We start from the raw sequence: 54,998 nt of genomic DNA on the forward strand, positions 1-54,998 counted from the left end.
GACCTGCAAACGGTGAACCTGAACCTCAGCGGCGCCTATCGCCTGAATAATAGCTGGAGCTTCGGGGTTGGTTTTGATGCGGTTTACGCGAAGGCTAAAATTGAGCGCTATGCGGGTTCCCTCGGTCCGGTGCTTTCACAACAGCTGGTTGGACAAGGCGTCCCCTCTCAGTGGACGGATGGCATTAACTCCCCTGACTCCCAGATCGCCCACCTGAAGGGTGATGAGTGGGGATTCGGCTGGAACGCAGGCATCCTGTATGAACTCGACAAGGATAACCGTTGGGGCCTGACCTACCGCTCTGAAGTGAAAATCGACTTCGAAGGCGATTACAAAAGCTCCATTAACCCAAATCTGAACAATATTTTCGCCAGTATGGGGCTTTCAAGCCTGCCATACGGCACTGGCGGCGCAACACAGAATGGTTCCTTAACCCTGAACCTGCCTGAAATGTGGGAAATCTCCGGTTATAACCGCGTCGCGCCGCAATGGGCTATCCACTATAGCCTGACTTATACCAGCTGGAGCCAGTTCCAGGAGTTAAAAGCCAAAGGCGACGACGGCCAGACGCTCTTCTATAAAGATGAAAGCTTTAAGGATGCGTACCGTATCGCGTTGGGTACGACCTACTACTACGATAAGAACTGGACTTTCCGTACCGGTATCGCGTATGACGATAGCCCGGTTCCGGCAAACAAACGTTCCATTTCTATTCCCGATCAGGACCGTCTGTGGCTGAGCGCGGGTGCAACTTACGCCTTCAATGAAGATGCTTCTATTGACGTTGGCGCATCTTATATGCACGGCCAGAACGTGAAATTTACCGAAGGGGAAGGCCCGGCAGCTTACTCCTTCAAGTCTGACGGTAAAGCCTGGTTGTTCGGTACGAACTTTAACTACGCATTCTGATTTTCATCAGACGTAAAAAAAGGTGAGTCTTTTGACTCACCTTTTTTATTGGCCTCGTGTGGTTATTCAGAATCAATCTCTTTGAGATCGTCCTGAATCGCCTGGGCATTCGGGTTTTCCTGCGGTTTAAGCTTCCCGCCGTTAGCGATGAAGTCATGACGCTGGAAGTATGCTTCACGCACCAGAATATACGGGTCGGAAGACTGACGCAGCAGACCATCGGAATCCAGCAGTTGCGCGCGGGTTTCAATTCCTTCAATGGTCCATTTACCGATCGACATCGGCCAGGTGAGCCAGGAAAGTACCGGATAAAGGGTATCGGCCATATCACCGCCATCTTCACGCAGCGTGAAGCTGCCATAGAACGGAAGTTGCACGTAGGGGCCATACCCCACACCGTAATGGCCTAACGTACTGCCGAAACGGTGCGGTTCAACACGCTGTAGTTTTGGATTCGCCATCCCCGCAACATCAATAAAGCCCCCCATCCCCAAAATACTATTCAGGAAGAAGCGGGTGAAGTGCACCATGCCCTGATAGGGATCGCCCTGCAGGAAATAGTTCACCATAATCGCAGGCTCTTCGAGGTTGCTGGTAAAATTACTCAAACCATTTCTGGCAGGCTGCGGAACATAATCACGCCAGGCGACAGCGACCGGTCGAACGACATACGGGTCCAACACGTTAAAGTTGAAGTTGTACATGGTGCGGTTAAATCCTTCGAGCGGATCTGAACGCCCCTGCTGTTCTGTACCGGAGCTTGCACATCCCACCAGCAGTGTGCTCCCCAGCGCAAGCGCCGACAGGCGAAGCTTCATAAATGTCTCCCTGTTGATTATGGCTATCGCTGATTGCCATCCATGACGGAACGAGACCGTATCCGCCTGTTTAGGTGTGAGCGATTGTAACAGCACGTCAAATGATGTCTATATACTGATTCTTGTTGATTTGATCATAGCCTGTAACTCTGGCTCATGGCGGGTTTCATTCTAACCGGGCGGGTAAAAACGCGCGTCGCCTTTTTTGCGATTTCAGAGTTTGCCCTGCCTTCAGTCGGATAAAAGCCACTACGCTTTAGACAAATGTGTTCATCACGAGGTCTCACAATGGATAAATTCAGCGAAGAGAAAATTGATCAACACAGTGACGAACTCGAAGTCGAAAGCGAAGAAAAACAACGCGGGAAAAAGATAGAGGTCGACGAGGATCGCCTCCCCTCACGCGCGATGGCGATTCACGAACATATCCGCCAGGACGGCGAAAAAGAGCTGGAGCGTGACGCTATGGCGCTGCTGTGGTCAGCCATTGCCGCAGGGCTCTCAATGGGCGCCTCGCTACTGGCGAAAGGTATTTTTCACGTACAGCTGGACGGCGTCCCCGGCAGTTTTTTACTTGAGAATCTGGGTTATACCTTTGGTTTTATCATCGTCATCATGGCGCGCCAGCAGTTGTTTACTGAAAATACCGTCACCGCCGTTCTGCCGGTGATGCAAAACCCGACGATGGGCAACGCGGGTCTGCTGATGCGGCTCTGGAGCGTGGTGTTACTGGGCAACGTAGTCGGTACTGGCATCGCCGCATGGGCTTTTGAATATATGCCTATATTTGACGAAGAAACGCGTGATGCGTTTGTCAAAATCGGCATGGATGTGATGAAAAACAGCCCTGGCGAGATGTTTGCCAATGCCATTATCTCCGGCTGGATCATTGCCACAATGGTATGGATGTTTCCCGCTGCCGGCGCCGCAAAAATCGTGGTGATCATTCTGATGACCTGGCTTATCGCCCTCGCTGACACGACCCATATCGTCGTGGGTTCGGTTGAAATCCTCTATCTGGTGTTTAACGGCACGCTGCACTGGAGCGACTTTTTCTGGCCCTTTGCTTTGCCCACGCTGGCGGGGAATATCTGCGGCGGTACATTCATCTTCGCGCTTATGAGCCATGCGCAGATCCGTAATGATATGAGCGCCAGACGCAAAGAAGAGGCCAGGCTGCGTGCCGGAAAGAAGGCGGAAAAGCAGAAAAAACAGTCCTGAATGGCGACTGTTTGAGCAGTCAGGCGGCGATATACTTACTGTGCAGGGTAAAAAACGCTATACTCGTGCCGCCTCGTCTCCTTAGTTAAATGGATATAACGAGCCCCTCCTAAGGGCTAGTTGCAGGTTCGATTCCTGCAGGGGACACCATACATACCTCTCCTGACGTCTGCCGGGTTCAGTAAAACCACCACAATCAGCCATCGTCTTGTGATTTTGCATTTCTACATTGCCACGCGGCAGACAGGATGATGCGTGATTCAGTCCTGCCGCCCCACAACGTTCTATTATTCACCAGACGGTATAAGCTGACGCTTATTCTTATTCCTCTTGTATGACAAAAGATTCCGCTACACTCGCAGAAAAATAGTGTGTTGCTTTTTTATTCAGAATGATGTCATCCAGCTGCTGCTGTATTTGTCTGTCATCGACAGTCGCTCTGTCGTGCTGACGCAGATGTTCAGCCAATGACGACACCATGAATGTTTCAATAAATTCATTGGATTTCTCAGGAACCACAAACAGTCCCCAGGCGTAACCGCCATCCCTTAACCGGATATTTTTTAACTTTTTCATCAAACTGATAAATTGGCCATTCTTTTCAGCATCGACATGATAATAAACAGACACCAGCATCGGACCGGTATGGCCGGTAATATCATTAAGACCGTCCTCAGCAAGGCTAAAGTGATCTGAATGCTGCAAGTTAATATTGTCATGGTCAATTTTTACCTTTAATACGCATAACCAGACAACGACAATACCGATTGCGGCAGAAAGTAATGCTGTGGTTACTGACGTATGCGAGGCAATTTGTCCCCAGACCAGAGAACCGAATGCCATTGACCCGGAAAATACGGTCAGGTATAAGGCCAGCCCTCTTGCGCGAACCCAGTCCGGGAGCGCTGTCTGGGCTGATATCATGAGCGTTGACAAGGTAATAATCCAGCTGAAACCAGCCACAATACTGGCGAAAATAGCGGCATATTGAGATGCTGCTCCGGCGAATATCAGCAATACGGCAGCAGTACCGAATGTTCCTGAGGTAATAAGAGCGCCGGCACTGAGTCGCTTACGCAGCGCGGGCAAACTGAATGCGCCACAGACAGCGCCGATCCCGATACTGGTTGTTAACACGCCATATAATGTTGCATCTCCCTGAAGTGAAAGTCTCACCACCAACGGGAGCATTGCCCAATACGCGCTGGCAAAAACAAAGAAGCTGGCAGCCTTTATTATTGTTCTCATTAATTCCGGGCTGTAACGGGCATAACGCAAACCTGAAACCATTGCGGCAACAACAGATTCAGCCGGAAGACTCCCGTTCGTTTTTTCTTCTCCTTTCCACCACCATACCGCAGCAATAATCGCAATAAAACTCAACGCATTCAGAAGAAAAGGAAGATAAAGACCGACCTGTGAAATCAAAATACCGGCCAGCGCGGGCCCGATCGCCCGGCTGATGTTAATACCCATACTATTTAACGCAATCCCGGATTTTAATTCATGAGGTTCAACAATAGCAGGTACAATGGCCTGCCATGCCGGGCCTAAAAACGCGGCGCCGGATCCGAGAATAAACGTGATGAATAATAACCATCCGATACTGACAACATTAAAATAGACGATAATTGCGAGCAGAGATGCGGCACACAGCATCATAATATTAACAAGAATAAGTAACTTTCTCTTGTCGAAAATATCCGCAATGGCCCCCGCCGGTAACGCCAGCAAGAATACGGGCAGCGTGGTCATTGCCTGAATAGCGGCAATCATGACAGGGTCCGGGCTTAAATTGGTCATCAACCAACCGGCGCCAACATCATTCATCCAGGTCCCGATATTGGAAAAGAGTGTGGCTATCCATAACATGAAGAAAACACGGTTACGTAAAGGTGACCATGCTGATGAATGTTGTTCTGCCATATAAATATGCCCTCCAGCTTAAGATGACCGGTAATCATTTACTTGTCACAGGTATCAACAATATCGTAATCAAAATACAAAACAGGAAAAGAAGATTTATGGGGAATATTTAGATACAGTCCCTTATCTCATGACATTACCTTTTATAAAAATAAATAACAAGAATTAAAATCCGCGTTCAGACAATACCATCTCCGGTAGAAATGTGCCTGATAATCCTTAAATAAAGTGTTATCACTGAAAAATAGAGACTATTCATGGACATCACTCTCATTATAGAACACAACCACATAAGCCAGTGGGTGAAAATCAACATTAACAACACATGTCGGACAGTGAATTTCAAAAAATGAGACAATAAATTCATATCGCGATATTGTGAGAAGCCAACAAATGAACCTCTAACAACTGCCAGAGAAAAACATTCAGCACAAACAACACGTTAAACAACACTCCAATGCCAACACACACAAATCGACTTATTCCACCTTATCGCAACAGATTCATTTTTAATAAATTATCGGCTTCTGGCGCAACTTGATAAATTACCTCTCAAGGACAATAGTTGTTACATCTTTGAAAATTTCGACATCCGTCGAAATTATTTATCATATACAGGAACACAATGATGAATAATAAAATAAAGCGCATCAGTCAGGCTGTTACGTTAGCCCTTGCCATATCTGGCGTTAGTTATGCCGCAACCTCATCACAGGCCGCAAATTCAAAACAAACCGAGATACAAGCCTCAGAACCTTTTTCCGCGCATGTCCTCATTAGCGGGCTTGATGCCCCGTGGGATATGGTGTGGGGGCCGGATGATTATTTATGGGTAACCGAACGTAAAGCCGCTTCTATCGATCGTATCAACCCGAAAACCGGTGAGAAAAAAGTCGCCATTACGCTGAGCGGGGTTCATACCGGGCCGCAGCATGAAGGCGTTCTGGGCCTGGCGTTGTCACCGAGCTTCATGAAACCGGGTGGCGATAATTATGTTTATACGGCCTATACCTATATGAACGGCGACAAGGAACACGCCAAAATCGTTCGCCTGGAATATGACGAAAAAACCCAGAAGCTGGGTAATGAAAAAGAGATCCTGGCTGGATTCCCGGCGGGCAATGACCATAACGGTGGACGCCTGCGCTTTGGCCCGGACGGGAAGTTGTATTATACCATCGGTGAACAAGGGCATAACCAGGGCGCGAATTTCTGTAAACCTATCGAAGCTCAGCGTATTCCCACTGAGGATGAACTGAAGAATAAAGACTATGCCGCCTATGCCGGTAAAGTGCTGCGTCTGAATACCGATGGCTCCATTCCAGATGATAACCCCGTTATTAAAGGGATCAAAAGCCACCTGTTTACTTACGGACACCGTAACCCTCAGGGACTGGTATTTATTGGCGATACCCTTTACGCATCCGAACAAGGGCCATCCTCCGATGACGAGCTGAATATCCTCGAACCCGGCGGCAACTATGGCTGGCCACACGTTGCCGGTTTCCAGGACGATCAGGCTTACGTTTATGCCAACTACTCTGAAGCGGCGAATTGCCCGTCTCTGACCTGGGACCCTAACCATATTCCGGCAGGCGTTCCTGTCCAGAAAGAAACAGAGTGGAAAGCCGCAGACTTTAAAGCGCCGATTAAAACGTTCTTTACGGTCAAAGAAGGCTTTACCTATAACGACGCCAGCTGCGGCCCGGATTCTTCATATATCTGCTGGCCGACAATTGCGCCATCCAGCGTGGCATACTACCCGGAAAACGGCGTAATTAAAGGCTGGCGAAACTCGGTGATTATCAGCTCCATGAAAAATGGCGCGCTGTACCGTGTTCTGCTGAATGCCGATAAGAAAGATGTCCAGGGTGACGTCGCGAAATATTTCCACACGGCAAACCGTTACCGCATGGTGCTGGTGAGCCCGGACACCCGTAAAATCTACGTGGCGACGGATAACTTTGGTAATGTGATGGATGAATCCAACCATCCAACGCATAATCTGAGTAACCCAGGTTCTATTATCGTCTTTGAATACACGGGCAAATAATTCAATAACAGGCGAATACGAATAAGGTATTCGCCTGCTTTTTTATCCTGCGACCACCTGGTTTCTGCCCGCCTGTTTCGCCTGGTACATCAATTCATCAGCCCGTTTCAGCGCCTGAGAGACAGAGGCAACGCCCGACGGCCACACCGTCACGCCAAGAGAAATGGTGATATGCCCTACCGTCTCTATCTTTGCGGCGGCGACCTCTTTTCTCAGCCGCTCCGCAATATCCGCCGCAGCCTCTACCGACGTCTCCGGGAAAAACATCATAAACTCCTCTCCTCCCATACGGCAGGCGGTATCATTTTTACGACAGCTTCGCTTCAGCAGCTGCGCCAGCGCTTTTAACGTAACATCGCCAATGTCATGACCAAACGTGTCGTTGACGGCTTTGAAGCGATCGATATCCAGAGAAATCACCGCAAACTGTCGCTGCTGATGTTCGTATTCAGCCAGCAGTTTCTCTGCCGCCCGTCGGTTGACCAGGCCGGTAAGCGGGTCAGTGCTGGCCTGATCGTTCAGCCATTTCATTTTCTCCCGGATTAATTCCATTCCCTGAAGCAACGCGCGCCTGAGTCGGGAGGCTTCGATATACCATGATCGAACGTTTCGTACTTTTTCTGCGGACTCATCGCTGTCCATCGAAATGGCGTGATCCGCCAGTTGACGCAATGGTCTGACGATTTCATTCCCCAGCCACCAGAGAATAAACAACCCCACAATACCCAGCGGTACAACGCCGCGTATCATTTGCCACATGAGCCCATCAAGCGCAGTAAGGGTTTTATCTTTTGGTTTTTGCGCCACAACGCCCCAGCCCGAGGTGTTTATACTGGCATACCCCGCCAGCATTTCCACGCCACGGGAGTTTGTCACCTCCATCGCGCCGCTCAGCCCTTGCTCCACGGCTTTCACTGCGGCATTGCCTTCCTCTTTTTCCCCTCTGCGGGCCGGATCGGGGTGATATAAGAGCTGGTCATTTTTATCAACGACATAAATATAGCTGTCATCATTGCGGAAATGATTAGAAATGAGCGCAGAAAGAACGTTGCTTCTTTGCAGATAAATCGCGCCGCCAATAAAACCGAGGTATTTCCCCTGCGCATTCCTGACGGGATGTGAAATATACACCACCAGATTACCGGACAGTGAATTGTAGGCGCTGCTGACCGTCGGCTGCATTTCTTTGAGAGCCTCGACGCCGCCTGGCGTGGTCAGCATTTTCCCCTTCAGGTTCAGGGATTCAGGCAGCACGCCAATAATTTTGCCTTTTTCATCCACCAGCGTAACGGAATCAAAACCAAAATCTCGCCGCTGCATCCTCATCATTTCACCAGCGATAATGCTCTCATCATCGAAATGCTGACCGATGACGCTCGCACTGTATTCCAGACGCTCCATGAAAACCGCCAGATACAAATCAATAGTGGAAGCAATCCTCTCCGCATATGCCTGGTTTTCACTGAGTTCATTCTCAATGAGTACCTGCTTCTGGACACGCCAGGCTGAATAGAAACTATTGAAAAGAGTAAGGAGGGTCATCAGAAACGCAAAAGCAATAATAAGCAGACGCAAATTCAGCATCTGTAACAGTTTTTTCTTCATGATTGTGCATCCTGCAAGGGTGAACGGTAAGCCTCTAGCCATACCGGTAACGTATTCGCCGACAATGGTCGGGAAAAAAGAAATCCCTGAAGTACGGAACAGCCCATTTTTCTCAGTTGCTGATGCTGATGGGTATTTTCCACACCTTCCGCCACAACCGTCAGGTCGAGGTTATGCCCAATACTAACAACCGCTTCGACAAGCGCATTGACGCGACGATCGCGGGCGAACCGGTCAATGAAGCTTTTATCAATTTTGACCTCAGTCACCGGCAGATACGCCAGGCTGGCCAGACTGGAAAAGCCGGTGCCAAAATCATCCATTGAGACCCCCGCGCCCATCGAGCGAATCTCCCTGACCCGCGCAAGCATCTCGTCCGTCAGTTCCATCATGGCGCTTTCCGTAATTTCAATGGTCAGGATATTGCCGGGCAGCTGATATTCATTCAGCAGGTCGGCGATATAACGGGGTAAATCAGGCTTACGGAAGTTATGGGCAGACAGGTTTACAGATACCGCCGACACATTCGTGCCCTTTTCCCGCCATTCAAAAAGCTGTCGGCAGACTTCACGTAGCGCCCAGAGGCCGATATGCTCTATCTCTCCCGTCTCTTCAGCCAGAGGAATAAACGTCCCTGGAGAGATGTCGCCGGCGTGCGGATCGTGCCATCGGGTCAGCGCTTCAAAACCGTATACCTGCCCGTCCGCAGCCCTGATCTGAGGCTGATATTCCAGCCGCAAATGCCCCTCCGTAATCGCATTTCGCAGCGCCATGCCCAGTTTCAGACGTTGCATGACGACCTGATTCAGTTCCGGGTTAAAAAACTGATAACTTCCACCGCTTTCGCGTACCCGCTCCATCGCGCTCTCGGCGTGGGCCAGCAGCGTTTCCCTGTCGCCGCCAATGGAATGGCTGATCCCAATACAGGCTTTAAGCTCGAAGGTCTGCCCGGCGGCGCTCATTTCAGCGCCAACAATATGCTGCATAAGCTCAGCCAGGTGTGAGGCCTCATCAACACGACAGGCGCTCGCCACCACAACAAACTGCGCGCCACCCACCCGGCTGATAAAGTGATGCGGCCCGAACCTCTCCTGCAAGCGGTTAGCCAGCGTGATAATCACCTGGTCGCCAGCGGAATACCCCAGTGACTCATTCACCTTACGAAAACGGTTAATATCGAGGAAAAACACGGCGAGTTCCGGTTCATTACCCGACAGCAGTTTATCCAGATGGTGATAGAGATACTGACGATTGGGCAGCCCCGTAAGGGCATCGAACCGAACCAGCCGGTCGATTTGCTGGCGACCTTCCTCCCGCTCAATCGCCAGAGCGCAAAGATGAACGCTGGCATCGGCAATGCGAACCAGAAATGTATCCGGCTCATTCTGTGTCCTGAAATAAAAAGCAAACGTCCCTGCCACGGAACCATCTCGACGTTTTACAGGGTATGTCCAGCATGCCCGAAAACCATGAGGCAACATCTGATGTTTATAGGGAGCCCATAGAGGATCGGTGCTGATATCCTGAACCATGACGGGCTCGCCACGCGCAGCACAAGTACCGCAGCTTGCCACGCCTTCACCGACGGCCACGCCATCCCAGTATTCACCATATTCTTTTGGAAAACCGGGAGCTGCCCACGGGCGCATCCGGTTATCGACGATCCGGCATACCGAGACCAGTACGCCTGGCGCAATATTTCCAATTCGCTGGCAGATGTAATCACCCGTTTCCTGGAAAGTCATCCGGCTGGTCAGCGCGGCCAGTACATCCCGTTCCAGATTACGAATATTACGTTCTTCCGTAATATCAACGAAGGTTACGACAAGGTTACGGGTCTGGCGGTGGTCACGCTCATTGAGGACAGGGTTTACCGAAACCCGGCTCCAGACTTCCCTGCCGTTTCTGGTCGCGGTGAGGAGTTCTTCCTGAAACCAGCGACTTCCCCGCAGATGTTCTTCCACACGTTTTAGCGCGTCATCGCTGTTTCCTGAAGACAGCAGGAAATCAGGGAATACCTGGTTCATGGCCTCGTCTGCGCCATATCCAAACATGCTGGTGAACGCACGGTTGGTCTGGACAATACGACGTTGTTCATCCAGAACAACCACGGCTCTGTCCGTGTTATTGACGGCAAGCAACAACAGACGGTTTTGCTCGCGCCTGGCCACCTCTTTGCTGACGTCCCGGGCGGCGGCCATGTAGTGGATGCGGCCATCCACATCTATTTTGGAGAGCGAAAAGCTGGTCCAGACCTGCGTGCCGTCTTTTCGTTCCAGTTGAAGTTCACGATTCATCCCGACAACCCGGGAATTTCCCCCGTCGCGGTGATGGTGGACATAATCCCCATGAACATGCTTCAGAGGCCCGGGAATTAATATATTCATATCCCGGCCAAGCACTTCATCCCTGGAATAGCCCCACAATTTCTCTGCGGCTTCGTTAAAGAACAGAACCCGGTTACGCTCGTCGACGAGGACAACCGCCATGAACGTCTGCTCAAGAGCAGGAAACAGAATATTGTCAGCCGCAGCTTTCATTTTCAGATAACTCCTCAACAGATAATGCCTGACTGACGGAAAGTCACATTATCCTGAACAATTGTCCCTGCAAACCACAGCCTCAGGCAGGCCGATACATGGTGATGACGTCACCTGCCGCGCTTCGCTATTCAAACCCTGTAGGAAAAGTCTACTGAAGCAAACGGATTACTTCCACTCAGCGGTATAAAATATGTCACGCTTATCATGCCTGCTATTCCTTTTCTGCCCGGTTCCTTTTCTTACGCAGTACGAAGCCATGTTTGCCGTTTTCATTACCTGAACGACAGCGCACATCAACAATAAAAATCCGACATAACCTAAATTTATATCACCATTTAAAAACCCCCGCATTTTTGTGCAGGGGTTTCTTTTCAACAAAAATCAGAGGGAAATATACTTCTTCAATACTCTGACCAACTGGGTCACAAACCCGTATTCATTATCATACCAGGCGACCGTTTTGACCAGTTGCACGCCATCAAATTCGGTCACTTCCGTTTGGGTCGCATCAAAAACGGAACCAAAATGGATGCCAATAATATCAGACGATACAATTGGCTCATCCGTATAGCCAAATGACTCATTATCAACTGTTGCATTTCTCAGCGCGTTATTGACCTCTTCAACGGTGACGGTCTTATTCAGGACGGTCACTAACTCCGTCACTGAACCCGTTTTTACCGGAATACGCTGGGCATGACCTTTCAGTTTCCCGTTAAGTTCAGGAATAACAAGACCAATCGCTTTGGCCGCCCCCGTCGTATGCGGGATAATATTTTCCGCCGCAGCACGAGAAGCCCTGAAGTCTTTACCTCGGGGACCATCCACCAGAACCTGGGTGCCGGTATAAGCATGTACCGTCGTCATCGTGCCGACGTTAATACCAAAGGCGTCATTCAGGGCTTTTGCCACCGGCGCCAGACAGTTTGTCGTACAGGACGCAACGGAAATAATGTTATCAGCAGAAGTGAGCGTTTCATCATTCACATGATAAACGATGGTCTTCATATCGCCAGCAGGCGCGGAGATAAGCACTTTTTTCGCTCCGGCTTCAATATGGGCATTCGCTTTTTCTGCTGAGGTATAAAAACCGGTACATTCCACAACAACATCAATACCCAGGCTACCCCAGGGGATATCACCCGCATTTTTCTCAGCAAATACTTTGATGACTTTACCATTGACGATAATTGAACCGTCAGCATGGGAAACCGTGCCGTTAAAGGGACCATAGTTTGAATCATATTTCAGTAAATAAGCCAAAACATCCGGCGAGGTAAGATCGTTTATAGCGACAATTTCCACATTCAGTTCGGTTTCCAGAATCCGGCGTAATACCAGTCTACCGATACGACCGAAACCATTGATGCCAATTCTTTTCATATTCAATCCTCAAAATAAAAGCGCTCATAAGACACTACCAACATACACAACAAGGTTGCCGATGCTGTATAATTTTATTGCTGGTTATCATCAAAAAAACTGCACAATAAAGTTCGATATAAGCATTATGATTATGATACGTTGATACATAATCAATAACCGAAAATGGCAGATGTATTATCATGTACAAAAGTGTGCTCGACGTTCTACTTGAATGGCTCCACAACAATACAGACAAACCATTACGAATTACTGACATAGCCGCGAGATCTGGATATTCGCCCTGGCACCTCCAGAGAATATTCAAGTCGCATACCGGCGTAACCCTTGGTCAGTATGTGACAGAGTTAAAATTAAATAAGGCCTTTGAACTTTTATCGACAACCAGGACACCGATAATGGATGTGTCCTTTATCGTAGGTTTTTCCAGTCAGCAAGCCTTTTCAAGACGATTCCATCAATACTTTGGGAAAACGCCAGGACAAGTCAGACGCGATATGACAGAAAAAAGAGAACGCGTTTAATTTCAACCGAACATCAGGCAAGCATAATTTTAAAGAGCAACGAACATCTTATCCCTTCTGGAATACCAGGGATTACATCGCTTTGATGATCATATGATAGTTATCAGCGTCGGCTTGACACGGCCATTTTATGTCACTGCCTGAGCCCATCAATACTCAAATAACATATTCACTATCCTGATTTAGTTGACAACATCAGCCCCTACATCACTCATGTTTTTTTAATCGGGTCGACGATGCCGGCAATTCTTTCGGCCAGAAATGGCAATAAGATCCGGGTCACTGCGCTGCGCTGGCGATGTTTTGGATACAGCGCGCTGATCGTCAGCGGAGGCGGCGAGTAATCAGACAATATCTGCACTAAAGCGCCTTGTTGCAGCGAGTCTTCAACGATAAAAAGCGGCAAAAGCGCAATACCGGCCCCCGCTTCTGCGGCCTCGCGGATCACGTCCCCGTTATTACTGCTCAGATTGCCTCTGACGGCATACGTATTCGGTGAATTTTCCTCCGTCAATTTCCAGCCGAATTGCCCCTCCCGACCATACAAAAGGCAGCTATGCTGCGCCAGTTCAGAAGGCGCCAGAGGCGTACCGTGCAAACGGAGATAATCCGGGCTGGCGCAAATCACCATCGGTAATTTACCCAGACAGCGAGCAATTAAGGTAGAGTCCATCAGGTTCCCGATGCGCAAAACCATATCGTAGCCTTCGCCCACCACATCAACATATCTGTCATTCATATCAATATGAACGGTAAGTTCTGGATGCGCCGCCTGAAATTCAACAATCAGAGGGGCAAGTCGCCTGATGCCGTATGTCATCGGCAGGCTAATCCTGAATGACCCGGCCAGTTTTTGCTGCCGGGCGGAGATAACCTGCTCGGCTTCATGAACCTCTTCCAGAATGCGCCGGGCATGATGAAAAAAAGCCTGGCCGGTATCCGTAACGGACAACTTTCGGGTATTTCGCACCAGTAATCGGGCTGAAACTTTTTTCTCCAGCGCGGCCATTCTTCTGCTGACAAATTGTTTGGATAGACTCAGGTGTTCGGCTGCTGCTGTAAAACTTCCCATATTTACGATGGTTACAAAAATTCGAATATCTTCTAAATGCATTACTGTCACCAGATACGGGACGTATGATTGTCCTGTTATGAATACAGTCCCTATAATAGTTTACCGGTGGTGAAATCGTAAACCCCATGAGTCATGACAAGGAACAATATTTAATAAATAATAAGTTTCCAAAAGTTTTCTTAAACATGTTGTATAAAATTCTTAAACAAGACATGAGAAAAATATGATTGTCACATTTTAAAAGACAGTGAGTAATGTTTTTGAACATTGATGTTAGCCATAAAACTTCTAAACTGAGTCTGTCGTCACATTCTGACCGACAGCTCAAAATGATGGTAAAGATATTCCCCTGTCATTAATCAGATGACGGATGGATAACAAATAAAAAGGAAGAGTACGCGGATAAGGAACGAACATTGCTGACAGCACGTATACCGTAACATGAAATAAGTGCAACGGGAAAATGTTGAACGTCAGGAAGGAATAACACGGCATTATTCTCTTCGGGAATGCGCATTTCTAATCATGTTGTGCTTACACTATATTAGTTCAGGAGAAAGTGATATGTCTCATTACCTTGATGTCCTCACCCCGCAGAACAGTCAACTGATTTTTATCGACCAGCAACCCCAGATGGCCTTCGGGGTACAATCTATTGACCGTCAGGTACTGAAAAACAACGTTGTTGGCCTGGCCAAAGCGGCAAAACTGTTTAATATCCCCACCACCATCACGACCGTAGAAACCGAAAGTTTTTCCGGTAACACCTATCCCGAACTCCTGGCCGTTTTCCCGGAAAACAACATCCTGGAACGTACTTCAATGAACTCATGGGACGATCAGAACGTTCGTGATGCGCTGGCGGCGAATGGTCGTAAGAAAGTGATTGTTTCCGGTCTGTGGACGGAAGTCTGTAACACCACGTTTGCCCTGTGTGCAGTCAAAGACGCGGATTATCAAATCTATATGGTGGTTGATGCTTCCGGCGGCACCTCCGTTGATGCACACAAATACGCTATCGATCGTATGGTTCAGGCAGGCATCGTGCCGGTAACCTGGCAGCAGGTCATTCTTGAGTGGCAGCGCGACTGGGCCCGTAAAGAGACCTACAACGGCATTATGGATATCGTGCGTGAACACTCCGGCGCCTACGGCATGGGCGTCGATTATGCCTATACTATGGTTCATAAAGCGCCTGAGCGCGTACAACACGGCGAACGTATCGGCCCAAACCCGGCTAAATAACACCTCCAACTGATTTACGGCAGGCGTAATGCACCACGCATTGCGCCTGTCCTGATGAGGTCCGCATGAAAATGTATATCCTTTCTCTGGGTGCCGGACTTCTTGTCGGCATTATTTACAGTTTGCTGAATGTCCGCTCCCCCGCCCCACCGCTGATAGCCCTCCTTGGCTTGCTGGGAATGCTGGTCGGCGAACAAGTTATTCCGGTAGGCAAACAACTTCTGTCCGGCACAGCCTTTTCTTCGGCCTGTACCAAAACACATGCCATCAGCCATATCTTCGGGCAGCTCCCCGGCCGCCAGGCAGCTGAAGACAGTCATTCCTCAGAGGAGAAACGCTCATGACACAACATGTTGTCGCAGACGTTATTCTGCATCATGGTCTGTTTACCACTCTCGATAAAAGCAACCCAACCGCCAGCGCCGTCGCAGTCAAAGACGGGAAGTTTCTCGCGGTTGGCGGCGACGCTGAAATTATGGCCTTCGCGGGTCCGGCAACCAAAGTCGTCGACCTGAAAGGCAAACGGGTATTACCCGGGCTGATTGATAACCATACGCACGTAGTACGCGGCGGGCTTAATTACAATATGGAGCTTCGCTGGGATGGCGTACGTTCGCTGGCTGACGCGATGGATATGTTGCGTCGGCAGGTAGCCATCACCCCGGCACCGCAGTGGGTTCGCGTGGTTGGCGGTTTTACTGAACATCAGTTTGTGGAAAAGCGTCTGCCAACCATCGAAGAGATCAACGCCATTGCGCCGGACACCCCGGTGTTTCTGCTGCATCTCTATGACCGTGCGCTCCTGAACGCCGCGGCCTTGCGTGCCGTCGGGTATACAAAAGAGACGCCGGAACCACCCGGAGGCGAGATAACCCGTGATGCGAAAGGCAATCCTACCGGATTATTACTGGCGCGCCCCAACGCGGGCATCCTTTATGCCACGCTGGCCAAAGGCCCCAAACTGCCGTTTGACTACCAGGTTAACTCCACCCGCCATTTCATGCGTGAGCTGAATCGTCTGGGCGTAACCGGTGTCATCGACGCCGGTGGCGGATTCCAGAATTACCCCGATGACTACGCCGTTATTCAGAAACTTGCAGATGAAAATCTGATGACCGTGCGCCTGGCCTATAACCTCTTCACGCAAAAACCCCAGGAAGAGAAAGAGGATTTCCTCAACTGGACCCGCTCCGTCACCTACAAACAGGGTAACGACTACTTCCGCCATAACGGCGCCGGTGAAATGCTGGTATTTTCGGCGGCGGATTTCGAAGACTTCCGCCAGCCGCGACCGGATATGCCGCCGGAAATGGAAGGCGAGCTGGAAGAAGTGGTTCGCATTCTGGCGGAAAACCGCTGGCCCTGGCGCCTGCATGCCACCTATGACGAGACCATTTCTCGCGCCCTCGATGTTTTTGAGAAGGTCAATCAGGATATCCCGCTTGAAGGGATTAACTGGTTCTTCGACCACGCCGAAACAATTTCTGAGCGTTCAATCGATCGTATCGCGGCGTTAGGCGGCGGTATTGCGGTTCAGCACCGTATGGCATATCAGGGCGAATATTTCGTTGAGCGTTACGGTGCCGGCGCTGCGGAAGCCACGCCGCCTATTGCCCGTATGCTGGAAAAAGGGGTGAAAGTGTCCGCCGGTACGGATGCCACCCGCGTAGCATCCTATAACCCGTGGGTCTCTCTCGCCTGGATGATCACCGGGAAAACCGTGGGAGGCATGCAGCTTTATCCGCGTCGTAACTGTCTGGATCGGGAAACAGCGCTCCGAATGTGGACGGAGAACGTCACCTGGTTCTCCAATGAAGAAGGTAAAAAAGGCCGTATTCAGGCCGGTCAGTTCGCTGACCTCATTGTGCCGGACAAAGACTTTTTTGCCTGCGCCGAGGATGAGATCTCCTTCCTGTCTTCAGAATTAACGATGGTGGGCGGAAAAATCGTCTGGGGGGCGGGTCCTTTCGAATCCCTGGATGACAATCCTGTCCCACCCGCGATGCCGGACTGGTCGCCAACGCGCACCTTCAAAGGCTACGCCGCATGGGGAGAGCCAGAAGGCGCGGGGAAAAACTCGCTTGCCGTACGACAAATGGCGATGGCCTCCTGCGGTTGCTCTCACGGCTGCGGCCTGCACGGGCACGATCATGCTGGCGCATGGACATCCAGCCTGCCGGTATCGGACCTGAAAGGGTTCTTTGGCGCGCTTGGCTGCTCCTGCTGGGCAGTCTGACCGTGGAACCTGACATGACATTTTCACAACGTCTGACGCATGCCGTTCGCCCCCTTATCGGGGCGGCGGTATGCCGTTGGCTGGCTGGACGTGCAGAAAAAGACGGCTGACGAGTAAAAAAACATTCAACAATGGCGGTAATCCGTGGTGGATCATTCGTGACAGTCGTGAACTGTATATCGCCCACCACTTACTCCAGGTAATATGCGCATGATATATCGATAAATTTCGCATTATTATCAGAAATTAACACAGTAATACTTTATCGCTCTGAATAATATACTGCATTAAATGAAAACTGGACAATGGCATTGACCAGTAATTCCCCTGTTGTAAAACAACACCGCGCAGTGATAAATAGTGGTACTGCTGATCATTTTCAATACCATCCGCGATAATCGTATAATTTTTATTTACCGCCGAACGAATAATATCATCAACACTCGCGACAGGTTCTTTGGAGTCCGAGATTAATCCGGTAATTGACTTTTCAATTCTGACAGCATCAACCGGAAGGTATAAATTACGGTCAGAATTTAAACGCTCTAAAAATAAGGAACTCATTTTAATTTTAATGCCTTCAACACGTAACCTCCTGAGAACTGAATCAAACTCAAGCGTTGTATCACGATAAACAACCTCAGGAAATTCCAGCGTCAGTTTTACATCGCTGGGCAAGCGTTGTTGAAACTCAACAAACGAATCAATAAGTTCTGGCATAGCGATCATCGATTCACTAAGTCGGAAATTAATGTAGAATGTTCTCGGCAGTCTGAGGCGTAAAGAGAGTATGTCTTTTTCCACCTGTCGTAAAATGAAGTTAACTAATGGAGATATCATCCCGGTTTTATTTGCCAGAGAGATAATCTCTTCATTAATAACGGATGTATCGTTCCCCTTCTTCCATCGCATGACCACTTCTGCGCCATATAACGCCCCGGAAGCACAATTCATGACGGGTTCGTAATAAGGAACGAACTGCTGTTTGCGCAGCCCCCGGCGAAGTTGTATATACCGGGACATCGCGATTCGTTGTAGCGTATAGTTAAACAGAAAAGCGGCAGGGACGGCAATCGCTGCGGATAAAAAGAGAATAAAAATAAAGTTAAGAACAGAAGCAATGCCCGTATGTTCCGGGTATTCCATTACCTGATAATCAAACATATTAGATTGTTGCCAGGCGGAGTTTTGAAAATCAATACTGTTTGTACTGATTAACTTATCATCGGAGAGAATATTTCCATTCACGTTAACAAGTAAACGACTGTCTGCAAGCAGCGACTTAAACCAGTAGGTACTGATCGTCACCACTATTGCGTTATTTCCTCTCACAGTAACGTAGGCTAATACAGGCTCCCCGCGAAATGCCGGCGTTTCATCAACTAAAAATAGCCGATTACCGTTCTCCCCTGCGGTTAAATTGCTGAGTTCAGGTTTTGCCATCCCGGATGAGCAATATACCTGCGAATCCTGCAACAGGAAAATGCCCCCAATATGCGGATAACGGTGTATCTGTTTCGTCAGCATACGCACCGTTTCATCTGAGCAGCGTTCTGTTAAATGCGCGGTCAACGAATCTGATATCTGTTTCGCTTCAAACAGCAGCGAATCTACGCGCTGGATTAATGCTCTTTTGTCATTATCTACCCGGCTGGACGCACCCAGCCAAAAAGTCACCATGCCGGTTATAGTGATGGTTAAGAATACGATCACAAAAACTAGCTTGTTTCCCACCAATCCCCCAGCATGTTGTTTCATTGAGTTCTGTAAAAGTCCCTTTAAATATAAGCAAGACTCATTGTCATCCTGGCTTACGTAGATTAAACCTCTATTAAAACCTCACTCTGCCTTTTTGTAAAGGTTTCAGGCGTGATGACAGAGAGTTTAACCGGTTTTCGCATTTGATTGTTTTTATACTCAACATACTCATGCCACAATCTCAGCCAGGCCAGATACTCAACGAAAAACTTTGTTGTTTTATTGATGCTCAGCTTTCGCAAGGCGTTCATTTTTTGATTACTGATCGTCTTTTCGCTGACCTTGAACTGTTCTGCAATTCGTCGTTGACTGATCCCCTGACAAACTTTTTTTATGACGCGTAACTCACTTACGGTTAATACTTCTCGCTTCCGTCTGACAGCAGGATGAGATTTCGTTTTTGATAGCAGCGTTTCGATTTTGAATTTTCTGTTTTTCTCGGTGAGATAAATACGCCGACAATGTGAAAAAATCAAAATCGGTTCATGGAAAAAAGGCATCTTTGCCTCTTCAGTATCAAGCATATAGAGACAATCGCGCCCCGTATCAAACACAATCAAATTACGGGTGGTATTCAATGCCATTCTTTCTACTAATGCGCTAACCCCAAGATGGAAAAAACTATTTTCTGAGATTACAATCATTCATCCCTCACTCTATTCTTCCTGAAGAAAATTGTTTTTTAATGTTATAAAGATGAGAACTCATGACAGAAAAAGGGGGCACGACGCCCCCTTTCTGCTATTTAAAGTTATATTTAATCCCTATCATTACTGAGGTGTCATTGTATCCTTTATCGCCCATTTGGACGCCGACATTCCCCCAGACATTGAGTTGTGGATTAATTTGTCCCTCAACGCCCGTTTTTATTTCACCCAGATTACGCGCGCCTTCCTGCCGGATGCTGACACCATCCATTTTTGTGCCGAAATCGCGCGTATTGTGGAGCCAGTTCACTTCCACGAACGGCTGGAACTCGCGCGCTTTGCCTTCATCAATCGCGCTGTGGCCTTTCAGGAAAGTACGGACGCCCAGTCGGGTCTGAACGTTGCCGTCCCCTTCACCGCTGATACGTGTGCCATTCGATTCACGATGATCGTCAGCTTCGATGCCCATCCAAATGGCCTGCGCCTGCGGCTGGATAAACCATTCATTTTTAGAACCCTTACTTCCTGCAAATTCACCCAGCTTGTGGGTGTACCCCAGCTCCAGCGACCCGGTGATCCCTTTAGATTTGTACGATTCGCTCTGAATATCCTGGCCTTTGACGCTGTTATTAAACCAGCTGTACTGTGCCCATGAATCCAGATAAGCGCCCTGATGCGTTTCATCATTGGCATACCACGTTGCATACACCCCGGCGCTGTAGCCGTTCACGGAACCGTCAGAGCGATACCCTGTCGATGAGGAGCGCGTGTTGCTGCTGTTGTGTCCATATCCGGCCATGACGCCAAGGTGCCAGCGATCCAGTCCGTCGCCGCTCCAGCGGGCAATATCGCCCCCTACCTGCATCACATAGCGGTTACTCTGGGTTTTAAGCTGACCGGAGCTGTCCCGCCAGGCATTATGCCCACCCGCCTGACGCATCCACATGCTGGTGACTTTCTTCTCGCCCGTCAGCGCGTCAATATATTGCGTTTCGCCAAGACGATCGTGAAGCCGCGTGACAAACAGCGTATTGGCTGCCGCCAGGTTAGCTGTCCAGGAGCCCGGTTCAGGACGGATATCAGGTTCAGGTTTCGGGCCCGGCCCCGGATTTGGATCTGTCTTATGACTGGTTAAATACCAGTTACCGTTGTTGTCGCCCTGACCACGAGCCAGTGAATAATCATACGCCCCGGCCACAATCCTGCCGTCCTGCGTAAACTCACCGTCGGACTGACCATCAACATGAATCACTTCAATGCCATTGATCGTCTGCGCACCAGAACCGCCAGCATTCGTCACGCTGACGCCGGTTGTGCCAGAGGTGTTTCCTTTAACAATCAGTTTATCCGTGACGGAATTATCATCATTCAACGCGGTATTCAGATGAAGATGACCGCCATCTCCCTGATAGTTCCCGTTTACCACAAGCTGATTACCGGCATCTTTACCTTTGCTTCCGGTCCAGATATCGCCGCTGTTCGTCAGATTGCCGCCTACGGTAAAGCTGACAGGTGAAGAAGCCGCTCTGCGAGCCGCGCTGACGTCATCGCCAATCAATAACGTGCCCTGGTTAGCCATATTTCCGGCTACGCCGCCAAACCCGGATAAGCGCCCGTCTTTCCCGATATTGACCTGATGACTGGCCAGCGTGAACGCGTTATCCGCGCTGCCCAGAGTCAGACCACCGGCGTTGATATCCGTCGCGCCGGTCCACTGGGCGCTGTCGCTAAGCGTGACGTTGCCGCTGCCATTTTTCACCACGCTCCCGCTGCCTGTGACACCGTTCTCCAGCGACCAGTTTTCGTGAGTGTTCAGCACAAACTTACCGGCATTCTGAATCGCGGAGGTGCCTAACTGCTGCGCGGAAGAGGCCGTCAGCGTGGAGTCGTTGTCGATGTCGAAGGTCCCGGCAAAATGGCTATTGTTGCCAGCAAGCACCACATCACTGGCATCCAGTGCGACTTTCCCGGCATCGCTGATGCTGTTGTACAGCACGCCCGTGGCGTTGCTCAGATTAAGCAGCCCGGCGGCAACAATATCTCCGGTTCCCAGCCCCAGCGTATTATCCAGCACCGCCGTCGCGCCCTGAGCAATCGTGGTCGTCGCCTTCAGCCCCGTATTCGCCCCGGAGACATTCAGGGTTCCGCCTGCAACGGTGAGCTCCCCGTCGCCCGTCAGTACGCCAGACGCTTCACCGCCGTTTGTCAGCGTCAGATGACCGCCGTTCAAATCGGTCAGAGAGCCGCTTTCAGCCGTGAGCTTGCCGATGGTTTGTGAATGACCGCGCATATCAAACCCGGTATCGCCAGCCAGTTTCAGCTCGCGGGTATTTCCCAGCACGTTATCGTTCAGCATCGCCAGATTACCGCTGCGCACATCGGTGACGCCGCTGTAATCATTGTCCATATTCGACAGCGTCACCGTCTGGCCTTTCTGGCTGTCAAACGCCAGATCGCCGCTGCCGGTCACTCTGGCGCTCAGGTCAGCCGCGTTGCCGCTTTTCCCGTTCGCATCAAGGATAAGCGCATCGGCGTCTTTACCCAACAAATCGACCTGGGTCAGGCCATAGCTGACATAAAGTCCGTCATCACTGTCACCGCCGGTCAGACGATAGTCATACGTTCCTTTCGCCACCACTGCGCCATTCTGGGCGATATCGGCAATGATGCTATCGCTGATCACATTACCGTCTTTATCTTTCAGCACCAGGTTACCGGCGCCCCCCTGAACGGCGGTGTCAGAGGTCGCCAGTTTAATCAATGCCTGCGCGTCATCCTGCTCCAGTATTGGACGATGCGTATCAGCCTGAGGACGATCGTTACTGACCGTTCCGCTGTCAACCTGAACCGTACCGCGACCAGAGAGATCCATCGCGCCAGCGTGAATCGTTCCTAAAGCCGTTGGGTTACCCGGCGTTACGCCGTCAAACTGTACGGTCCCCCCTTTGAAATCCAGACCGCCGATATTCTGCTCGCCGCTGCCAACATGGGTAATGCTGCCATTTCCAGCTTGCAGCGTAGCGTTGCTAAGCGCCTGAGTATTCAGACCATCAAGTTCAAAACGGCTGTTAGTAAGCGCCAGCGTACCGGCAAAACCATCTGCGGCATTATTAGCATCAAAGTTGAAGTGGTTATTCGCCGTATCAACGGCAACAACTCCCGTCCCGGCAAGATGGCTTTTGAAAGTCACATCCGCCGTATTCTTAATACTAAGCTGGCTGGAACCGTCAATGGTGTATCCGGTTCCCGCGCCATCAAGTTCGTCGTCACCCAACCCCAATGCAACGTTGTCAAGGGTAAAAACAGAATTATTCGCCAGCGCAATATGCTCCATGCCGTTAATGGCATCAGCACGGGTTAAAGTGTATGACGAATTCTCAAACTGTAATGTGTCGTCGCCGCTGCCGCCATTTAATGATGTGAACAATGAGCCGCTTTCATTCTCGCTGATATTCTTCAGAATGAAGTTATCTTTGCCGCTGCCACTGGTAATGTCAGTCGCAGTGCTTCCTGATTCAAGGATCACCGTATTGTCGCCATTAAGCAGATTCACCTGACCGACAATATTTGCCCCACTGGCATTGGTGAAGGTAATCCCGTTACCGCTGTTCATTTCCAGCGCAGTGTGGCTGGCATCCAGCGCCAGGATATCGCCTTTATTGATAAAGCTCTCAAGTACGCCGTTATTCAAATCGACCACCGCCGCCTTGTCAGACACCGAGGTCAGTTTGCCGGATTGCTCTACATTCTTCGTCGTCCCCTGGACAACCAGCGCTGATTTCCCGTCACTGTCCAGGACGTTAACGCTGGCGCCGGTTTTCAGGTCGGTGGATGCTCGGGTAATAATCCCGTTCCCCTGAGCACCGTTCACATTGATCACCAGATCTCTGGAGTCAGACATATCCAGCGTCTGATCGGTGTCAGAGCCATCAGCCACGTTCTCAAACAGTATCCCTGTACCGCTGCCATTAATGTTGATCGTGCCGGAGTTGGTTTGCGCCATTGATGCGCCGGTGTGAACACCCACGCCATTACCGACATTAATAGTGGTATTTTTCAACTGAATACCGCTAATCGCGGCTTTGTTTTCAATTGCGTTGCCGCTACCAGCGCTATCCATTGTGATAGACGCACCATCAACCGTCAGACCTTTCGCGCCAGTATCCAGTAAGATCCCGTGAGCGGTGCCCGCCGCCCGGGTTTCACCGTTACCATTCAGCGCCAGCGTGGCGTTGTTCCCAACCAGATAGGCAGCCTGGCCATCCGTTGCGGTCACCACGCCACTGTTGGTCACCTCTGAGTTAGCGCCCTGAATATTAACCGCCACGCCATTCACAGTGACATCAGAATGGTTTTCCAGGATCCCGCCATCCACCAGTATCCCGGTACTGTTGTCAGCCGTGAAATTAATCGAGCCTTCATGGATCAGACGGCCGCCATTTCTGGCGATGTAGCCAAATGCGCCGTCTGCCGTGTTTGCTGTCTCCAGCACCGCATAACTGGTTAATACGGAGTCACCTTTTTGCGCATCATTAACGGAGCCATCAAGGTTGTAATAGTTACCATCAACAATGCCGGCAGTGGTATCTTTCCCGGCCACCCTGACAATAACCGCATCCGAGGTAATTTCGCCCGTCGCGCCTCCTTCAATTCGGATGCCCGTCGCTCCTGTCCCCGTGACGCTAAGAGCAAGTTTACCGGAATCAAAGTGGCTACCAGCACCGGTTGTCCGAATAATCGTTGCGCCATCACCAGAAGCGTTTAGCTGCGCTGAGCTATCGGCAGAACCATAGAAGCTGGCGCCTCCGTCAACGCGGTACAGCGTGGCATTCTGGGTTGACGCGTCCTGAACGCTGGAGGCCGCGTTTTTGATAGTAGAACCCGCGCCAAAAATATAATAGCCCGTCTGATTAACGCCATCTTTGAAATTGACAGTACCATTCTCGGTAACATCAATTTCACCTTTATCACGCGCATGAACCCCAATAGCGCCATCGCCACTTAAATTTACGGTGCCAGACAATATTGCCAGTGCCTTTTCACCCTGGACGTAAATACCATAGTTGGCATAGTGGGTTACTGGGTCCAGTCCACCATTAATATTAATCGTGCCCGAACTGGTTATCTGACCATTTTCCAGCACCTGTATCCCGGTACTGTTCAGGCCGTTCAGATTAATGATGCCATCATGAACGACTTTAGCGGCCTGGGTTCCTGCGCGTGCAATAATACCAATATTCGAAGAAACGGACTCCCCGGTTACAGCACCATTGATATTAATGCTCCCTTTTTGATCGAGAGTTGCATTCCCGCCAACATCAATCGCTGTCGCATTCTGGACTTTACTGCCAATAATAATCTGTGAAGTATCGGAACCGTTATAAGTACCATTACCGTACAGATGAACCCCAATTGACTGCTGCTTGATCGCGATATCCGTGTTTGCATCATCAGGTGCACGCTGCGCCAGGCGACCAATATACAATGTGCCCCGGTTATTAAAGGTGGTGTTTTGTTGGGTAACGACGCCGATGTTGGCACCATTACCTAATATACTGTTCGCCTCATTACTCGCTGCAATATTAATAGCACCATCATTATTAAGCGTGGCATTACCGCTCATCAACACGCCGGTATTACCGTAATAGTTACCTCTGGCCGCAACATTTATCACGCCGCTGCTGTTGTTATTAATTACAGAGGAACCATTAGCCAGAATGGCAATATGCGCACCTTGTGCTACGCCTGCCGCCCCACTTGAGAAAAAATCCGCCATTTCGGGATTTGTGCCCGCATCAATAACGCCGTTGTTATCAACAAAAGACGTATTTCTCGCAGCAATGATATAAGCGCCGCGATAAGTATTACCTGCGGTACCAAGGGTGCCGTTGTTTGTCAGTCTGGCGCCATTTTCCAGGTTAACAACCGTGGCATCCGATCCCACTAACTGAATGTTGGCATCCTTATCGATAACCACATTGGTGCCGCTGCCCACGCCATGAATATAGGATACCGCATCCCTGTTAACAAAGGCTCTGATGGCATCATCAGCCGCAATACTCCCCGTATCAGCGAAGATCCCGTGCAGTGAGGTATCCCTGGCTTTATTCAGTTCATCAGCATATTGCGCCTCCGTTAGCTGAATTTGCCCATCCTGGAGCGCCTGAATCAACGCATCGTTATACGCCTTGAACTCATCAATGTTGGTAATATTCTGCTTACCAATAACGCTGTCAAACTCACCAACAAAATCAGCCGCCGTCATCCATGCCAGTGCATTGCTGGCGTCTTTTATATTGTTATCACTATTCCCCAGTTGAACGACTGTTTTAGACTGGTAGTTAAGGCTGCCGCCATTAGTGACATGATAAGCAGACGATAAGTTTTGCGTATTTACCGAACTTTTCATGATAACGTTGAACTGGTTATCCGCAGCACCGACCCAATTCCCCGTTTTCTGACCGACATCGACATCAAGAGAAGCGCCCGCCCCAACCTGATACAAATTACGATCGACATACTGACCATCTTTTCCGACGGGTTGAGAAACGACAACCCGGAAATCTTTGGCCGCTTCGGTCTGCATATCATTGTTATCATAAACTTTCATCGTTACCGTGCTACCGGTAACGGGGTCGGTGTAATTTATAGATTTGGTCTGCGAGCCCATACGGAAGATATCTTTATCCACCCATTGCCCGGAATCGCCGGTAATTAACCCATCCTCTCTGGCCTGACCAAGCGTTGTCCAGGTATATCCTGTTTCTCCTCGCTGTATTCCAGAAAAACCGCCTGTCAAATGCGTGGAACCAGAAATAATCTCTTCAAACGGATCCTGAGGAGAGAAATCATAAACCTGTAAATCGGCGGCGAATGTGCCAGTCGTTAAAATACACGAAATCGAAACAGCCAGCGCACTCATTAATGGGTATTTTAAAAGACTGCCAAAACTGGTGCTCCCGGCCGTGCTTTTACAATAACCACGCGCTAATTCAGATGCCACGACAAATATATTCAGCCTGGAGTTCCAGATGACTTTAAACACTTTATTCATAATTTTACCATTATTCAAAACGCCGCATTGATACGTGGCAAAACATTAAAAAGACACCATTCGCCCCAACGCATCGACTAGCAAATATCGATTTCTTGCCAGACAAGAAATCCAAATCGTTAAACAACCAATACTTCTCAGAACGTGGCGAGTTTATCACAAGCAACAAACATTGATCGATTACAACGATCGTATAGTTAATTTTGATAGGTGCTAACTATTAAAATTCAAATGATGATCGTTCATAGCGATCAATGCAGGAAAATAAAAATCATAGAAAAAACCGATATTTCCTTTTTAACCACATGATTTATATAGGTATAATTAATTACCTGACTTATATTTTTTATGTTTATTATTGTTTTTTTAAGGTGGAAAAGATTTATTTGATGGGGTAATCTGAACATCGATTATTTAATGTCTTAATTTGTTATCTAATTGATATAAAACATGTTTTTATTTAGTTAAGATTATTCTTAAAATCGCTGTTTTTTGATTTAAAATATCCTTTGTTAACTCATTTAATTAAATGCTTCCATCAATGAGAATATTTAAAGCAATTGTTATCACATTCAGAAGCGTCAGACTCTGACAGGCTTACCGGCCAGAAGCGGCTTTTCAGGGAAAACGAACATGTGCACACACATAAAAAACCATTTAAAAACAATAAATTAATAACAAAACCACCCCCATCAAAAAATATTTACGCATCTTAATTAATAATTTCTGGCTGATATTAATCCCCCGGTGGTACATTAGTTGTCCAAGCATTCATGCCCCTCGTGGTTTTGTCCTGACTAAGCTTTACACTCTTTACAGGAACCATTGTCGTACATGATGGCCTAACTATCGTGAGTGTACCGCTGCGGACAATGAATCTTCTGCGATACATATTGTTCGTATCAACAGAGGGTATTTATGTTCCCACAATGCAAATTTTCTCGTGCGCTACTGCACCCGCGCTACTGGCTTACCTGGTTTGGTCTTACTGTACTCTGGTTACTGGTGCTGCTTCCCTACCCCGTTTTACGCTTCCTGGGTACGCGAACCGGCAGACTTGCCCGTCCCTTTCTGAAACGTCGCGAATCCATCGCCCGTAAGAATCTTGAGCTTTGCTTCCCCAATCTGACGCCGGAAGAAAGGGAAAAGATGATAGTGGAGAACTTCCACTCCCTCGGTATGGCACTTATTGAAACGGGTATGGCGTGGTTCTGGCCTGATAAGCGGGTACGTAAATGGTTTGATGTGGACGGTCTGGATAACCTCATGCAGGCGCAAGCGCAAAAACGCGGTGTGATGGTCGTTGGCGTCCACTTTATGTCGCTGGAATTAGGCGGTCGGGTCATGGGGCTGTGCCAGCCGATGATGGCGACATACCGCCCGCACAATAACTCGCTGATGGAGTGGGTTCAGACGCGGGGTCGCATGCGTTCAAATAAAGCGATGATTGGGCGCAACAATCTGCGCGGCATCGTCGGCGCGCTGAAAAAAGGTGAAGCCGTATGGTTCGCCCCGGATCAGGATTACGGCCGTAAAGGCAGTTCATTTGCCCCCTTCTTCGCGGTCAAAGACGTCGCAACGACTAACGGCACCTATGTGTTATCCCGCCTTTCCGGTGCAGCGATGCTGACCGTCACCATGATCAGAAAAGGTGATAACTCAGGTTATCGTCTGTACATCACGCCAGAAATGGAAGGCTACCCGGAAGAAGAGAACCAGGCGGCAGCCTATATGAACAAGATTATTGAGAAAGAGATTATGCGCGCACCTGAGCAATATCTCTGGATCCATCGTCGTTTCAAAACGCGCCCTTTAGGGGAAGCATCGTTGTATGTTTAAAAAAGGCCGCAAGGCCTTTTTTATTGCCCGGCGCTATCTTTCCTTCCAATATCCCTGTTAACCATCTGGTTTTTATGTGACTTTTTCTGAACAGCAATAGCGTCGCTGAATAGCAATTTATTACCGTCAGAAATTAAACTGTCGCCGAATCACGACAGTTGTAAGTTACTAAAAGTAAATAAAAAAATGCCTCTTGTCTCGCCTCATTTTTAGGCGTACATTAGCGCCGTCTGGAGCAATAACGCACAGAATTCTGAGGTGATGCCACAAGAAAGACGGAGAACATTCTCAATCTCATTCTGGCGGGCACCAGCTCTCTATACACAGGTAAATTTAAGTTCATTTAGGCGTGCTTAAAGCGACGCGGAGAGATGAAACGTGAAATATTTCTTTATGGGCATTTCATTTATGGTCATCGTTTGGGCCGGTACTTTTGCCCTGATGATCTAAATTGAGAAGATGCAGCAAAAAACAGGAGCCAGATGGCTCCTGTTTGCTTTTCTACTCGGTACCTTCTGTTACCGATTTCGCCCCCGCAGGCAGCAGGCCATCTGCGCGGAACATGGTCTTAATACCTCTGATCGCCTGACGTATACGATCCCGGTTTTCTATCAGCGCGAAACGCACATGGGTGTCGCCGTAGTCGCCGAAACCGATCCCCGGCGACACGCACACTTTGGCGTCGTTAAGCAGCTTTTTCGCAAATTCCAGCGACCCCATTGCCGCGTACTGCTCCGGTATTTTTGCCCAGACATACATCGAAGCTTTTGGCATTTCGACCATCCATCCGGCTTCATGCAAGCCTTTCACCAGTACGTCGCGGCGACGTTTATACTGCTCAGCGATATCACGCACGCACTGTTGATCGCCTTCCAGCGCGGCAATCGCCGCCACCTGTAACGGCGTGAAGGTTCCGTAATCGTGGTAGCTCTTAATCCGCGACAGCGCACTGACTAACGTCTGGTTGCCCACCATAAAGCCAATGCGCCAGCCCGCCATGTTGTAACTTTTCGACAGGGTGAAAAACTCCACCGCCACGTCGCGCGCACCCGGCACCTGCATAATTGACGGCGCTTTCCAGCCGTCATATACGATATCGGCATAGGCCAGATCGTGGACCACCAGCACGTCGTAGCGTTTGGCCAGCGCAACCACTTTTTCGAAGAATTCTAACTCAACGCACTGTGCCGTCGGGTTGGAGGGGAAACCAAGAATCATCATCTTCGGTTTCGGGTAGCTTTCACGGATCGCGCGTTCCAGCTCGTTGAAGAAATCCACGCCTTCCACCAGCGGAACCGAACGCACCTGCGCGCCGGCGATGACGGCGCCATAAATATGGATGGGATAACTGGGGTTCGGCACCAGCACGGTATCGCCATGATCGAGGGTTGCCAGCATCAGGTGCGCTAACCCTTCTTTCGAACCAATAGTGACGATCGCTTCCGTTTCTGGATCGATATCCACGTCGTAACGTTCCTGATACCAGCGGGAGATCGCCCGGCGTAAACGCGGGATCCCGCGTGAGGTCGAGTAACCATGCGTATCCGGGCGTTGAGCCACCGTACAGAGTTTCTCGACGATATGAGGAGGCGTTGCCCCATCCGGGTTCCCCATGCTGAAGTCAATAATATCTTCGCCGCGCCGACGCGCAGCCATCTTCAGTTCAGCGGTAATGTTAAAAACGTAGGGAGGGAGACGATCAATACGCGTAAAGCGACGTTCAGGGCGGGTATCAGCCATAGTATCCTCAGATTCACGTTAGCGCCCGGACCGTCCGAGCGACGCTGCCACGACCGTGGCATGCTTAGAAAATAGCCTGAAAAAAATCCTCCTGTCGAGAGGCAAACGAAAATATTTTTCATCGGCTTAAAAGGGGAATACTAAAAAGAAAATGGGAATACTCAGCAAAATATCGCCCATAACAACCATCAATTAATTAACATTTTGATATCAATAAAATTACCTTAAGGTATTCCTCATCCTGGCGAGGTCTTGTCATTTCTCTAACAAAAGATCAATCCCCTTTTAATATTATGGTTTTTCCTCATTAACAGCGCCGCATCAGCGGGCTGGTCATATGGGTGCGGGTTACCTATCATAGTGGTTTAACCCAGTCACAAGAGTCACCCGTGCACGAAATATTCAACATGCTGCTGGCGGTATTTGACCGGGCAGCGCTAATGCTGTTCTGTCTGTTTTTCCTCATCCGTATCCGCCTGTTTCGCGAACTGTTGCATAAGTCAGCGCACTCCCCGAAAGAGCTGCTCGCCGTTACCGCGATTTTCTCGATGTTCGCCCTGTTCAGCACCTGGTCCGGCGTGCCGGTCGAAGGCTCGCTGGTGAATGTTCGTATCATCGCCGTGATGTCCGGGGGCATTTTGTTTGGCCCGTGGGTCGGGATCATTACGGGTGTGATCGCCGGTATTCACCGCTACCTTATCGATATTGGCGGGGTCACTGCCGTACCGTGCTTTGTCACCAGTATTCTGGCGGGATGTATCGCGGGCTGGATAAACCGGAAAATCCCAAAAGCACAGCACTGGCGCGTGGGTATTTTGGGCGGGATGCTTTGTGAAACCTTGACCATGATTCTGGTCATTGTCTGGGCGCCGACCATCGCGCTGGGCGTAGATATCGTGTCCAAAATCGGTATCCCGATGATCCTCGGCAGCGTATGTATCGGTTTTATCGTGCTGCTGGTTCAAAGCGTGGAGGGCGAGAAAGAGGCCAGCGCCGCGCGGCAGGCCAAGCTGGCGCTGGATATCGCTAACAAAACGTTGCCGCTCTTTCGCCAGGTCAACAGCGAATCACTCCGCCAGGTGTGCGAAATCATCCGTCATGATATCCATGCCGACGCGGTAGCAATCACTAATACCGAACACGTTCTGGCCTATGTCGGCGTGGGGGAAACCAACTACCGCAATAACGATGATTTTGTCAGCCCGACCACGCAACAGGCCATCAATTACGGGAAAATCATCATTAAAAACAATGATGAAGCGCACCGCACGCCGGAAATACACTCAATGCTGGTCATCCCATTATGGGAAAAGGGCGTGGTGACCGGGACGCTAAAAATCTACTACTGCCACGCGCATCAGATCACCTCTTCCCTGCAAGAGATGGCGATCGGCCTGTCGCAGATTATCTCCACCCAACTGGAAGTGTCCCGCGCGGAGCAACTGCGGGAAATGGCAAATAAGGCAGAGCTGCGAGCGCTGCAAAGTAAAATTAATCCCCATTTCCTGTTTAATGCGCTGAACGCCATTTCGTCATCCATTCGGCTCAACCCGGACACCGCACGCCAGCTCATTTTTAATCTGTCACGTTATCTGCGCTATAACATTGAATTAAAAGATGATGAGCAAATTGATATCAAAAAGGAGCTGTATCAAATCAAGGACTACATCGCCATTGAGCAGGCTCGTTTTGGCGACAAGCTGACCGTCATTTATGACATTGATGAAGAGGTGAACTGCTACATTCCCAGCCTGCTTATTCAGCCGCTGGTAGAGAATGCAATCGTCCACGGCATTCAACCCTGTAAAGGAAAAGGCGTAGTGACCATCAGCGTCGCCGAATGCGGCAACCGTGTGCGAATCGCCGTCAGGGATACCGGCCACGGTATTGATCCTAAAGTAATTGAGCGGGTGGAGGCGAATGAAATGCCGGGAAATAAAATCGGCCTGCTGAATGTCCATCATCGCGTTAAGCTGTTATACGGTGAAGGGCTGCACATCCGCCGTCTGGAGTCGGGCACCGAAATCGCCTTTTATGTACCCAATCAGCGCTCCCCTGCCGCCGCACCGGCAACGTTATTGCTTTAACCCGGAGATGAGTAGTGAAAGTCATCATCGTTGAAGATGAATTCCTGGCCCAGCAAGAATTAAGCTGGCTGATAAAAGAGCATAGCCAGATGGAGATTGTCGGTACGTTTGACGACGGTCTGGACGTGCTCAAATTTCTACAGCATAACCGCGTTGACACCATTTTTCTGGACATCAATATTCCCTCGCTGGATGGCGTACTGCTGGCGCAAAACATCAGCCAGTTCGCCCATAAGCCGTTTATTGTGTTTATTACCGCATGGAAAGAGCACGCGGTAGAGGCGTTTGAACTGGAAGCATTTGACTACATACTGAAGCCGTACCAGGAATCACGCATCGTGGGGATGCTGCAAAAGCTGGAGGCTGCCTGGCAACAACAGCAGGTCGTCGCCGTTCCCGGCAGCCCTGTCGCCCGTGAAAACGACACCATCAATCTGATCAAAGACGAACGCATTATCGTCACGCCGATCAACGATATCTATTACGCCGAAGCGCATGAAAAGATGACGTTTGTCTACACGCGGCGGGAATCGTATGTCATGCCGATGAATATCACCGAGTTTTGCAGCAAACTGCCAGCGTCGCATTTCTTTCGCTGCCACCGCTCGTTTTGTGTGAATTTGAACAAGATCCGCGAAATCGAACCCTGGTTTAACAACACGTACATCCTGCGGCTCAAAGATCTGGAATTTGAAATCCCGGTCAGTCGGAGTAAAGTGAAAGAGTTCAGGCAGTTAATGCATTTATGACGCAGGATTAAGTGATGAAAGAGCCAGGCTTGCCCGCAGACCAACAGTTTTTTGCCGATCTGTTCAGCGGCCTGGTGTTAAACCCGCAGCGACTGGGACGCGTCTGGTTTGCCACGCAACATACCGCTCTCCCCACAGGCAGCCTGTGTATTGATTTACCGCGTCTCGACATCGTATTGCGCGGAGAATACGGCAACCTGCTCGAAAAAAAACAGCACGCCCTGACGGAGGGTGAGATGCTGTTCATCCCCGCCAGGGCGGCAAACCTGCCCGGTAGCGATAAACCGGTGATGCTGTTAAGTCTGGTGTTTGCCCCGGCCTGGTTAGGATTATCGTTTTACGATAACCGTACCGCTTCCCTGTTACGCCCGGTGCGACGCATTGAGTTAGCGCACCAGCAGCGCGGCGAAGGGGAAGCCATGCTCACGGCTCTGACCCATCTGAGCCGCTCGCCTCAGGCGCAGGATATTATTCAGCCTCTGGTTCTCAGCCTGCTGCATCTGTGCCGTAGCGTGGTCAATACTCGCCCGGACTCACGCCGCCCGCGCTCGGAATTTCTCTATCACAGTATGTGCAACTGGGTGCAGGACAACTACGCCCGGCCGCTGACGCGAGAAAGCGTGGCACAGTTTTTCAATATCACGCCGAATCACTTATCAAAACTGTTCACCCAGCACGGCACCATGAGTTTTGTCGAGTATGTTCGCTGGGTGCGAATGGCGAAGGCGCGCATCATTTTGCAGAAGTACCATCTGTCGATTAGCGAGGTGGCGGAACGTTGCGGATATCACGACAGCGACTATTTTTGCCGCCTGTTTCGTCGGCAGTTTGGCCTGACGCCGGGAGAGTACAGCGCGCGTTTTCAGGGTTAACCGCCGAATGGCGGCGTAAACGCCTTATCCGGCCTACATGTAAAACGGATAACCGGGCATAACCGCCGGATGCGGTGTACACGTAAAACGAATAATTGGCGTACACGTAGGCCCGGTAAGCGAAGCGCCACCGGGCATTCACTCAGACACTCAGATTCAAAACGTCAGTTCCGCCTCCAGCAGCGCCAGAAGGCTTTCGGCATCCTGAGCGGCGAACAGCGACTGGCGGAAGTTTTTATTCACCAGCTTACGCGCCAGCTGCGAAAAGACTTTCACATGGTTAATCCCTTCATCAGCGCCCAGCGTCAACATAATCACCAGCTCAACCTCGCCCATCTCCGACTGCCAGTCAACAGGGCGCGCCAGCCGCGCAATGCTGATGCTGGAATGACGTATCCACTGTGATTTGGTATGCGGGATCGCCACGCCAAAACCGACAGCAGTCGTGACAATCTCCTCGCGTTGCCAGACATCCTCTTCCAGCTCAAACGGATGCTCAGTACGCCCGTTTACGCCGAGATTGCCGCAAAGAAACTGAATCACCTGCTCTTTGTTGATCAATGATTCGCCCACAAAGATATTTTCCAGCGCCAGCAGCGGACGCACGTCTTTTTGCGGCGCAAACTGATTCAACAGCGTTTCAATCTCCTCTGCGCTACGACACTCACAGGCCTGCGCCGCAAGCGCCCGGCACGCCTGGCTGTCCATCTGCCGCAGCTGGCTTTTCACGCCAGGGATTCGCGGGCTGCTCATGCTTAATTCATCCAGTTCCAGCCCCAGCAGTAACGGTAAATATCGGCTTTCACCGCCCAGCTCGCCGCAAATCCCCACCCATTTTCCGTGCTGATGCGCCGTGCGGACGATCTGCTGCAACATGCGCAGAAATGACGGCGTAATCGGGTTATACAGCGGCGAGACGCGCGGATTATTACGATCGACGGCATACAGATACTGGGTCATATCGTTCGAGCCGATGCTAAAGAAATCCACCTCATCGCAGAAGTGATCGATGATGTAACAGACCGACGGAACTTCCACCATAATCCCCAGCGGGATCGTTGCAGCATGGCGCAGCCCGTCTCTTTTGAGTTCCACGATCGCTTTTTGCAGCTCGCTTTTAACCCACAGGATCTGATCGAGACTGTGCACCATCGGGATCATCAGTTGCGCCTGACCAAAGGTTGCCGCACGCAAAATAGCGCGAAGCTGCGTGCGAAACAGCCCGGCAAACTCAGGATAAATACGCACGGCGCGATAGCCGAGGAAAGGGTTCTCTTCCTGCGGGATATTGAGATAGCGAATATTTTTATCGCCGCCAATGTCCATCGTGCGAAAAATAACCGGCTTCTCTCCCGCCGCCAGCAGTACCTGCTGGTAGGCCTCAAACTGTTCCTGTTCGTCAGGGGCGCTGTCGCGATCCATGAACAACATTTCGGTGCGGAACAGACCGATGCCTTCCGCGCCATTGGCAAACGCGCCCGGCGCTTCCAGCGCCGTACCAATATTGGCGGCGATATCAAGACGCTGATTATCCCGGGAGAAAGCAGGCAAAGACGCTTCTCTCGCCTGTTGCTGTTGACGCTTATCCGCCAGTTGCTGCGCAATGGCGTAATAGCCGCAGACGGCGGCGTTCGGGTTAATCGCCAGCACGCCGCACTGGGCATCCAGCACCGCAGGTTGCCCGGCGTAGCGACCGAGCGCGTCCAGGGGCAGCCCGCTGAGCACCGGAATCGCGGATGCGCGCGCCAGAATCAGCGTGTGCGACGTTCTGCCGGTTTTCTCCAGAATCATGCCGGACAGGTGCTGCAAATCGAGGCTCAGGAACTGGCTTGGCGTCAGATCTTCCGCCACCAGAATGGTCGGTTGTTCAAGAATCAACGTATTACGCGGGCGTCGTTCCGGCCAGGTGATATGCAGCAACTGTTCGCTAATATCACGGATATCGCTTACCCGCTCGCGTAAGTAGTCGCTTGCGGAGGACGACAGCTTGTCGCACACCTGCTCCATATTGGCGATAATCGCCGCGCCCAACCCCTTGTGCTGCTCGTCCATCAAGCGGCGAATGTTTCCCGCAAACTCGTCATCCTGGATCAGCGACAGATGGGCGCTAAGGATCGTTTTACTTTCACCGTCACGTTCGCGAAGCTGTTGATTAAGCTGCTCCGCCAGCGTCGCCAGGCTATGTTCGAGCCGGGTGCTGTCTTCCGCGCTGGCCGGAATTGCGCGATACGCCTCCAGATTATCGTTTTGCCACAACGTGAGCGCGCCAGCGCCGACGCCGTTAGCCAATACCGCGCCATACAGTAAATCGGGATTCAGTCGAACCAGCGAGCGCGGCAGCGGATGCGCCGCCAGTTCCGCAGAGGTCGGCTGAACGCTGTCACTGTCGATAAACCGGTGCTGGAGATAGGTCTCCAGAGAACGCCTGGCCTGCTCTTCATCACTGCCGCTAATGTTCAGACTGCAACTGTCGTTAAACAGCGTTCCGGTGCCGATCAGCGCCAGCGAGCTTTTCGCGTCCGCGCGCGCATTCTGGCGATGGTTAATAAACGTCACCTCGCTTTGCCACTGGCTACACTGCTCTTTCAGTTCCCACGCCGGACGCGCATGCAGGCCATTTGGCAGCGGGCAAAGAAATTGAATCGTTAACATAACAACTCCTGATTAACGCAAGACGCTCATCTGAAATCCGTAAGATGAACGACGGTCTCACGCGTAAGACGGGTAATAAGTGCCAATAAAAGTTGCTGCGTGTGGATAATGTCGCGGCAATCCGCAATGGACGCGGCGCAATGCCCGTGACGCGTGGCAGGCCCAATAACCACCGTCGGGGTTCCCGTCCCGGTCAAATGCACCGCTCCGCCATCCGTCCCTCCATTACTGAACATATCCAGTTGCAGCGGCAGACCTGAGTCGCTGGCGACGCTTTCAACCCAGGCGGTCAGTTTGGGCGGCGCGATGAGTGACTTATCGGCAAGCACCAGCATCGGCCCTTTACCGATCTGCCGATGATTCGCCGCGCCATAATCAAAGTTTTTCGCCCAGCAGGCGGTGTCCAGCACGATAGCGATATCGGGAGCAACCGCGCGAGCGGCCGTTTGCCCGCCGCGCAACCCGACCTCTTCGCTGGAGCTGGCTACCAGCCAGACCTCGGCGGGCAGCGCTGCGTCATGCCATTCACGCAGCAGCATGATCAACAAGTAGCACCCCAGTCGGTCATCAAATGCTTTCCCCATTACCCGCTGGTGTGGCAGCACCTGAAACGCAGAGTCAAAAGTAACGCGATCGCCAGGTCGAACGCCCGCCTGGATCACCTCATCATATGAGCGTGCGCCAATATCGACCCGCAAGGCGCCAACCTCATTTCCATTACGCTCGCCATCCAGCAAACCGGGAATTTTACTGTCTTCCCGCGTGGTAATACGCACGGGCTGGAGCTGGCGGGCCGCCATACGCACGTTGCCGACCGGCAACACATCGATCGCCCCTTCCGACGAGATACTGCGCACAATAAACCCCACCTCATCCATGTGCGCGCAGATCATCACTTTCGGCCCATCGGACTCATTAAGACGGATCAGCACCGATCCCAGCCCGTCAAAGCGCACCTCTTTGTGCAGACGATCCGCTTCCTCCAGTAAGATCTGGCGCACTTCCTGCTCTGAGGAGGCAATGGCATCCGCCTCGCTCAGGGCTTTTAACAGCGATAAATCCATTATGCTTCTCCCGTGAGCAATACTGTTTTCGGCATCGTGTAGAGCACTTCCGCGCCGTCTTCCGTGACCAGTACGACATCTTCAATACGCACGCCGCCCTGCCCCGGCAGATAAATGCCCGGCTCTACGGTCAGCAACATACCTGCGGCAAGTCGGGTGGTATCCGTTGGTGAAAAGCGCGGCGCTTCATGCACCTCAATGCCGATAGCGTGCCCGGTGTTGTGGCCGAAATAATCGCCATAGCCCGCCGCCCCAATCACCCGACGAGCCGCAGCATCCACCGCCTGGCAGCACACGCCCGGACGAATGGCGGCAATCGCCGCCTGCTGCGCCTCAAGAACCGTCTGGTAAACGGCGAACAGCGGATGAGATGCGACGGGCGCATCCTGCCCGCTCACGAGGAATGTTCGCGTCATATCCGAACAATACCCCTGATATTGCGCCCCAAAATCCAGGGTAATAAATTCACCCGCTGCGACGATTTTTTCGCTGGCTTTACCGTGGGGTAACGCCCCACGCCAGCCGCTGGCGACGATGGTGTCAAAAGAGGCTTTTTCCGCCCCCTGCTGGCGCATAAACCACTCCAGCTCCGCGGCAATTTCTCGTTCGCGAAGGCCGGGGCGAATAAAACGGCGGATATGCTCTGCGCTGCAATCGGCAATCCGGCAGGCCTCGCGTATCAACGCTATTTCCTGTGCCGTTTTGATCTGTCGCAGCGCGTCCGGCGACGCGCTCACCAGCTTCGCCCGCAGCCTTTCCTGCCAGCGTTGCGCGCAATCCCAACTCACCTGCGCGCCTTCAAAACCAATGACCTGCAATTGCTCGTCGTCGATTATCTGGTTCACAATGGAAGTCAGCGTCTGCGACCCGGCCAACAGATGCAGTTGATCGCCATGCGCTCGCGCTTCAACGTCAGCGTAATATCGGCCATCCACCAGCAGATGCGCGCTTTTATGCGTGATAAAAACAAACCCGGCGCTGCTGGAAATCCCCAAATGCGGTTGCTTGTTCTGCCGGGATGAAATCAATACCGCATCCAGGCGTTGTTCCACCAGCCACTGGCGAAGCGATGCACGTAACGTCATGATGTCAGTCCTTTTTTCAGAGGCTTTCAATCAGCAGTTTGCCTCTGCGATACATCATGTGACGCAGGAAAACGACCATCAGCGCCGTGATCACCGCCCCTAACACGATCCCCGCCATATAGACGCCAAGATTGCTCACCAGCGGCCATGCCCAAATCGCAGACTCAGGGAACCACTGCACGGCGCCCAGCCAGACGGCGGTTGTCGAGCCGACAATCGCGCCCACCATATACGAAGGGATTGCCGTGATCGGGCTTTCCAGCGCGAAAGGAATCGCCCCCTCGCTGATCCCCATAAACGCCAGGAACATCGCGGTTTTGCCTTGCGGATACAGTTGCGCGTTAAACAGGCGTTTACCGGTTAAGCGACGATCGAGAATCGTTGCCAGCCCCAGACCAATCGGCGGGATCACAATCGCGATAGAACGCGCGGTGACGGGTAAAACATGATCGGTAGTGAAACTAAAAGCGACAAATCCTGCGGCCTTGTTAATCGGGCCGCCGAGGTCAATTGCCGTTGCCGCCGAGATCCCCATCGCATACATCAGCGTTCCTTTTTCACCCGCCGCCGTCAGCAGCGTGCGGATACCGCCGTTGATCCATCCGCCAAACGGCGTGATCACGTAGTACATCGCCAGCATCACAAAAATGGCGGACAAAATGGGCAGCAAAAAGGTGGTTTTGAAGGCCAGTAAGAAATCAGGCAACTGGATTTTTTGATTCATCCACTTCACCAGATAGCCCGCGACAATCGAGATAATCAGCGCCCCGATGAACGTTGACGGTACGGGCGCGGTCGTTACCCATTGCAGGCTGGCCGGGTCAAAATTCAGTATCTGGGTTGGCTGGGTGGACATTAAGCCGCCGATGAATCCTGCGGGAAAGGCCAGCTTACCGCCGATAGAGTTAGCGACAAACGCCGCGAACATTGGAATCGCAAAGCCAAACAACACGCCGCCAAAGGATTGCGATAGCCAGGCGAATTTCAGTAATGAGAGGTTAAAACCGTCGAATTTTCCGCTATTCAGCGCATCCATAATGCCGGTATCTGCGGGAATTTTCAGCCAGCTATAGGCAATCAGCTGGCTGAAAGCGAGAATCACCCCACCCATGATTAACGTGGGCACCATGCGCGAAATACCCGACATGACGTGCTGCGGAAGTTCGCCCCAGAAGCTGTTACGGGAGGCCGGAGGGGTTTTTATTGCCGCTGCCGCACCGGATGCGCCATGCACAACGGTTGCACTGCGTTTTTTAATGGCCATATGTGTATCCCTGTCGAAAATTATTGTTGCTCTGCCGCAATCATCTCTTCGATTTCTTTAATGATACCGGCGGCGTTTTTTATCGCGTCCTGGAGCGTAATTTCATACACATCGCGCGACTCAAACCGTTCATTGTCTTCGGGGGTAACGGCAACGGAATGGATGATTAGCGTCGCCTCAGCGATATCCTGCGCCGTCAGGCGATTCTGGATGCCGTCCGCCCCCTGGGTTTCAATTTTCACCTCGTATCCCGCTTCAACCGCCGCCTCTTCCAGCGCCTGAGCCGCCATAAATGTGTGGGCCAGCCCCATCGGGCATGCGCAAACAGCAATGAGTTTTTTCGCCATAACAGACTCCTCCAGATAGTTAACGAGAGAAATTATGGCGGTGAGAGCCTGCGCATTGTTATCAGACAAATAATGCTTTTACTGGACAAATAATCCCGTTAAACAGAAATGTGACGAGCGTCGGAAAGGTCGATGACGGGCACAAAAAAACCGCGTCAATGACGCGGTTTAAGGCCGGATAATGCAGGCAATGACTGTCATGCCCTGCCTGATGGCGCTAACGCGTATCAGGCCTGCCGATCTTCAATTACAGAATTTGCCCTAACGTCTGACGCAGATGCGCGCCGGAACCGAGCAGGCCGGGATTATCATGCACAATCAGGTAAACCGGAATATCCTGAACGTAGGCTTTGAAACGGCCTTTGTCTTCAAACCCGCCACGAAAGCCGGAGGCTTTAAAGAACTCCAGGAAGCGCGGCACGATGCCGCCCGCAATGTAGACGCCGCCAAACGTGCCCAGCGTCAACGCCAGATTACCGCCAAAACGGCCCATAATGACGCAAAACAGCGACAGCGCACGACGAGAGTCAATGCAGGTATCCGCCAGCGCGCGTTCGGTAATATCCTTCGGTTGCAGATTTTCCGGCAGACGGCCATCAGATTTGACGATAGCGCGATACAGATTCACCAGCCCAGGCCCCGACAACACGCGCTCGGCGGAGACGTGACCAATTTCCGCACGCAGTTCTTCGAGAATAATGCCTTCCTCTTCGCTGTTCGGCGCGAAGTCAACGTGACCACCCTCGCCCGGCAGGCTGATCCAGCGTTTATCGACATGAACCAGGTGCGCCACCCCTAATCCGGTTCCGGCGCCGTAAACGGCAATCGGTTTGCCGGCAACCGGTTCCGCGCCGCCGAACTGGATCAGATGCTCTTTGCGCAGCATCGGGATCGCCATCGACACGGCGGTAAAATCGTTGATGATTTCCAGATGGCTAAAGCCAAGATTCTTTTTCATCTCCGCAATAGAAAATGCCCAGGTGTGGTTGGTCATCGCCACCCAGTCACCGGTGATCGGGCAGGCGATAGCGATACAGCCGTCTTCCACCCTGGCGCTATGCTCGTCCAGATACACGCGCACCACGGCTTCGAGGCTCGGATAATCCAGCCCGGAATAGGTTTTCGCCTGCGAAATCTCCCCGCTGGTCATATCGCACAGAGCAAGACGCGCGTTGGTGCCGCCTACATCACCTACTAAAGCATATTTTGTCATTCTTCTACTGCTCCGCTAAAGTCAGAATAAATCTTTGCCACACTGTAAATTCATGGGGGCATAACAACAACGGTCGAGAGGCGAGCTCCCCAAAAATATCGATCTGCATCACATAATTACTTTATCGTTTCAGCACCATTTGCAGCGATGCCGTCGGGCAGGCTGTGCAAACTAAGCATATGACTCAGTATTAAGGAATAGATCATGCTCCATCCGCGAGCCAGAACGATGCTGTTATTATCGCTTCCCGCACTCATTATTGGCATTGCCTCCAGTCTGGTATTGATCGCCGTGATGAAAGTCGCCTCCGTTTTACAGCGCCTGCTGTGGGAGCAAATCCCCGTCGGCCTGGGCATTGCTCATGATTCCCCCGTCTGGATTATCGGCATGCTCACGTTTACCGGGATCATGGTCGGGCTTGTCATCCGCTACAGCCCTGGGCATGCAGGCCCGGACCCGGCGACCGAACCGCTGATCGGCGCGCCGATGAACCCTGTCGCGCTTCCGGGCCTGCTGATCGCGCTCATTCTCGGCCTGGCAGGTGGAGTAAGCCTGGGGCCGGAGCATCCCATTATGGCGGTGAATATCGCGCTGGCCGTCGCTATCGGCGCGCGCCTTTTCCCACGCATAGGGGCGCTGGACTGGACGATCCTGGCTTCCGCAGGCACTATCGGCGCGCTGTTCGGCACCCCTGTCGCCGCTGCGCTGATTTTCTCGCAAACCCTGAACAGCTCTGACGACACGCCCTTGTGGGATCGTCTGTTCGCTCCGCTGATGGCGGCAGCTGCGGGATCGTTAACCACCAGCCTGTTCTTCCATCCACACTTCTCCTTGCCGATTGCGCACTACACGCAAATGCGGCTGAGCGATATTTTCAGCGGCGCAGTGGTGGCAGCCATTGCGATTGCGGCGGGTATGGTGGCGGTATGGTGTTTACCACGTCTGCATACGTTGGTGCATCGTCTGAAAAATCCGGTACTTATTCTCGGTATCGGTGGTTTTATGCTGGGGATTCTGGGCGTATTGGGCGGGCCGCTGACCCTCTTTAAAGGACTGGACGAGATGCAGCAGCTGGCGTTCAGCCAGACGCTGGGCGCCACGGACTACTTTATGCTGGCGATCGTTAAGCTGGGCGCGCTGGTTATCGCCGCCGCCTGCGGTTTCCGGGGCGGGCGTATCTTCCCGGCGGTCTTTGTGGGCGTGGCGCTGGGTCTGATGCTGCACGCGCATGTTGAAGCGGTTCCGGCGGCAATTACCGTCTCATGCGCGATTCTGGGGCTGATGCTGGTCGTAACCCGTGACGGCTGGCTGAGCCTGTTTATGGCCGCAGTCGTCGTACCGGACACCACCCTGCTTCCGCTGTTGTGCATCGTTATGCTTCCCGCCTGGCTCCTGCTGGCAGGCAAGCCAATGATGGCCGTCAACCGCCACGACAGATAACCGGCCACCGCGTTTACTCCCCGTTGCGCGATTCCAGCGCGCGGGTGACGGTACGCAGCAATTCCGGCAAATCGGCTTTCGGCAGCACGACCTCAATCAGCGAAAGCCGCTGCGGGGATTTCAGGCGCGCCAGCACTTCCTCCAGCTGGATAGCCTGCGTTACCCGCCAGCACTCCGCCTGACAGTTCGCACTGAGCGCCTGCGGAACCTGCGTCCAGTTCCATCCGGCAATGTCGTTATAACGCTGGTTCGCCCCATGAATGGCGCGCTCCACGGTATAGCCATCGTTATTGAGCAGCAGAATGACCGGCGACTGTCCATCCCGCATCATCGACCCCAGTTCCTGAATCGTCAGCTGCGCCGCGCCGTCTCCGGTAATCAGAATCACTCGCCGTTCCGGGCAGGCGGTTTGCGCGCCAAAGGCGGCGGGCAAAGCATAGCCGATTGATCCCCAAAGCGGTTGCACCAGCACGTCCGCGCCAGCAGGCAGTGAAAGATCCGCCGCGCCAAACGCGGCGGTTCCCTGATCGGCAAGGATAATATCGCCCGGCAGCAGGTACGCCTGTACCGTATGCCAGAAGTTTTCTTGCGTCAGCGCCCCTTTCTCAATATGGCCGCCGGGCGCATGCGCCGGGGTCGGAGGAGGCGAAAATGAAAGTTCCAGACATAACTCGCGCAACGTAGTGACCGCCTGCTCCATCGACAGACCGCTGAACCAGCTATTCCCGACACGCGAAGCATGCGGCTGGATTTCAATTGTGCGTTCCTGCGGCAGTTGCTGTGTGAAGCCCGCCGTCAGCGTATCAACAAACCGGGTGCCAACGCAGATAACGGTATCAGCCTCTTCAATCGCCTGACGCACCGATTCACTGCTGGCTCCGGCGCTGTATGTACCGACAAAATTCGGGTGCTGCTCATCAAACAACCCTTTGCCCATGAGCAGCGTCGCGTGCGCTATTGGCGTTTCCGCCATCCAGCGTTGTAAAACTGGCTGCAAGCCGAAACGCAGGGCGAGAAAGTCTGCCAGCAGCGCCACGCGCGGGCTGTTCATCAGCCGCTGGCGCGCGCGATAGCGAAACGCCGCCACCGTGTCATTTTCCCCTTCGGCACGGTCAGGTGTGAGAACGTTTACAGGAGGGACAGCAGGTCGTTTTGCCACATCCGCCGGTAACATCAGATAGCCGGGTCTGCGCATCGTCAGCATTTCGCGTAATACGCGGTCGATTTCATAACAGGCGTTCTGTTCATTCAACACGGCGCTGGCGGCCGTTACAGCCCGGCTTATACGGTAAAAATGCTGAAAGTCGCCATCGCCGAGAGTGTGATGCATCAGTTCGCCCCGCCGCTGTGCGCCGCTGCATGGCGCGCCGACAATATGCAGCACGGGAACGTACTCTGCGTAGCTTCCCGCCAGGCCATTAAGCGCGCTTAACTCCCCTACGCCGAAAGTGGTCAACAACGCCCCTGCCCCGGCTAACCGGGCGTAGCCATCAGCCGCATAGGCGGCATTCAGCTCATTCGCGCACCCTACCCAGCATACGTCACGATGCGCAATCACATGGTCAAGAAACTGCAAATTATAATCGCCCGGCACACCAAAAAGATGCCCGATACCGCAGCCTGCCAGTCTGTCCAGCAGGTAATCCGCAACGGAATATGGGGTTTGCATGACAGCTATCCTTCTGACGGTAACCTCATGTTGAGTATTAAAGAACTGTGATAGCTGTCCAGAAAAGCCGCTGCAAAAGGGGTGGAAAGCAGGATTTACAGTTTTTCACGGTGTAATCTCATTGAATAACAATCCGTGTAAACGTATACACTGGAAACTCACGTCATTCAGAGGGCAACAACATGGTTTATCGGGCCGATGAAAATCGCTACCAGACAATGGAGTATCGCCGCTGCGGTCAGAGCGGTTTAAAGCTCCCCGCCATTTCACTTGGGCTATGGCACAATTTCGGTGATACCACTCAGGTAGAGAACAGCCGGGCGCTGCTACAGCGTGCTTTTGATCTGGGAATTACCCATTTTGATCTCGCGAATAATTACGGCCCGCCGCCAGGCTCAGCAGAGCGCCACTTTGGCCGTATCCTACAGGAAGACTTTTTACCGTGGCGCGATGAACTGATCATTTCTACTAAAGCGGGTTATACCATGTGGGATGGCCCTTACGGTGACTGGGGTTCGCGCAAGTATTTGATAGCCAGCCTCGATCAAAGCCTGAAACGTCTGGGGCTGGAATATGTCGATATCTTCTATCACCACCGCCCTGACCCGGAAACGCCGCTCAAAGAGACGATGAAAGCGCTGGATCATATTGTTCGTCAGGGAAAAGCGCTGTACGTCGGGATTTCTAACTATCCAGCGGATCTGGCCAGACAGGCCATTGAGATCCTGGACGACCTGGGCACGCCGTGCCTGATTCACCAGCCCAAATACTCGATGTTTGAGCGCTGGGTCGAAGACGGCTTGCTGGCATTATTGCAGGAGAAAGGCGTCGGCAGTATCGCCTTTTCACCGCTGGCGGGCGGGCAATTAACCGATCGTTATCTCAACGGCATTCCGGCTGATTCCCGGGCCGCCAGCGGAAGCCGCTTCCTTAACCCGGATCAGATTACCCCGGAGAAACTGGAAAAAGTGCGCCAGTTAAATGCGCTGGCCGGACGTCGGGGGCAAAAACTGTCCCAGATGGCGCTGGCCTGGGTGCTGCGCGACGACAAGGTGACGTCAGTGCTGATTGGCGCCAGCAAGACCGCACAAATTGAAGATGCCGTGGGGATGCTGGCGAATCGTCATTTTTCTCCCGCCGAATGCGCAGAAATCAACGCAATCCTGAACGGCAGCCAATAATCACTTTTTAGCAAAAAGTGCTCTCACTCATGATTTAAGAGTTAAGGCGATGAAACGGGGCTTTACCGCCCCGTAATATTGCGTTAACAGGCCGATTACGGCTCGATCGTGAAGGAGAAAAAGAATGTTCAGGTCACTGATTCTGGCGGCAGCCTTATTGGCTTTTACACCGCTTGCCGCGAATGCTGGCGAAATCACCCTGTTGCCATCGATAAAATTACAAATTGGCGATCGCGATAATTACGGTAACTACTGGGACGGCAGATACTGGCGCGACCGGGATTACTGGCACCACCATTATGAATGGCGTAAAAATCGCTGGTGGCGACACGATAATGGCTATCATCGCGGCTGGGATAAGCGCAAAGCCTATGAACGCGGCTACCGCGAAGGCTGGCGCGATCGCGACCACCACCCTGGCCGGGGTCACGGACACCGTCATTAAAAATAGCCCCGTTCAAACGGGGCTATTTTCGAATTGTGTTTTTATCAGCAATACCGATTCAACCATTTCTCTTAACTTCCCTGGCTATACGGTCTTTAAATCACAACCCCTGCGCGGTTCCTACCAGCAACCAGATATTCAGCGCCACCACCAGCACCACAATCATCCAGCCGATGTACTTAACCCATTGGGTATTCACCAGATCGCCCATCAATGTGCGATCGCTGGTAAAAATCAATAACGGCACCAGCGCCAGCGCAATGCCGAAACTCAGCAGGACCTGGCTCATCACCAGGATTCGGGTTGGATCAAGCCCCATAAGAATAACGATAAACGACGGCATCATCGTGATGGTGCGGCGTACCCACAGCGGAATATGAAAGCGAACAAATCCCTGCATCACAACCTGCCCCGCCAGCGTACCGACCACGGTGGAAGAGAGCCCCGCCGCAACCAGGCTCAGGCCGAACACCGTCGCCGCAGCATGGCTAAGCAGTGGTTCCAGCGTCAGATACGCCTGATCAAGATCGGCAATACCGGTATGCCCGCTAAAATGGAACGCGGCGGCAGCGGTCGCCATCATCGCCAGGTTCACGAACCCTGCAATCGTCATCGCTATCGCCACATCCCATTTGGTGGCGGCATAGCGCTGCTGCCGGGAGCCGTCGTGCAGATGCTGCGTTAAAGAGGAGTGCAGATAGATAACGTGGGGCATGATGGTCGCGCCCAGCACCCCGGCGGCCAGAAATACCGCCTCAGAGTTCGGCAGGCTGGGGATGATCATCCCTTTACTCAGCTGCGCCAGGCTTGGCTGCGAAAAAATCAGTTCCACAATATAGGCTGCGGCCACAAACAGCAGTAATCCGCCAATCACTTTTTCCAGCGGTTTTTGCCCACGACGCTGCAACATCAGAATCAGGAATGTGGCGATACCCGTCAGCACCGCCCCCTGCAACAAGGAGATGCCGAGAATGAGTTTAAAGCCGATCGCCGCCCCGATAAATTCCGCTAAGTCGGTGGCCATCGCGATGATTTCCGCCTGAACCCAATAGAACCAGACGACAGGGCGCGGGTAATGATCGCGAATTTGCTCCGCCAGGTTTTTGCTTGTCGCAATCCCCAGTTTGGCCGACAGAACCTGAATGAGCATCGCCATCAGGTTCGCCCAGACAACCACCCACAGCAATTTATAGCCAAAGCTGGCCCCGGCCTGGATATTGGTCGCAAAGTTACCGGGATCGATGTATCCGATCGCGGCGATGAACGCCGGGCCCATCAATGCGAGCCTTAACTTGCGCGCCGCTCGTCCACTACTGCTTTCAACGCGATCGTTTGTCATCTTTTGCCTCAGAAACATAGCCTTTGCTATGTTTTATGCTATGTTTATTGAGAATGATTATCAAGTGCATTTTAATGGGTAACGTTGATATCTCTGATAGCGCCAGGCTATGGGCCAGCAAGGGAGGGTCGAAAAACAAAACCAGGTTGTTTGTTAATTGTATGAGATTAGCACAATGACATAACTTTTCACTTCCATACTAAACATAACAGAAACGTATTCCAGATCACTAATTTTGAATCTCATCACAGCTCCTTATTATAGTGTGTGTTTGATCTCGTTTTCTTTATTGTTGTTGCATAGAATGTGCACGGAAATTAAACCTGCCTCATATTTGGAGCAAATATGGACCGCGTCCTTCATTTTGTCCTGGCCCTCGCTGTTGTTGCGGTACTCGCACTGCTGGTAAGCCATGACCGTAAAAAAATTCGCATTCGTTACGTCATTCAGCTGCTTGTTATCGAAGTTTTACTGGCCTGGTTCTTCCTGAACTCAAACGTTGGTCTGGGCTTCGTGAAAGGTTTCTCCGAGATGTTTGAAAAACTGCTCGGTTTTGCCAACGAAGGGACCAACTTCGTTTTCGGCAGCATGAACGATCAGGGCCTGGCCTTCTTCTTCCTGAAAGTCCTTTGCCCCATCGTCTTTATTTCCGCGCTGATCGGTATTCTTCAGCACATCCGCGTTCTGCCGGTTGTGATTCGCGCGATTGGTTTCCTCTTATCCAAAGTCAACGGGATGGGTAAACTGGAATCATTTAACGCCGTCAGCTCCCTGATTCTGGGCCAGTCTGAGAACTTTATCGCGTATAAAGATATCCTCGGCAAAATGTCCCGCAATCGTATGTACACGATGGCGGCAACGGCGATGTCTACCGTATCCATGTCTATCGTGGGAGCGTACATGACCATGCTAGAGCCGAAATATGTCGTTGCGGCGCTGGTTCTGAACATGTTCAGCACCTTTATCGTTCTGTCAGTGATCAACCCGTATCGCGTCGAAGCCAGCGAAGAAAATATTCAGATGTCTAACCTGCACGAAGGTCAGAGCTTCTTCGAAATGCTGGGCGAATACATTCTGGCAGGCTTTAAGGTCGCGATTATCGTTGCGGCGATGCTGATTGGCTTTATCGCCCTGATCGCGGCGCTGAACGCCCTGTTCGCGGCCGTTCTGGGCATCTCCTTCCAGGGCATTCTGGGTTACATCTTCTACCCGGTGGCCTGGGTCATGGGGGTTCCGGCGAATGAAGCGCTTCAGGTAGGCAGTATCATGGCGACCAAACTGGTATCTAACGAATTCGTCGCCATGATGGATCTACAGAAAATCGCCTCTACGCTCTCTCCGCGCGCGGAAGGCATCATCTCTGTATTCCTGGTCTCCTTCGCTAACTTCTCTTCTATCGGGATTATCGCAGGCGCGATTAAAGGTCTGAACGAAGAGCAAGGCAACGTGGTTTCACGTTTTGGTCTGAAACTGGTGTACGGCTCAACGCTGGTGAGCGTACTGTCTGCGTCTATCGCAGCGCTGGTGCTGTAATTACGGTATCGCCAGGCGGCGGCGCAAACGCCTTCATCTGGCCTTACGACGCGCAACCGGGGACATGTTCCCCGGTTTTTTTATGGCTGTGACGTTTCCAGCGGGCGCGGGCGCCCAATCAGATAACCTTGCAGATAATTCACGCCCAGGCTTAAGAGTAATTCCCGCTGCTCCGGCGTCTCGACAAATTCGGCAACCACGCATAAGGATTTCGCTTTCGCGAGATCGGTAATTGATTTCACGATCATCGCATCCAGAGAGTCCGTCATAATGTCTTTTATGAAGCAACCATCAATCTTGATGATGTCTGCCCGCAGGCGTTTAAGACGTTCATAGTTCGCGTATCCCGTACCAAAATCATCAATGGCTATCCTGAAACCGAAATTCCGCAGTTGCGCAATATTCTGCGTGCTGATTTCAGAATTGGAAAACGCCTGCTCTTCGGTGATTTCGATGATCACGCTTTCTGGCGTAATACCATAACGCCTGAACAGGCCGATAATGCGTGATGCGCTCTCTTTATTCAGTAACGTCAACGGCATTAAATTGACCGAGAAACGGGCGCCCGACGCTGTCGTCGGATGGGTGGCTATCCATCGCAGCAGGGCTTCCACAACCTGTAAATCAAAGCGGGCGCTGAGGTTAAATTGGGCAATCAGTGGAATAAACTGATCCGGCGTCATGATGCCGTCATCACTTTTCAGTCGCGCCAGAACCTCCGCATACCCTTTCCCCTGCGCGTTGAGAATCGGTTGCGCGTACAAAACCAGATCGCCGTTCTCCAGCGCTTTGCGAACCTTTTGCAGCAGTAATACCCGTTCCGTCGTCTGATCGGAGACCGCATCAAGGCTTTGGGTCAGCGCCATAACCCGGTGGTTCGCGCAGGATTGCTCCGACAGCCAGCTAAGCTGCCCCAGCAGGGGTTGCAGCGTCTCCTGCCTGCCGTCGTAAGCGCCCCACGCGGCGCCGTATTCCATGTCCAGCCCGGTATTGTTCCAGTAAATTTTGCGGCTATTGAGGAGATTAACCATATGTTGCAGGCGGGCTTCCGTCTCAGGGCCGCGAAGCACTAACAACAATTCGCTGCCTGGCACCTGAAATACGCTCTCGTTTTCTTGCAAGAACGGTTGCAGCATTCGACACACCGAGCGTTTGCAATGAACGCGCATCAGCATGCCATAATGTCGACTCAAAAATTCCAGGTTTTCCATCCGCAGGCAGCAAACCGTTTGTCCTGTTCCCTGCAACAAAAATTGCTCCAGCGCGCGAATGTTAGGAAGACGCGTCAACGGGTCGGTTAATGCCTGACCATGCCACTGTCGGTTCAACCATTCGCTGCGTTGATAAATACACACCATATACAGCAAGCAAATACTAAAGGAGATGAGAACAGAGAGGATAAAGGCCAGTGAATATTCGGAGCCGACGCCCTGCAAGAAATTCCGGTTATACACCAGCAGGCACAGCGCAGAGATGGCCCAGCTGAGGTTCAGCAGCGGATAACTCAGCCTGCCCACGCCGAGCGTAAAAACAATAAAAAAGACGGGCACCAGATAACCGGCAATATAGTCGGCATCAAAAGGCGCGCACATCAGAACGATCAGCGCCACGACGACGGAGATCCAGGTCAGGGTAAACAGACGCTTCTCTTTGACCAGATACGGCGCAATGTCCCTGCGCCAGAAAATGCGGCAATAGCGCGGGTTGATTATCATCCGCAGAGGATAATAAAAGAGCATAGTGAAAATCAGGACCGCTGAAATCAGGCTCAGAATATCCACGATAGTATAAATAATGGTTGCCGTACCAAAGAATGTTGATATCGCAACAGGGTAGTCCAGACAATGCCCCGCGAGATACATGCTGGCTTTGATGCCCGCCGGCGCGACAAACCCGAGCCAGAAGATACGCAACCAGATATTCCTGTCAGGCAATCCATGACGCCAGCGCGCCCCCACTTGCCAGCGGACAATCCCGCAAATGCCCAATACGGAAAAGGTCTGACAAAATAACAGCACCGCTGCCTGCATTAACGGGAGATGAAGGTTCCAGTGATTGGTCGCCATCATCGCTAAAATGATGGGGGCAATACCGCGTCGGCCAAATAAGAACAGCACGGAAAACATGACGCATAGCGGCAGCCAGGCCAGGAAAATAGAGCTGTCATCGACAACGGCGAGCGGAGAAATAGAGCGGGAGAACTGTATGCCGACAATGGATAGCGTCAAAGAAACGATAAATATTCTTATATTTTTTAGTAAGTTATGCTTATCCTGCATAGATTCCCTGTTCTCATCAGTCACGCTATAAGGCACACAAATAATAAGTTTATTCGTGACGCGAAGCAAACCTGCACAGGCCTGATATCAGGCGCTCTTACACGTTCTTTCATTTGATACAAAGGTATTGACGCTTACTGAAACTGTATTACAAAAATGGCGGGAATGCAGATACAAAAAACCCCCGCTTTTCAGCGAGGGTTCAAATTTTGGTGGAGCTAAGCGGGATCGAACCGCTGACCTCTTGCATGCCATGCAAGCGCTCTCCCAGCTGAGCTATAGCCCCACGATGCTTTTACGTACCAGATTTGTTGGGATTCAAATTTGGTGGAGCTAAGCGGGATCGAACCGCTGACCTCTTGCATGCCATGCAAGCGCTCTCCCAGCTGAGCTATAGCCCCGTCACGTAAAGCTTGTCGAGTTGACGGGCGGCATCATATGAATTCCCTTCGCATGTGTCAACGGCAAAATGCCGCCGGCAAATTCAATCGCTGAAAAAGCAGGCAAATGAAGAACATTGCGTAACAACTCGCATTTAGTAGTTAAACGCGTCACGGTTTCAACTAAAATGATGCTATAAAGTGAACCGCTAATTAACCATACGACTATTCAGGGAATCGTTATGTTCAAGGAACGGATGACGCCAGAAGAACTCGCTAATCTGACCGGTTACAGCCGACAAACCATCAATAAATGGGTGCGCAAGGAAGGCTGGACGACGTCGCCCAAACCAGGCGTACAGGGAGGAAAAGCCCGGCTGGTACACGTTAATGAGCAGGTTCGCGAATATATCCGCAGCGCCGAGCGTTCTGCGGAGGGAGCATCGGAATCCTTTTCGTTAACCAGCGATACCTCTCTTGAATCGCTGCTGGTCACGCTGGCCAAAGAGATGACGCCATCTGAACAGAAGCACTTTACGTCTTTGCTTTTGCGTGAAGGGATTACCGGTTTGTTACAACGCTTAGGGATTCGCGATAGCAAATAATATGAAAAAATTACGCAGCAAAATGACGACCGAAGAGCTGGCGGAGTGCCTTGGCGTTGCCAGACAAACCGTTAATCGGTGGATCAGAGAACAAGGATGGGAAACTGAAAAGTTTCCGGGCGTAAAAGGCGGTCGGGCAAGGCTCATTCACATTGATGCTCGCGTACAGGAATTTATTCTTAACATCCCTGCCTTCCGCAACCATTCTGCGTTTTATCAGGCGGAGGAGCCGCTTGCCGAATACAGCCACGTTGTGCGCAGCCACGCCTATCGCCAGATTATTGATGCCGTAGAGAACATGTCGTCCAAAGAGCAGGAAAAGCTGGCGCAGTTTCTGTCGCGAGAAGGCATACGCGGTTTTCTCGCCCGTTTGGGCCTTGATGAATCGTAGACCCAATAAGCGCAACGCCATCGGGCAACAGGCCGGATGGCGGCGCAACCCCCATCCGGCCTACGGTTAATACACCTTACTGCTGATTTTCACGTTCCGCGATAAAAGCCAGCGCTTTATTGATGCGCTCAATGCTGCGGGATTTACCAATCGCATGCACCGTGACGTCCAGCGCCGGAGACTGGCCTGCGCCAGTGACGGCAACGCGCAGCGGCATACCGACTTTCCCCATCCCCACTTCCAGTTCATCGGCTGTCGCCTGAATTGCATGGTGTACGTTTTCTGCGCTCCACTCTGTGATGGCCGCCAGCTTATCACGCACCACTTCCAGCGGCTGACGCGCGACCGGGCGCAGGTGTTTTTTCGCCGCATCCGCGTCGAACTCAGCAAAGTCCTCATAGAAATAGCGGCAGCTTTGCGCCATCTCTTTCAGTGTTTTGCAGCGTTCGCCCAGCAGTTTCACCAGTTCAGCCAGCTGCGGGCCGTTACGGGTATCGATATTCTCCTGCTCAATGTGCCATTGCAGGTGCGTTGCCACATATTCCGGCGCCAGAGAATTGATGTAGTGATGGTTCAGCCACAGCAGTTTGTCAGTGTTGAACGCACTGGCGGATTTGCTCACGGCATTCAACGAGAACAGCTTGATCATCTCTTCACGGGTGAAGATCTCCTGATCGCCGCTGGACCAGCCCAGACGCACCAGGTAGTTCAGCAGCGCTTCCGGCAGGTAGCCGTCGTCACGATACTGCATCACGCTGACCGCGCCATGACGCTTGGACAGTTTTTTACCGTCGTCGCCGTTGATCATGGAAACGTGCGCGTACACCGGAACCGGCGCGTTCAGCGCTTTCAGGATGTTAATCTGGCGCGGCGTGTTGTTGATATGGTCTTCGCCACGAATCACATGGGTGATTTCCATATCCCAGTCATCCACAACCACGCAGAAGTTATAGGTCGGGGAACCGTCGGTACGACGAATGATCAGATCGTCCAGCTCCTGGTTGCTGAATTCGATCGGCCCACGGATCTGGTCGTCAAAAATAACGGAGCCGTCCTGCGGGTTGGCAAAACGCACAACGCAAGGCTCATCGTCAGAATGATGTTCGTGACCATGACGGCAGCGGCCGTCGTAACGCGGCTTCTCGCCTTTCGCCATTTGTTCTTCGCGCAGTGCTTCCAGACGCTCTTTGGAGCAGTAGCATTTATATGCCGTACCCGCTTCCAGCATCTCATCAATCACCGCGTTGTAACGATCAAAACGTTTGGTCTGGAAATACGGGCCTTCATCCCATTCCAGGCTCAGCCAGTTCATACCATCCATAATGGCTTCAATAGCTTCCGGCGTGGAGCGTTCGAGATCGGTGTCTTCAATACGCAGCACAAACTCACCGCCGTGGTTACGTGCAAAAAGCCAGGAGTAAAGAGCAGTACGCGCGCCGCCGACGTGCAGATAGCCTGTCGGGCTTGGCGCGAAGCGAGTTTTGATTTTCATGAAATGGCCTTACGTTTATTAAAGATGCCGACAACCGGCAAATCCGGGAAAGATTATCAGGCTGGTATTCTATCACCGTGGTCTGATTCCTCAATGTTGTTCGGGTTGGAACATCACGCTTTGCGATTTTCGTATGCAAATCATGCTGAACGGAGTAATTCGCGATCGTTTTGTTTAAATTTACGACGAACGGACAATTTCTTTAGAAAATGCGTTGACTCATTTTCAACTCTCCCTATAATGCGACTCCACACAGCGGGGGTGATTAGCTCAGCTGGGAGAGCACCTCCCTTACAAGGAGGGGGTCGGCGGTTCGATCCCGTCATCACCCACCA

Annotated in this window: 39 protein-coding genes and 4 tRNA genes (1 of these 43 only partly in view); 20 read left to right on the top strand and 23 right to left on the bottom strand. The window is 51.6% G+C overall.

The annotated features are described in order from the left end of the window. On the top strand, window positions 1–909 hold the 3' portion of the coding sequence (fadL, locus tag OGX75_RS08665) for a long-chain fatty acid transporter FadL (protein ID WP_024130146.1). The gene continues 441 nt to the left of window position 1, outside the view; 909 of the gene's 1,350 nt are visible here — the last part of the coding sequence; the start codon falls outside the window, past its left edge; the stop codon is at window positions 907–909. Between the two features lie 62 nt (window positions 910–971). On the opposite strand, the gene mlaA is transcribed toward fadL, so the two are convergent. After that, a complete protein-coding gene (mlaA, locus tag OGX75_RS08670) occupies window positions 972–1,727 on the bottom strand; it encodes a phospholipid-binding lipoprotein MlaA (protein ID WP_024130145.1) in 756 nt (251 codons plus the stop codon). 288 nt (window positions 1,728–2,015) lie between these two features. On the opposite strand from mlaA, the gene OGX75_RS08675 reads away from it, so the two are divergent. Together OGX75_RS08675 and OGX75_RS08680 are read left to right on the top strand one after the other, a co-directional pair. Then, entirely contained in the window at window positions 2,016–2,948 is a 933-nt protein-coding gene (locus tag OGX75_RS08675; RefSeq protein WP_012131426.1) for a formate/nitrite transporter family protein, read from the top strand. A gap of 75 nt (window positions 2,949–3,023) precedes the next feature. Beyond that, window positions 3,024–3,098: transfer RNA gene (locus OGX75_RS08680), tRNA-Arg, on the top strand. Window positions 3,099–3,269: 171 nt separating this feature from the next. On the opposite strand, the gene OGX75_RS08685 is transcribed toward OGX75_RS08680, so the two are convergent. After that, entirely contained in the window at window positions 3,270–4,874 is a 1,605-nt protein-coding gene (locus OGX75_RS08685) for an MFS transporter (RefSeq protein WP_115181327.1), read from the bottom strand. 628 nt (window positions 4,875–5,502) lie between these two features. On the opposite strand from OGX75_RS08685, the gene OGX75_RS08690 reads away from it, so the two are divergent. Next, complete coding sequence (locus OGX75_RS08690) at window positions 5,503–6,927, top strand: glucose/sorbosone family PQQ-dependent dehydrogenase (protein WP_200074400.1); 1,425 nt, start codon at window positions 5,503–5,505, stop codon at window positions 6,925–6,927. Between the two features lie 42 nt (window positions 6,928–6,969). On the opposite strand, the gene OGX75_RS08695 is transcribed toward OGX75_RS08690, so the two are convergent. From OGX75_RS08695 to gap, 3 genes are all read right to left on the bottom strand, one after another. Then, on the bottom strand, window positions 6,970–8,532 hold the full coding sequence (locus OGX75_RS08695; protein WP_286451180.1) for a sensor domain-containing diguanylate cyclase: 1,563 nt from the start codon (window positions 8,530–8,532) through the stop codon (window positions 6,970–6,972). Continuing rightward, entirely contained in the window at window positions 8,529–11,072 is a 2,544-nt protein-coding gene (dosP, locus tag OGX75_RS08700; RefSeq protein ID WP_286451179.1) for an oxygen-sensing cyclic-di-GMP phosphodiesterase DosP, read from the bottom strand. Before dosP ends, OGX75_RS08695 begins: the two co-directional genes overlap by 4 nt. Before the next feature lie 384 nt (window positions 11,073–11,456). Next, a complete protein-coding gene (gene gap, locus OGX75_RS08705) occupies window positions 11,457–12,458 on the bottom strand; it encodes a type I glyceraldehyde-3-phosphate dehydrogenase (protein ID WP_286451178.1) in 1,002 nt (333 codons plus the stop codon). Between the two features lie 182 nt (window positions 12,459–12,640). On the opposite strand from gap, the gene OGX75_RS08710 reads away from it, so the two are divergent. Continuing rightward, a complete protein-coding gene (locus OGX75_RS08710) occupies window positions 12,641–12,982 on the top strand; it encodes a helix-turn-helix transcriptional regulator (RefSeq protein ID WP_071818848.1) in 342 nt (113 codons plus the stop codon). Between the two features lie 211 nt (window positions 12,983–13,193). Here the strand turns inward: OGX75_RS08710 and OGX75_RS08715 are convergent, their stop codons facing one another. Next, on the bottom strand, window positions 13,194–14,096 hold the full coding sequence (locus OGX75_RS08715) for a LysR family transcriptional regulator (protein ID WP_012131418.1): 903 nt from the start codon (window positions 14,094–14,096) through the stop codon (window positions 13,194–13,196). A gap of 525 nt (window positions 14,097–14,621) precedes the next feature. On the opposite strand from OGX75_RS08715, the gene OGX75_RS08720 reads away from it, so the two are divergent. From OGX75_RS08720 to OGX75_RS08730, 3 genes are all read left to right on the top strand, one after another. Continuing rightward, window positions 14,622–15,302, top strand: coding sequence for a hydrolase (locus tag OGX75_RS08720; RefSeq protein ID WP_012131416.1), 681 nt, complete (start codon window positions 14,622–14,624; stop codon window positions 15,300–15,302). Between the two features lie 65 nt (window positions 15,303–15,367). After that, window positions 15,368–15,646 (top strand): XapX domain-containing protein, encoded by a 279-nt coding sequence (locus tag OGX75_RS08725; protein WP_012131415.1) that lies wholly within the window; start codon window positions 15,368–15,370, stop codon window positions 15,644–15,646. Next, window positions 15,643–17,538, top strand: coding sequence for an amidohydrolase (locus tag OGX75_RS08730; protein ID WP_012131414.1), 1,896 nt, complete (start codon window positions 15,643–15,645; stop codon window positions 17,536–17,538). Before OGX75_RS08725 ends, OGX75_RS08730 begins: the two co-directional genes overlap by 4 nt. Window positions 17,539–17,784: 246 nt before the next feature. Here OGX75_RS08730 and OGX75_RS08735 read toward each other — a convergent pair whose 3' ends face one another. The 3 genes from OGX75_RS08735 to OGX75_RS08745 all read right to left on the bottom strand — a co-directional run bounded on the left by OGX75_RS08735 (window position 17,785) and on the right by OGX75_RS08745 (window position 26,997). Beyond that, window positions 17,785–19,296, bottom strand: a complete 1,512-nt coding sequence (locus OGX75_RS08735; RefSeq protein ID WP_286451177.1) for an EAL domain-containing protein — start codon at window positions 19,294–19,296, stop codon at window positions 17,785–17,787. Between the two features lie 62 nt (window positions 19,297–19,358). After that, window positions 19,359–19,940, bottom strand: coding sequence for a LuxR C-terminal-related transcriptional regulator (locus OGX75_RS08740; RefSeq protein ID WP_012131411.1), 582 nt, complete (start codon window positions 19,938–19,940; stop codon window positions 19,359–19,361). Window positions 19,941–20,037: 97 nt separating this feature from the next. After that, window positions 20,038–26,997, bottom strand: coding sequence for an autotransporter outer membrane beta-barrel domain-containing protein (locus OGX75_RS08745; RefSeq protein WP_286451176.1), 6,960 nt, complete (start codon window positions 26,995–26,997; stop codon window positions 20,038–20,040). Between the two features lie 918 nt (window positions 26,998–27,915). Here OGX75_RS08745 and lpxP point away from each other — a divergent pair. After that, window positions 27,916–28,836, top strand: coding sequence for a kdo(2)-lipid IV(A) palmitoleoyltransferase (gene lpxP, locus OGX75_RS08750; protein WP_199976285.1), 921 nt, complete (start codon window positions 27,916–27,918; stop codon window positions 28,834–28,836). A gap of 378 nt (window positions 28,837–29,214) precedes the next feature. Beyond that, window positions 29,215–29,286, top strand: a complete 72-nt coding sequence (gene ypdK / locus OGX75_RS08755) for a membrane protein YpdK (RefSeq protein ID WP_010723117.1) — start codon at window positions 29,215–29,217, stop codon at window positions 29,284–29,286. Window positions 29,287–29,337: 51 nt separating this feature from the next. Here ypdK and alaC read toward each other — a convergent pair whose 3' ends face one another. Beyond that, a complete protein-coding gene (gene alaC, locus OGX75_RS08760; protein WP_012131405.1) occupies window positions 29,338–30,576 on the bottom strand; it encodes an alanine transaminase in 1,239 nt (412 codons plus the stop codon). Window positions 30,577–30,965: 389 nt separating this feature from the next. Between alaC and ypdA the strand changes: the two genes are divergently transcribed. From ypdA to OGX75_RS08775, 3 genes are read left to right on the top strand one after another with little or no spacing between them, the layout of a single operon-like run. Beyond that, window positions 30,966–32,663 carry a two-component system sensor histidine kinase YpdA gene (ypdA, locus tag OGX75_RS08765; RefSeq protein ID WP_286451175.1) on the top strand — a complete coding sequence of 566 codons (1,698 nt, stop codon included), beginning with the start codon at window positions 30,966–30,968 and terminating at the stop codon, window positions 32,661–32,663. Window positions 32,664–32,677: 14 nt separating this feature from the next. Further along, on the top strand, window positions 32,678–33,412 hold the full coding sequence (ypdB, locus tag OGX75_RS08770; RefSeq protein ID WP_286451174.1) for a two-component system response regulator YpdB: 735 nt from the start codon (window positions 32,678–32,680) through the stop codon (window positions 33,410–33,412). A gap of 14 nt (window positions 33,413–33,426) precedes the next feature. Continuing rightward, on the top strand, window positions 33,427–34,284 hold the full coding sequence (locus OGX75_RS08775; protein ID WP_012131402.1) for an AraC family transcriptional regulator: 858 nt from the start codon (window positions 33,427–33,429) through the stop codon (window positions 34,282–34,284). Between the two features lie 156 nt (window positions 34,285–34,440). Here the strand turns inward: OGX75_RS08775 and ptsP are convergent, their stop codons facing one another. The 6 genes from ptsP to glk all read right to left on the bottom strand — a co-directional run bounded on the left by ptsP (window position 34,441) and on the right by glk (window position 41,909). After that, window positions 34,441–36,936, bottom strand: a complete 2,496-nt coding sequence (gene ptsP, locus OGX75_RS08780) for a phosphoenolpyruvate--protein phosphotransferase (protein WP_286451173.1) — start codon at window positions 36,934–36,936, stop codon at window positions 34,441–34,443. 26 nt (window positions 36,937–36,962) lie between these two features. After that, window positions 36,963–38,000: an aminopeptidase gene (ypdE, locus tag OGX75_RS08785; protein WP_286451172.1), complete on the bottom strand. Its 1,038-nt coding sequence runs from the start codon at window positions 37,998–38,000 to the stop codon at window positions 36,963–36,965. After that, window positions 38,000–39,085 carry an aminopeptidase gene (gene ypdF / locus OGX75_RS08790; protein ID WP_047462216.1) on the bottom strand — a complete coding sequence of 362 codons (1,086 nt, stop codon included), beginning with the start codon at window positions 39,083–39,085 and terminating at the stop codon, window positions 38,000–38,002. The genes ypdE and ypdF overlap by 1 nt, the downstream gene beginning before the upstream one ends. A 16-nt stretch (window positions 39,086–39,101) precedes the next feature. Continuing rightward, window positions 39,102–40,349: a PTS fructose transporter subunit IIC gene (locus OGX75_RS08795; protein WP_012131398.1), complete on the bottom strand. Its 1,248-nt coding sequence runs from the start codon at window positions 40,347–40,349 to the stop codon at window positions 39,102–39,104. A 20-nt stretch (window positions 40,350–40,369) separates the two neighbouring features. Then, window positions 40,370–40,696, bottom strand: coding sequence for a PTS fructose transporter subunit IIB (locus OGX75_RS08800; RefSeq protein WP_047462211.1), 327 nt, complete (start codon window positions 40,694–40,696; stop codon window positions 40,370–40,372). A 247-nt stretch (window positions 40,697–40,943) separates the two neighbouring features. Continuing rightward, window positions 40,944–41,909, bottom strand: coding sequence for a glucokinase (gene glk / locus OGX75_RS08805; protein WP_049011635.1), 966 nt, complete (start codon window positions 41,907–41,909; stop codon window positions 40,944–40,946). A gap of 204 nt (window positions 41,910–42,113) precedes the next feature. Between glk and OGX75_RS08810 the strand changes: the two genes are divergently transcribed. Then, window positions 42,114–43,349, top strand: a complete 1,236-nt coding sequence (locus OGX75_RS08810) for an ion channel protein (RefSeq protein WP_200073627.1) — start codon at window positions 42,114–42,116, stop codon at window positions 43,347–43,349. Between the two features lie 13 nt (window positions 43,350–43,362). On the opposite strand, the gene OGX75_RS08815 is transcribed toward OGX75_RS08810, so the two are convergent. Next, window positions 43,363–45,018, bottom strand: a complete 1,656-nt coding sequence (locus OGX75_RS08815; RefSeq protein WP_286451171.1) for an alpha-keto acid decarboxylase family protein — start codon at window positions 45,016–45,018, stop codon at window positions 43,363–43,365. 182 nt (window positions 45,019–45,200) lie between these two features. On the opposite strand from OGX75_RS08815, the gene mgrA reads away from it, so the two are divergent. Beyond that, window positions 45,201–46,199, top strand: coding sequence for an L-glyceraldehyde 3-phosphate reductase (gene mgrA, locus OGX75_RS08820; RefSeq protein WP_047462199.1), 999 nt, complete (start codon window positions 45,201–45,203; stop codon window positions 46,197–46,199). Window positions 46,200–46,323: 124 nt separating this feature from the next. Continuing rightward, a complete protein-coding gene (gene ypeC, locus OGX75_RS08825; RefSeq protein WP_024130138.1) occupies window positions 46,324–46,644 on the top strand; it encodes a DUF2502 domain-containing protein YpeC in 321 nt (106 codons plus the stop codon). A 100-nt stretch (window positions 46,645–46,744) separates the two neighbouring features. Here ypeC and OGX75_RS08830 read toward each other — a convergent pair whose 3' ends face one another. Both OGX75_RS08830 and OGX75_RS21290 read right to left on the bottom strand, forming a co-directional pair. Next, window positions 46,745–47,983 (bottom strand): Nramp family divalent metal transporter, encoded by a 1,239-nt coding sequence (locus OGX75_RS08830; protein ID WP_286451170.1) that lies wholly within the window; start codon window positions 47,981–47,983, stop codon window positions 46,745–46,747. After that, on the bottom strand, window positions 47,964–48,053 hold the full coding sequence (locus OGX75_RS21290; RefSeq protein WP_418222348.1) for a hypothetical protein: 90 nt from the start codon (window positions 48,051–48,053) through the stop codon (window positions 47,964–47,966). The genes OGX75_RS08830 and OGX75_RS21290 overlap by 20 nt, the downstream gene beginning before the upstream one ends. Window positions 48,054–48,328: 275 nt before the next feature. On the opposite strand from OGX75_RS21290, the gene nupC reads away from it, so the two are divergent. Further along, window positions 48,329–49,516 (top strand): nucleoside permease NupC, encoded by a 1,188-nt coding sequence (gene nupC, locus OGX75_RS08835; RefSeq protein WP_012131386.1) that lies wholly within the window; start codon window positions 48,329–48,331, stop codon window positions 49,514–49,516. 80 nt (window positions 49,517–49,596) lie between these two features. Here the strand turns inward: nupC and OGX75_RS08840 are convergent, their stop codons facing one another. From OGX75_RS08840 to OGX75_RS08850, 3 genes are all read right to left on the bottom strand, one after another. Beyond that, the gene (locus OGX75_RS08840) at window positions 49,597–51,795 is read right to left on the bottom strand and encodes a sensor domain-containing phosphodiesterase (protein WP_286451169.1); all 2,199 of its coding nucleotides are present in this window, start codon (window positions 51,793–51,795) and stop codon (window positions 49,597–49,599) included. A gap of 210 nt (window positions 51,796–52,005) precedes the next feature. Then, a tRNA-Ala gene (locus tag OGX75_RS08845) sits at window positions 52,006–52,081 on the bottom strand. A gap of 39 nt (window positions 52,082–52,120) precedes the next feature. Then, window positions 52,121–52,196, bottom strand: a tRNA-Ala gene (locus tag OGX75_RS08850). A 221-nt stretch (window positions 52,197–52,417) separates the two neighbouring features. Here OGX75_RS08850 and OGX75_RS08855 point away from each other — a divergent pair. Beyond that, a complete protein-coding gene (locus OGX75_RS08855; RefSeq protein WP_012131384.1) occupies window positions 52,418–52,780 on the top strand; it encodes a YfeC-like transcriptional regulator in 363 nt (120 codons plus the stop codon). Window position 52,781: 1 nt separating this feature from the next. Then, the gene (locus tag OGX75_RS08860; protein ID WP_012131383.1) at window positions 52,782–53,171 is read left to right on the top strand and encodes a MerR family transcriptional regulator; all 390 of its coding nucleotides are present in this window, start codon (window positions 52,782–52,784) and stop codon (window positions 53,169–53,171) included. Between the two features lie 76 nt (window positions 53,172–53,247). Here the strand turns inward: OGX75_RS08860 and gltX are convergent, their stop codons facing one another. Further along, a complete protein-coding gene (gltX, locus tag OGX75_RS08865; protein WP_047462188.1) occupies window positions 53,248–54,663 on the bottom strand; it encodes a glutamate--tRNA ligase in 1,416 nt (471 codons plus the stop codon). A gap of 259 nt (window positions 54,664–54,922) precedes the next feature. On the opposite strand from gltX, the gene OGX75_RS08870 reads away from it, so the two are divergent. After that, a tRNA-Val gene (locus tag OGX75_RS08870) sits at window positions 54,923–54,998 on the top strand.

The organism is Citrobacter sp. CK199, from assembly GCF_030333285.1.
Classification (GTDB): Bacteria; Pseudomonadota; Gammaproteobacteria; order Enterobacterales; family Enterobacteriaceae; genus Citrobacter_B; species Citrobacter_B koseri.

Coding starts and splice junctions, on each gene's coding strand:
- OGX75_RS08710 (WP_071818848.1), top strand. CDS start 12,641: ATGTACAAAAGTGTGCTCGACGTTCTACTTGAATGGCTCCACAACAAT.
- OGX75_RS08725 (WP_012131415.1), top strand. CDS start 15,368: ATGAAAATGTATATCCTTTCTCTGGGTGCCGGACTTCTTGTCGGCATT.
- ptsP (WP_286451173.1), bottom strand. CDS start 36,936: ATGTTAACGATTCAATTTCTTTGCCCGCTGCCAAATGGCCTGCATGCG.
- mlaA (WP_024130145.1), bottom strand. CDS start 1,727: ATGAAGCTTCGCCTGTCGGCGCTTGCGCTGGGGAGCACACTGCTGGTG.
- OGX75_RS08800 (WP_047462211.1), bottom strand. CDS start 40,696: ATGGCGAAAAAACTCATTGCTGTTTGCGCATGCCCGATGGGGCTGGCC.
- OGX75_RS08860 (WP_012131383.1), top strand. CDS start 52,782: ATGAAAAAATTACGCAGCAAAATGACGACCGAAGAGCTGGCGGAGTGC.
- gap (WP_286451178.1), bottom strand. CDS start 12,458: ATGAAAAGAATTGGCATCAATGGTTTCGGTCGTATCGGTAGACTGGTA.
- alaC (WP_012131405.1), bottom strand. CDS start 30,576: ATGGCTGATACCCGCCCTGAACGTCGCTTTACGCGTATTGATCGTCTC.
- ypeC (WP_024130138.1), top strand. CDS start 46,324: ATGTTCAGGTCACTGATTCTGGCGGCAGCCTTATTGGCTTTTACACCG.
- dosP (WP_286451179.1), bottom strand. CDS start 11,072: ATGAAAGCTGCGGCTGACAATATTCTGTTTCCTGCTCTTGAGCAGACG.
- nupC (WP_012131386.1), top strand. CDS start 48,329: ATGGACCGCGTCCTTCATTTTGTCCTGGCCCTCGCTGTTGTTGCGGTA.
- OGX75_RS08855 (WP_012131384.1), top strand. CDS start 52,418: ATGTTCAAGGAACGGATGACGCCAGAAGAACTCGCTAATCTGACCGGT.
- OGX75_RS08815 (WP_286451171.1), bottom strand. CDS start 45,018: ATGCAAACCCCATATTCCGTTGCGGATTACCTGCTGGACAGACTGGCA.
- glk (WP_049011635.1), bottom strand. CDS start 41,909: ATGACAAAATATGCTTTAGTAGGTGATGTAGGCGGCACCAACGCGCGT.
- OGX75_RS08675 (WP_012131426.1), top strand. CDS start 2,016: ATGGATAAATTCAGCGAAGAGAAAATTGATCAACACAGTGACGAACTC.
- OGX75_RS08685 (WP_115181327.1), bottom strand. CDS start 4,874: ATGGCAGAACAACATTCATCAGCATGGTCACCTTTACGTAACCGTGTT.
- ypdE (WP_286451172.1), bottom strand. CDS start 38,000: ATGGATTTATCGCTGTTAAAAGCCCTGAGCGAGGCGGATGCCATTGCC.
- OGX75_RS08735 (WP_286451177.1), bottom strand. CDS start 19,296: ATGAAACAACATGCTGGGGGATTGGTGGGAAACAAGCTAGTTTTTGTG.
- OGX75_RS08695 (WP_286451180.1), bottom strand. CDS start 8,532: ATGAAGAAAAAACTGTTACAGATGCTGAATTTGCGTCTGCTTATTATT.
- OGX75_RS08830 (WP_286451170.1), bottom strand. CDS start 47,983: ATGACAAACGATCGCGTTGAAAGCAGTAGTGGACGAGCGGCGCGCAAG.
- OGX75_RS08795 (WP_012131398.1), bottom strand. CDS start 40,349: ATGGCCATTAAAAAACGCAGTGCAACCGTTGTGCATGGCGCATCCGGT.
- OGX75_RS08740 (WP_012131411.1), bottom strand. CDS start 19,940: ATGATTGTAATCTCAGAAAATAGTTTTTTCCATCTTGGGGTTAGCGCA.
- OGX75_RS08730 (WP_012131414.1), top strand. CDS start 15,643: ATGACACAACATGTTGTCGCAGACGTTATTCTGCATCATGGTCTGTTT.
- OGX75_RS21290 (WP_418222348.1), bottom strand. CDS start 48,053: ATGCACTTGATAATCATTCTCAATAAACATAGCATAAAACATAGCAAA.
- ypdF (WP_047462216.1), bottom strand. CDS start 39,085: ATGACGTTACGTGCATCGCTTCGCCAGTGGCTGGTGGAACAACGCCTG.
- mgrA (WP_047462199.1), top strand. CDS start 45,201: ATGGTTTATCGGGCCGATGAAAATCGCTACCAGACAATGGAGTATCGC.
- OGX75_RS08720 (WP_012131416.1), top strand. CDS start 14,622: ATGTCTCATTACCTTGATGTCCTCACCCCGCAGAACAGTCAACTGATT.
- OGX75_RS08840 (WP_286451169.1), bottom strand. CDS start 51,795: ATGCAGGATAAGCATAACTTACTAAAAAATATAAGAATATTTATCGTT.
- OGX75_RS08690 (WP_200074400.1), top strand. CDS start 5,503: ATGAATAATAAAATAAAGCGCATCAGTCAGGCTGTTACGTTAGCCCTT.
- OGX75_RS08745 (WP_286451176.1), bottom strand. CDS start 26,997: ATGAATAAAGTGTTTAAAGTCATCTGGAACTCCAGGCTGAATATATTT.
- OGX75_RS08775 (WP_012131402.1), top strand. CDS start 33,427: ATGAAAGAGCCAGGCTTGCCCGCAGACCAACAGTTTTTTGCCGATCTG.
- lpxP (WP_199976285.1), top strand. CDS start 27,916: ATGTTCCCACAATGCAAATTTTCTCGTGCGCTACTGCACCCGCGCTAC.
- gltX (WP_047462188.1), bottom strand. CDS start 54,663: ATGAAAATCAAAACTCGCTTCGCGCCAAGCCCGACAGGCTATCTGCAC.
- OGX75_RS08715 (WP_012131418.1), bottom strand. CDS start 14,096: ATGCATTTAGAAGATATTCGAATTTTTGTAACCATCGTAAATATGGGA.
- OGX75_RS08810 (WP_200073627.1), top strand. CDS start 42,114: ATGCTCCATCCGCGAGCCAGAACGATGCTGTTATTATCGCTTCCCGCA.